Origin of the sequence: Kitasatospora sp. NPDC001527 (assembly GCF_040298605.1) — a bacterium.
Lineage (GTDB): Bacteria > Actinomycetota > Actinomycetes > Streptomycetales > Streptomycetaceae > Kitasatospora.
Map to the genome: position 1 here is coordinate 280,288 of NZ_JBEPAM010000003.1, position 56,196 is coordinate 336,483.

Consider the following 56,196-nt stretch of genomic DNA (forward strand, 5'->3'; position numbering starts at 1 on the left):
CCGAGGCCAGCCGGGTGCGGATCGGGGCCGAGGCCGACGCCGAGGCGACCCGGCTGCGCGGTCTGGCGCAGGCCGAGGCGACCACGGCGACCGGCCAGGCGGATGCCTCCGCGGCCGAGGCGCGCGGTCTGGCCGACGCCGCGGCGGCGCGGGCGATCGGGCTGGCCCGGGCCGAGGGCATCAAGGCCCGTGCCGCCGCCCTGTCCGAGAACCAGGACGCGGTGGTGGCCCAGGAGTTGGCGGAGAAGTGGCCGCAGATCGTGGCGGCCGCGGCGGAGTCCTTCGGCAACGTCGAGCACATGGTGCTGCTCAACGGGGCCGACGGAATGGGCGAGCTGTTCGCCAAGGCGCTCGCGATGGGCGGCACCGGGCTCGGGCTGGCCCGGCAGCTGCTGTCCACCGTCGGCCCGGACGCCGCCACCGCCCCGGCGGGCGCGGCCCCGGCGGCGGCCGTCCCGGTCCCGGTCGACGCGGCGCCGGTCGACGCGGCGCCGACCGACGCGGTCCCGGTCGACGCGGCGCCCGGGGAGGACTGACCAGGCGTTTGGGTAGCCAGGCCGCGCCCGGCTGAGTACGGGTACTCAGGCGGGCGCGGCCCGGCGCACCGGACGATGAGCGCATGCACCCAGCAGCCACCGCGCGGATCGGCATCACCGCCGTCGGCGCCCAGCTCCCCGCCCGCCGGCTCACCTCCCGGGAGCTCCAGGACGAGATCACCGCGGGCGGCCGACTGCGCCTGCCGGAACGGACCCTCGAAACGGCCACCGGCATCGTCACCCGGCACTTCGCCGCCGACGGCGAGTACGCCTCCACGCTGGCCGTCGGCGCCGCCCGGCGCGCCCTGGACGCCCGCGGGCTGCACCCGCTCGACCTCGACCTGCTGCTCTTCGCCTCCGCCACCCGGGACGTCGCCGAGCCCGCCACCGCCCACCTCGTCCAGGCCGAACTCGGCTCCCGCGCCCACGCGTTCGACGTCAGCAACGCCTGCAACAGCTTCCTCAACGGGATCGACCTGGCCCGCGCGATGATCCTGGCCGGCCGGGCCCGGCGGGCCCTGGTGGTCACCGGCGAGACACCCAGCCGGGCGATGCGCCGCGCCCCGGGCGGCGCCGGGCAGTTCCGCGAGGGCTTCGCCGGCTACACCTTCGGCGACGCGGGCGCCGCCGTGGTCGTCGAGGCCGTGGAGCGCGGCGGCATCCTCGACGTGGAGACCGAGACCGCCTCCGAGCACTGGGAGGCCGGCGGCATCCCGGGCGGCGGCTCGCGCCACCCGCGCGGCGACGAGTACAGCTACTTCCGGGGCGGGGGAACGGAGTTGCGCGGGGTGTTCGAGAAGATCGGCCCGGACATCCTGACCCGGGTGGCCGCCCGCACCGGCTTCGCCTGGGACGACTACGCCCGGGTGCTGGTGCACCAGGTGACCGTCCCCTACCTGGAGCGGTTCGTCGAGGCCACCGGGGTCCCGGAGGAGAAGCTGGTGGTCACCGTGCCCGAGCTCGGCAATGTCGCCAGCGCCACCATCGGCGTCCAGCTCGACCGAATACACGGCGAGTTGGCTCCCGGCGACAAGGTGCTGATGGTCGGCCTCGGCGGTGGCGTCAGCCTGATGACGATGGTCTGGGAGGCGTCGTGACCGAGCTGTGGGTGATCGTCCCCGCCTACCAGGAGGAGGCCCGGATCACCGGCACCCTGGAGGCCCTCGCCGCGCAGCGCGACCGCGCTTTCACCCTGCTGGTCGCCGACAACGGCTCCACCGACGGCACCGTGGCCGCCGTCCGCGCCTTCGCCGCCCGGGCGCCGTTCCCGGTCGAGGTGCTGGTAGAGCCGGAGAAGGGCGTCGGATCCGCCGTCGACACCGCCTTCCGGCACGCCATCGCCCGGGGCGCCACCCTGCTCGCCCGCACCGACGCCGACTGCCTGCCCGAACCCGGCTGGACCGCCGCCGCCCGGGCCGCGCTGCACGGCTGCGGCGGCCTGGTCTGCGGCCGGGTCACCGCCCGCCGGGACGAGCACGGGCCGGCCGGGCGCGCCGTCTTCCTGGCGCTGGTCGCGCTCGGCGCCCTCTTCGGCCGGATCCGGCCCGCACACCGGCGCCGGCACGGCTACCTCACCCCGTACCGGATGCACGCGGGCAACAACATGGCGATCACCGCCGAGCTGTACCGGGCGGTCGGCGGCATGCCGCGCCGCCCCTCGCCGACCGACCGGCTGTTCATCAACCGGGTCCGCCGGCACACCGCCGCGATCGTCCACCGCCGCGACATGGTGGTGCAGAACTCCACCCGGCGGATCCGCGCCTACGGGGTGGTCGGCACCGCGCGCTGGTACCTGGAGCGCGGCGCCGGCTCCCGCGCCGTCGACGTCCGCTGACCCCTGCCGCCCAGATCCGTCGCACCCCGAGGACACCCCGTGCTCGACCGGCTCGCCCACGACTTGCGCACCGTCCACCCCGACCGCCCCGCCGTACTGGGCCGCACCCGGCTCGGCACCACCCGGGTACGGATCCGCCGCGGCGAACTCGCCGCCCTCGCCGACAACTACGCCGTCGCCCTGCACGCCCGCGGCCTGCGCGACGGCGACACCCTCGGCGTCGCCGTCCGCCCCGGCCCGCGCGCCCTCGCCGTCCTGCTCGCCGCGCACCGGCTCGGCCTGCGCACCGCCGTCCTCGACCCGACCGCCGGCCCCGACGTGCTGGCCGCCCGGCTCGCCCTGGCCCGGCCCGAGCTGGTGCTCGCCGACGCCGCCGCCCAGGCGGTGGCCGGCTGGGCCGGACCGCTCGCCCGCCGCGCCGACCTCGCGCTGCCCCCGCTGGCCGCCCTCGGCCCGGTCGCCACGCTGGGGCGCCGGCTGCCCGGCTGCGCGCCCCGGCTGCGGACCAACCCCTTCGGCGCCTCGGTGCCGAGCGTCCCCGGACGCGACGCGCCCGACCGCGACGCCGACGCCGTCATCGTCTTCACCTCCGGCACCACCGCCCGCCCGCGCGCCGTGGTGCACTCCCGCGGCGGTCTGGCCGCCGCGCTGCGCACCGTCACCGACCTGGTCGACCCGCGCCCCGGCACGGTGGTGCTGGGCGGCACCTTCTTCGTGCTGGTCCCCGCGCTCGCCGCCGGCGCCGCCGTCGTCCTGCCGGCCCGGGAACCCGCCGCGCTGGCCCGCCAGCTCGACCGGCTGGCCCCGGCCCACAGCTACCTCACCCCGCCTCGGCTGCGCGCCGCGCTCGCCGCCGGGGCCCGGTTCACCGGCCGGGTCTGGACCGGTTCGGCGCCCGCCGACGCCGCCCTGCTGCGCCGGGTCAAGCAGGCCGGCGCCGAGCAGGCCTGGGGCGTCTACGCGCTCACCGAGCTGTTCCCGGCGGCCGCCGTCGAGGAGGCCGAGAAGAGCGCCTTCACCGGCCCCGGCGACCTGGTCGGCGCCCCGCTGCCGGGCGTGCGGACGGGCCTCGGCGAGGACGGCGAACTGCTGCTCACCGGCCCCGGCGCCCGGCACCGCTACCTCGGCGAGGAGCCCGACCCCTGGGTGCGCACCGGCGACCGCGCCACGCCCGACGCCGACGGCCGGATCGTGCTGGCCGGCCGCCTCAAGGACATGGTGCTGCGCCGCGCCGAGAACATCTACCCGGGCCTGTACGAGCCCGCCCTGCACCTGCCGGGCGTCGAACTCGCGGTGCTGGTCGGCGTCCCGGCCGGGGACGGCGACGAGCGGCTGGTCGCCCTCGTCCAGCCCACGCCCGGCACCGACCCCGAGCGGCTGCGCGCCGCGCTGGCCGGCCCGCTGGAGCGGATGGGCTCGGCCCGCCCGGACGCCCTGCTGTTCGGCGAGGTGCCGCTGGCCGGCCGCTCCCGCAAGCCCGACCGGGCGGCCGCCTCCGCCCGCTGCGCACGGGAGCTGGCGCGATGACCACCGCGACGGCCCGGGAGCCGGCGCGGCACCCGGGCGCCCGCCGCCGGGACCGCCGGGTGTATTCGCGCAGCCACCCGCTGCTGTTCGCCCTGCTCGCCGCCACCCGGCGCCGTCCGGTCGTCCGGCTCGGCCGCACCGTGCTGGTGCACGGCGCCGAGGCCTACCGCGAGGCGCTCACCCGGATCCCGCTGGACCGCACCGCGCCCGGCACCACCGGCGGCGCCGCCGCCGAACTCACCGCCGGCGGTGTGCTGTTCGACCAGGAGGGCACCGAACACCGCGGCGCCCGGCGGGAGCTGGCGCTCGGCCTCGACGCGGCGGCGGTGGACCGGCTCCGCCCGCGCTGGCGGGCCGTGCTCGCCGACCGGCTCCCGGCACTGACCACCGGAGGACTCGAACTCGTGGCGTTGTCACGCGAGTTGGGCGGGGTGACGGCCGCCGCGCTGACCGGCGCCGGCGGCTGCCCGCACGCCCTGGCCGACGCCGCCGGCGAGGCCGCCGCGGCCGCCGCCCGCGACCACCTGCCCGGCCCGCGCCCGCGCGGCGCCGCCCGGACGGCCGCCGCGCGCGCCGCCGACCTGGCCGCGCTGCTGCCCGACCCCCGGGACGCGATGCTCGCGGTGGCCACCGTCAACACCACCGTCGCCGCCCTCCCCCGGGCCGCCGCCTGGTGCGCGGACGCCGGACTCTGGCCCTCGGTCGACGCCGCCGGCGCGCCCGCGCTGGCCGCCGAACTGCTCCGGCTCACCGCGCCCTCGCCGCTGCTCCCCCGGGTGGCCGCCGCCGACGCCGAACTGGCCGGCCGGAGCGTCCGCAAGGGCGACCGGCTGATCCTGGTCGCCCGGCACGCCGCCGGGGCGCACCGCCCGGCGCCGTCCCCCGGGCCCGCCGCCGCCCAGGCGGTCTTCGGCGCCGGCCCGCACGCCTGCCCCGGCGCCGGGGCGGCCCGTGCCCTGCTCGCCGAGCTGCTGCTCGCGCTCGCGCCGTACGCCCCGGTGGTCACGGGAGCCCGCGCCGACCGGCGGGCCGCCCTGCCCGGCTGGGCCGCGCTCACCCTGCGCGCCACCCGCACCCCCGGCTGAACCCCCGGCCCGCCCGGACCACCCAAAGCGCGAACCACCCGAACCACCCGAGGAGACCCCCCATGCGGATCGCCGTCACCGGCGCGAGCGGCTTCTGCGGCTCGCACGTCGTCCGGGCCGCCGTCGCCGCCGGCCACGACGTGCTCTGCTACGGCCGCCGCCCCGGCCCGGCCGGCCGCCACGTGCGCTGGGACGCCACCGCCGGTGAACCCGACCTCACCGGCGTCGACGCGGTGGTGCACTGCGCCGCCGCCGTCGCCGACCTGCCCCCGGGGTCCGCGGCCGAGGCCGCCCAGCACGCCGTCAACGTCACCGGCACCGAACGCCTGCTGCGCGCCGCCGGGGACCGGCCGCTCGCCTGGGTCTCCAGCGCCAGCGTCTACGACCCCCGCTCCGGTCGCGAGGCCGTCCGCGAGCACCACCCCACCGAGACCGGCCACCTCAACGCCTACGGCCGGACCAAGGCCGCCGGGGAACGGCTCGCGCTGGCGGCGGGCGCCGTGGTGCTGCGCCCGCGCGCCGTCTACGGCCCCGGCGACCCTCACCTGGTGCCCCGGTTGCTGGAGCGGGTCCGGCACGGCCGACTGCTGCTGCCCGGCGGCGACGTCCGGCTCAGCCTCACCGCCGTGCAGAACCTCGCCGACGCCTGCCTGTCCGCCGTCGGCGCGGGCCGCACCGGCGACCGGCCGTGGACGCCGGTCGCCTACAACATCGCCGACGCCCGCCCCTACCGGCGCGACGCGGTGGTCCGCGCGGTGCTGGCCGCGCACGGGGTGCGCGCCCGGATCCACCACGTCCCGGCGCCGCTGGCCCGGCTGGCCGCCCGCACCGGACGGCTCCCCGGCCTGACCCCGTACGCGGTGGACCAGCTCTCCCGCAGCGTGGTGCTGGACCTCGCCCGCGCCCGTTCCCAGGGCTGGCGTCCGCACCGGGACCTCGACGCCTTCCTGCGCGAGTCCACCGGCTGAGCAAGCGCGGAGCCCGCGCCCCTCCCAGGGGGCGCGGGCTCCGGTTGCCGGTCCGCTAGTTCTTGGCGGCCTTCTTCACCAGGACCACCACCGCGGCGGCGATGCCGACCACCACCAGCGCCTTGACGGCGAAGGCCAGCAGTGCGCCGACCACGCCGAAGACGAACATCAGCAGGTTCCAGGCGAGCACCAGCACCAGCACCGGCACGACGATGTTCCGCACCCACGAGGGCAGCGACTTCCAGAGCTCAGCCATGTCCGTTCCTTCTCTCCCCAGGGGGTCGGCTGCCGTCCGGTGCCGCATCCCGTTCGCTTTCGGTACTTCGATCGTACGGTGACGCGAGAGGCGGAACGAGGCCCGACGGCCCCGAGAGAACCCGGAGATCCCCCCGAGCCCGGACCCGGGGTGAACCCCCGGCCCGACCTCGGGGAACACCCCCGACCCGGCCCCCGGACAGGGCCCCGCGACGGGCTCAGACCGGCCAGGCCTCCCCGCGCCAGGCGGCGTCCCAGAACATCCACTCGTAGCGCGAGGTGGTGACGAAGTGCTCGGTGACCCGGCGCCGTTCGGCCGGGGAGATCTCCTCCCCGAGCCGGTCGGTCAGCGCCAGCACCCGCCGCACCACCGACTGGAAGGCCTCGTCGCCGTAGGTGGAGATCCACTTCGCGTACAGCGGGTCGGGCGAGCCCTCGGCGAGCAGCCGCTCGCCGACCCGGGCGTAGATCCAGTAGCAGGGCAGCACCGCGCCGAGGGCCTCCGCGAAGGAGCCGCCGTAGACGGTGGCCAGCAGGTAGCTGGTGTACGCGCGGGTGGTCGGCAGCACCGGCTCGGCGGCGGCGCCCTCGGCGGTGTCGCCGAAGGCGTCCAGGAACTCGGCGTGCATCCCCTGCTCGGCGGCCAGCGCGCCGATCGCGTCGTCGGCGAAGGCCCGCACCTCCTCCTCGCCGGGCGCCTTGGCCGCGCAGACGGCCAGCGCCCGGGCGTAGTCCCGCAGGTAGTGCGAGTCCTGGACGACGAAGTGGCGGAACGCCTCCCGCGGCAGGGTGCCGTCGGTCAGGCCGGCGATGAAGGGGTGGGCGAGGATCTCGGCGTAGACCGGCTCGATCGCCGCCCAGAGTTCTTCGGTCAGGCTCAGGCTGCTCATGCCCCGACCCTAACCGGCCGCCCTCGGCGGCCCGGCGGGCCCGTCCCGGCCCCGGCTCAGTCCTCCGGCGGCGAGAAGACCACCAGCACCCGCAGTTCCTCGGTGACGTGGTGGAAGCGGTGCGGCGTCCCGGCCGGGACGTAGACGACGGTGCCCCGGCCGACCGTGGCGGTCTCGTCCCCGACGGTCAGCTCGGCCCGGCCGCTGATCACCTGGTAGATCTCGTCCTGGGCGTGCGCGGTCTGGGTGTCGGTGTCGCCGGGGGCGAGCGCGTACAGGCCGGCGGACATCCGCGGCTCGCGCAGGAAGCGCAGGTACGCGCCGTCGTTGGCGGACCGTTCGGCGTCCAGGTGGTCCAGGCGGAACAGCTTCATCGGGGGCACCCCTCCTCGTGCGGCCTCGGCCCACCGGCATTCAACACCACCACACCGGCCGGGACACCCGTTCCCCTTGACCGACCTGGGACGCTGGCCTCATGAAGGGTTTCCTCATCAAGACACTGGTCAACGCGGCGGCCATCTGGGTCGCCGCCTGGATCGTCTCCGGGATCACGCTCACCGGCGACGACTGGCAGCACAAGACGCTCACGGTGGTCGCCGTGGCGCTGGTGTTCGGCGTGGTCAACTGGCTGATCAAGCCGGTGGTGCAGCTGTTGTCGCTCCCCCTGGTCTTCCTCACCCTCGGCCTGTTCACCTTCGTGGTGAACGCGCTGATGCTCTGGCTGACCTCCTGGGCCTCGGACAAGCTCGACCTGGACTTCCACGTCGACGGCTTCTGGTCGGCGCTGTTCGGCGCGCTGATCGTCAGCCTGGTGTCCTGGGGCCTGAGCCTCGCCCTCGACGAGGACTGAGCGCGTCCCGTGCAGGCCCGTGCGGAAGGGGCCCGTACCCGGTGAACCACCCGGGTACGGGCCCCTTTCGGTGCGCCTCCTGCGTCCGCCGGCGGCTCACCCGGCGTTCTCGTGGCCGTGCAGGATGAGCGCGAGCTGGGCGTCCAGGTCGCCGGCGGCCGCCTCCTCGCCGATCGGCACCAGCCGGTCGGTGCGCGCCAGGAAGGCGATCAGCGGCGGGGCGCAGCCGAGCAGCACGGCGTCGCCCTCGGGGGAGCGCAGCACCAGGCAGACCTCGCCCAGCTCCCCGCCGACCGGGTGGATGTGCACGTCGCCCTCACCGGACGGCCGGGCCAGCCCGTCGAGCAGCAGCTCGCGGGCGAAGACCCAGGTGACCGGCTCGTCGCCGGGCAGGTGGAAGGTGAAGCGGACCGCGTAGGGATCGGCGGGGTCGTAGTCGAGGTCGACGACGATGCGGAAGGTGAGCTCGGACGAGACCACCAGGTTCATGGTCAGGTGGCCCTGGACTGTGCTGTGCTGCATGGCGCCGACACCTCTCGTTCTGCCCGGCCGCGCGTGGGTGAGGGTTCGCGGGTGCTCCGGACAAGGCAGTGGGCTGACAGGGGAGGGAGTTGCGTGTGGTGCGTCCATCCTCATCGTCCCTGTTTGAGGACGTAGTGGACAAGATGTGCTTTTTCAAATGGTGAAAGAGCGGGACCGACCGGTCCGGGTGCGGACCGGCCGGGTGCTGCGGGACCGTCAGAACACGAACGACGGAGTCATCGCGCCGACGCTGCGTCGCAGTTGGCCCGCGACCGAGGCGAGCCGGTCGACCTGCTCGACCGGCAGCGAGAGGGCCATGGTGGCGACCGTCGAGCCGACGGTGATCGGCACGGCCGCGCAGACGGTGCCGAGCGCGTACTCCTGGCGCTCGACCACCGGCATGGTGGGCCGCATCCCGGCGATCCGGCGCAGGACGGCCGACTCCTCGACCAGGGTGGACGGGGTGAGGCCCACCGGAGGATGGCGCGCGAGGTGGTCGCGCCGGGCCTCCTCGGGAAGCTGGCTCAGCAGGCACTGGCCGATCGCGTGGGCGTGGGCGGTGGCCCGGAAGTCGGCCCACGGCTCGACGGCCGGCTGGTGACTGCCGTCGACGGTGTCCACCACGGTGACCTCGCCGTCCTCGTAGAGGGCGAAGTAGACGGCCGCGCCGAGTTCGTCGCTCAACCGTTCCATCCGCGCCCGCAGGCCGTCCCGTTCGGCCTGCCGGCCGTCGGCCCGGCCGATGCCCTCGACCGACTCCCCGTAGAAGAAGTACCCGTCCGTCCGCCGCAGGTAGCCCTCGTGGGTCAGGGTGCGCAGCAGGTGGTACGCGGTGCCGAGCGGGAGGCCGGCCGCGCGGGCGAGCTGTTTCGCGGTGGCCCCGTGCGGGAAGGCTCCGACGGCCTCCAGCAGGCGCAGCGCCCGCTGGACGGAGGCGATCAGAGTGGGCTGCCGCTCCTTGCGCGGGGTGCGCGCCGATCGCGTCGGCGGCGCGGTGCGCTCTGCGATCCGATCCATGGCCACAGCCACCCCCCAGCCCGAGGCATCACACGGAAGGGCATGCGGAGTGAATCACTCCGATTTGCCCGATAGTCGCCCATTGCAGCACAGGCGCGGCAAGGCTGCAATGACTCTCACACGGTTCACTCGACAAAATCCTTTGAATCAAATGCGAAGTTGATCATCTGCCTGGCATTTAAAGACCTGTTCAACGTTCATCTTCGCTATCCAAGACCTATCCCCGATGTGAACCTGCCACGGACGGACGCACCCGGGGTGGGCCGCGTTTCGGGCGCGCCGGGCCGCGGGAGACTCCCGCACAACGCTCCAGCCCCGGAGGTCGCCATGCGCACCCCGCCCCGCCCCGTCGTCAAACGCACCGCCCGGGCGATCCTGCTGGACGTCGACCCGAACGACCCGTACGGACCGGCCTCGCTCGTGCTGATCAAGCGCACCCGGCCCGGCTCCCCGCACCCGTACTGGATCACCCCCGGCGGCGGCGTCGAGCGCGGCGACCGCACCGTGGTGGAGGCCCTGCACCGCGAGGTGGACGAGGAGCTCGGCGGCAAGGTGGTCGACGTGGTCCCCGCCTTCGTGGACACCATCAGCCACACCCACCACCCCGACGGCACCCTGCTCCACCCGCACGGGGTCAAGGTCCAGCACTTCTTCGTCTGCCGGCTCGCCTCGATGGACCTCGACCGCCGGCACGGCCCCGAGGTCGACGAGCCCAACGGCGGCTACGAGGTGGTCCGGGTGCCGTTCACCCGCGAGGGCGTCACCTCGGTCAACGTGGTGCCGCCGAGCCTGCGGGCGTACCTGGCCGCCAACATCGAGGGCATCCGCGCGCTGCTCGCACCCGACCTCGGCTGACGCCGCCCGCGGGCCCGCGCACGGAACGGGCTCCGCTCACCGCGCGGCCAGGTCGTGCCGGATCCGCGCCTCCGGCACCCCGGAGCGCAGCAGCACCCCGCTGGTGCGCCGGACCATCGCGGGCGGCCCGGCGAGGTAGGCCGTCCGTCCGGCCCACGGACCGAACCGGGCCACCGCCTCCGGGAGTTGGCCCGGCCGCAGGCCGGCCGCGGCCGCCTCCGCCGTCCCGGACCCGGGACCGGAGAGCACCGGGCGGACCGACAGCCCGGCGTGCCGGCGCGCCAACTCCCGCAGCCCGTCCAGCGCGTAGAGCTCCTCGGCGCGCCGGGCCCCGTAGAACACCTGCACCGAGCGGTCCGCCGCGCCGTGCTCCACCGCCTCCTCGACCAGCGCCCGCAGCGGCGCGATGCCGGTGCCGCCGCCCACCAGCAGCAGGTCCGCGCCGTCGGCGGGGTCCAGGGTCATCCCGCCGGCCGCCGGGCCGAGCCGCAGCACGTCCCCCGGCGCGGCCCGGTGCACCAGCGCGTTGCTCACCCAGCCCGCCTGCACCGCCTTGACGTGGAAGGTCAGCAGACCGTCCGGCCGGGGCGCGGAGGCGAACGAGAAGTGCCGCCAGACCCGCGGCCACCAGGGCGTCTCCAGGCTGGTGTACTGCCCGGCCCGGTACGGGTACGCCTGGTCGGGGCGGACGGTGAGCACCGCGACGTCCGGGGTGCGGCGCTCGTGCGCGACCACCTCGCCCTGCCACCAGGGCGGCGAGGTGCGGGCGTCCCGCTCGGCGGCCTCGGCCATGATCGAGGAGACCAGCCGGTAGACCCGGCGCCAGGCCAGCTCGGTCTCGGCGGTCCACCGGCTGCCCGCGTACCGGGCCAGCGCGGCCACCAGGCACTCGCCGACCGGGCCGTAGTGGCCGGTCAGCGTGCCGTACCGGCGGTGGGCGCAGCCGAGCGCGTCCAGGTACGCCCGCAGGGCCTGCGGGTCGCCGGCGCCGCGGGCGGCCGCCAGCAGGGCACGGAAGAGGCGGTCGCGCTGGACGTCCATGGCGGCCGGGAAGAGGGCCCGGACCTCGGGGTGCCCGAGGAAGAGCAGCGCGTAGAAGTGCGCGGTGGCCCGGTCGGCGACCGGCTCGACCACCGCCAGGCTGGTCCGGATCAGCTCCAGGTCCCGGGCGGTGGGCGGCAGTTCGTCCACCGCCCGGTGCTCCGGGGCGGGCGGCGGCGCGGCGATCACCGGGGCGGGAGCCGCGGAGCCCTCCGGGACCGCCCAGTTGAGACCGGGGGCGCTGGTGAACAGCGGTTCGATCACGGGGGCCGGCGCGGCGGCGTCCGGCCGGCTCGGCGCGGGGACCGCCGGCGGATCGACCGGCATCGGAGGGACCACCGGCGGCCCGGCCGGCGCGGCGGCCGGCGGCAGGTCCGGCGGGTCCGACGGCGCCGGCGGCAGACCGGGGACGGCCGAGGCCGCCGCCGAGCCGTGCCCGGTACGGACCAGGAGTGTTCTGCGGGACTTCACCGCAACGTTTCGAGTACCCAAGAGAATCGTTTCGCCTCCGGCCGGCCTTCGCCACCACCTGGCTTGTCTCGGTTGACGCCCAGGAAGCGTGACACGACCGGAGTGCTCATCCGACGAATCGCGCGAAGCCCGGACACCCGCCCCCGGGACGCGCTACTCTCACCCGATCCGCGTCGCCCTGGGTGGCGATCCCGCCACCCAGGGCGATCCCGTGCCCGGCGCGGCCGGTCAGAGCTGCCGCAGCAGCAGGCCCGGCTGCTCGACGCAGTCCGCCACGAACCGCAGGAACCCGCCCGCGGTACCGCCGTCGCAGACCCGGTGGTCGAAGGTGAACGACAGCTGGGTGACCTCGCGCACCGCCAACTCCCCCTGGTGGACCCAGGGTTTGGCGACGATCCGGCCGACCCCGAGCATCGCCGCCTCGGGGTGGTTGAGGATCGGGGTGGAGCCGTCCACCCCGAACACCCCGTAGTTGTTCAGGGTGAACGTCCCGCCGGTCAGTTCGGCCGGGGCGATCGACCCGGTCCGCGCCGCCTCGGTCAACCGGCCGAGTTCGGCGCCGAGTTGCTCGGTGGTGAGCCGCTGGGCTTCCCGCACCACCGGGACGACCAGGCCGCGCTCACCCTGCGCCGCGAAGCCCAGGTGCACCGCCGGGTGCCGCAGGATGCCCGAACCGTCCTCGGTGACACTGGAGTTGAGCTCGGGGAAGCGCTCCAGCGCGACGGTGCAGATCCGCGCGAGCAGCGCCAGAACGCTCACCTTCGGGCCCGGAGCGGCGTTCAACTGCCGCCGCAGCGCCATCAGTTCGGTGGCGTCGGCATCCACCCAGCAGGTCGCCGCGGGGATCTCCCGGTGGCTGCGGCCGAGCTTCTCGGCCACCGCCTTGCGCAGCCCGCGCAGCGGCACGACCTCCCCCTCCGCGGCCCGCACCGGGGCCGGCGGCGCGGAGGACGGCCCGGAGACCTTCGCCGCGACCGCCCGTTCGACGTCCGCGCGCATGATCAGACCGTCCGGCCCGCTGCCGGTGACCGACGCCAGCTCGACACCCTGCTCCCGGGCCAGCCGCCGCACCAGCGGCGAGATCACCGCCGGCACGGCCGGCGCCTTCACGGGAGCCTGGACGGCCACCGGGGCGACGGGAGCAACGGGAGCAGCGGAAGCCGCCCCGGCCCCGACCCGGCGCCGCCGCCCGCTGCGCCCCGGTTCGGCGACCCCGTACCCGACCAGCGGCCGCTCCACCTCCGCCGCCCGCTCCGCCGCCACCGTCACGACCGCCGCCGCGAGCGGCTTCTCGCCCTCGCCCGGCGACACCGCGACCGTCACCAGCGGCGCGCCGACCGCGACCTCCTGGCCCACCTCGCCGAACAGCGCGGTCACCACCCCGCCGTACGGGCAGGGCACCTCGACCACCGCCTTGGCGGTCTCCACCTCCACCACCGGCTGGTCGACCGCGATCACCTCGCCGACCTCCACCAGCCAGCGCACCACCTCCGCCTCGGTGAGTCCCTCACCGAGGTCGGGCAGGGTGAACTCGCGCACGACGGGCATCATCCTCAGTCCTCCCACTGGAGCCGGGCGACCGCGTCCAGGATCCGGTCCACCCCGGGCAGGTGGTGGTGCTCCAGCATCGGCGGCGGGTACGGGATGTCGAAGCCGGTGACCCGCAGCACGGGCGCGGCCAGGTGGTGGAAGCAGCGCTCGGTGACCCGGGCGGCGATCTCCGCGCCGGTGCCGCCGAAACCGCCGGCCTCGTGCACCACCACGGCCCGGCCCAGCGAACGCACCACCCGGCAGACCGTCTCGTCGTCGAACGGCACCAGGGTGCGCAGGTCCAGCACCGCGAGGTCCCAGCCCTCGGCCTTCGCCACCTCGGCCGCCTCCAGGCAGACCGGCAGCGAGGGGCCGTAGGTGATCAGCACCGCGGAGCTGCCGGTCCGCCGCAGCACGGCCCGACCGACCGGCTCGACCGGAGCGGCCGGGTCGAACTCCGCCTTGCCCCAGTACATCCGCTTGGGCTCCAGGAAGACCACCGGGTCGTCCGAGGCGATCGAGGCCCGCAGCAGCCCGTACGCGTCGGCCACCGTCGCGGGGGTGACCACGTGCAGCCCCGGGGTCGAGGCGTAGTACGCCTCGGAGGCGTCACTGTGGTGCTCGACGCCGCCGATGCCGCCGCCGTACGGGATCCGCACGGTGATCGGCAGCGGCAGCCGGCCGGCCGTGCGGTTGCGCATCTTGGCGACGTGCGAGAACAGCTGTTCCAGCGCCGGGTAGGCGAAGGCGTCGAACTGCATCTCCACCACCGGCCGCAGCCCGTACATGGCCATGCCGACGGCGGTGCCGAGGATGCCCGCCTCGGCCAGCGGGGTGTCCAGGCAGCGGTCCGGGCCGAACTCGGCGGTCAGGCCGTCGGTGATCCGGAAGACGCCGCCGAGCGCGCCGACGTCCTCGCCGAGCACGTGCACCGCCGGGTCCTCGCGCATGGCGTCGCGCAGCGCCGAGTTGAGCGCCTGCGCCATGCTCGCGGTGCGGACGCCGGCGGGGGAGGCGGCGGTGGGGGAAGCGGCCGTCGTCATCAGTGCTGCACCTCGGCCTCGGCGGCCAGCTCCTCGGCCAGCCGCGCCGCCTGCTCGCGCAGTTGCGGGGTCGGCTCGGCGTACACGTGGGCGAACAGGGACATCGGGTCGAGCTCCGGGTCGGCGTGGAACTCGGCGCGCATCCGGGCCGCGAGCGCCTCGGCCTCCTCGGCCGCCTCCCGCGCCAGCGCGTCGTCCAGCACCCCGAGCTCGCGCAGCGCGCGCTCCATCAGCAGGATCGGGTCGTGCTCGCGCCAGGCCGCCACCTCGGCCTCGGTCCGGTAGCGGGTGGCGTCGTCGGCGTTGGTGTGCGCCTCGGCCCGGTAGGTCAGCGCCTCGACCAGGGTCGGGCCGCCGCCGGTCCGGGCCCGCTCGACGGCCTCGGCCAGGACGCCGTGCACGGCGGGCGCGTCGTTGCCGTCCACCAGCCGGCCGGCCATCCCGTAGCCGACGGCCTTGTGGGCCAGCGTCGGGGCGGCGGACTGCGCGCTGAGCGGGACGGAGATGGCGTACCCGTTGTTCTGGACCAGGAAGACCACCGGGGCCCGCAGCACGGCGGCGAAGTTCAGCGCCTCGTGGAAGTCGCCCTCGCTGGTGCCGCCGTCGCCGAGCATCGCCAGCGCGACCACCGGGTCGCCGCCCAGCCGGGCGGCGTGCGCCAGCCCGACGGCGTGCGGGGCCTGGGTGGCCAGCGGGGTGCAGAGCGGGGCGGTCCGGCTGGCGCGCGGGTCGTAGCCGGTGTGGGCGTTGCCGCGCAGCAGGGTGAGCGCCTCCAGCGGGTCCACGCCGCGCGAGACCACGGCCAGGGTGTCCCGGTAGCTCGGGAACAGCCAGTCGCGCTCGCCGAGCACCAGCGCGGCGGCGACCTGGCAGGCCTCCTGCCCGGTCGAGGCCGGGTAGACGGCGAGCCGGCCCTGCTTGGTGAGGGTGGTGGCCTGCTGGTTGTACCGGCGGCCGACGACCAGGCGGCGGTACAGCTCGCGGAGCAGGGCGGGGTCGTACTTCTCCAGGGCGGGGGTACCGAGGACGCGGACCGGGGCGGGGTCCGGGAGCAGCGGGGCCGGGTCGGTGCGGGGGGCGGTGGCCCCGGGCAGCCAACCGGGCACCGCGGTGTGGTGTCTGTGGTCGAGAACGGTCATCTCGGGGCACCTCCAGGGGTGGCGGGGGCTCCCTACCGATTGTTCGGTCGTCTGTTCATCTTGACCAGAAGCGTGCGAAGGTGGTGGACAATCGGCCCGGGTGGCGGTCGACTGGTGGCAGTGCGTCCAATCCGTGGGGGTGGGGGGTCATGTCGGCTGAACAGATGTCCAGACTCGACCGGGTCGACCGGGCGATCCTGCGGCTGCTGCAGCAGGACGGTCGCGCCTCGATCCGCTCGGTGGCCGAGCGGGTGCACGTGTCCCGGGCGAACGCGTACGCCCGGATCTCCAGGATGGTCGAGGACGGCGTCATCCGCGGCTTCACCGCCCGGGTGGACCACGAACGGGCAGGTCAGGGCGCGTCCGCCTACATCACCCTGAAGATCGTGCAGAACTCCTGGCGCACCGTGCGCGAGCAACTGCTGGCGCTGCCCGGGGTCGCGCACATCGCCCTGGTCGGCGGCGACTTCGACGTCCTGCTGCTGGTGCACACCGCCGACAACCACGCCCTGCGCGAGCTGGTGCTCAACCGCATCCAGTCCATCCCCCAGGTCCTGGGCACCCGCACCATGCTGGTCTTCGAGGAAACGGACCAGGTCCCCCCGGATTAGGCCCTGCGGGCCCGCAGCCCGTCGAAGGCCAGGTGGACCACCGCGTCCGCGACGCCGTCGGCGGCCTTGAGGCCCGGGCGGTACCACTCCACGATCGAGTTGATCATGCCGAAGAGCAGCCGGGTGGCCAGCCGCGGCTCGACGTCCGCCCGCAGCGCGCCGTCCGCCACCGCGGCCCGCAGCAGCTCGGCCACCTGGTGGTCGAACTCCCGCCGGCGCTCCAGCGCCCACTGCTCGGTGGCCGTGTTCCCGCGGACCCGCAGCAGCAGGGTGACGTAGGGCAGCTCCGCCAGCAGCACCTCGGCGGTCCTGCGCACGACGTGCTCCAGCCGCTCCACCGCCGTCCCGTCGACCGCGCCCGGCTCGGCCAGGATCGCGAACAGCCCGTCCAGCGCCCGCCCGACCGCGAGCCGGAGCAGTTCCTCCTTGCCGCGCACGTGGTGGTAGATCGACGACTTGGAGATCCCGGCCGCGCGCGACAGGTCCTCCATCGAGGTGCCGTCGTAGCCGCGCTCGTTGAAGACGTCGACGGTCACCGCGAGCAGGGACTCCACGGTGTAGGCGGTACGCGTGGTGTGATCGGCCATCCTCCGAGTATCCCCGCCCGCCCCGCTACGGCCGCGCCCGGGTGCCCTGGTCCACACCAAATCCCGGCGCCAGAGCCTAGACTCGGCGGACGATCCGTCCATGGCCGAGCAGGTGGGGAAGTCGCATGAGCGCAATACCGGCAGTCGAGTCCGATCTGCCCGAGCAGCGCAGGCGCGACTCGGCCGCCGAGGCCGCCGTGGACTGGCGCGCGCGCGCCCGTGAGCTGGTGCTGCGCTTCGGCCCGGCCGTGTGGTGCTACGCCGTGCTGAAGCTGGTCGGCTTCACCGTCTTCATGAAGCTGCTCTCCTTCTCCGGGGACTACCTCAAGAAGCACCCCCGGTTCGGCGGCGGCGCCAACCCCTGGGACGTGCTCGCCAGCTGGGACGGCTGGTGGTACCAGCAGGTCGCCCAGTTCGGCTACCACCCGGCCCTGGTGCCGGTCCCCGGGGGCACCCCCGGCTTCACCATCGAGCAGAACTCGGCCGCCTTCTTCCCGCTCTACCCGGGTCTGATGCGGCTGGTCTCGGAGATCAGCCCGTTCGGCCTGTACGGCGCCGGAATGCTGGTCTCGGTGATCGCCTCGCTGTTCGCCGCGGCCGGCATCTACGCCGTGGTGGACCGGATGGCCGGTCCGCGCGCCGGCGTGATCGCCGCCGGGCTCTGGGCGATCGCCCCCGGCTCGGGCGCCGAGTGGGCGCTCTACTCCGACTCGCTGTTCGTCGCGCTGGCCGCCTGGGCCTGCTACTGCGTGATGACCAAGCAGTGGGTGGCGGCCGGGGTGATCACCCTGGTGGCGGGCCTCAACCGGCCCACCTCGGCGGCGCTGATCGGCGCGGTCGGCCTGGCCGCGCTGGTGGAGCTCTACCGGCGGGAGAGCGGGGTGCTGCGCCCGCTGACCGCGATGCTGCTGGCCCCGCTCGGCCTGCTCGGCTACGTCGGCTGGGTGGGCCGGCGGATGGGCGACTGGGGCGGCTACTTCACGCTCCAGCGGGACGCCTGGCTGCACTACTTCGACTGGGGCCAGGGCACCTGGGCCGCGGTCCGCGCGGTGCTGCTGGGCCGCAACGACTACCCGTTCGCTTACCACACCGCGGACATGCTGGCGACGCTGCTGGTGCTCAGCCTGCCGGTGCTGATCATCCTGCTGATCCGGCTGCGGCCGCCGCTGGTGCTGACCGCCTACACGCTGGCGACCATCGTCTCGGTGCTCGGCAGCCTGGGCATCTTCGGCAACACCTCGCGCTACCTGCTGCCGGCCTTCCCGCTGCTGATCGCGCTCGCGGTGGCGCTGCGGAAGCTGAGCTGGCCGGTGCTGGCCGGCGTCCTCGGCACGGGCGCGGTCGCCTCCGGCTGGTACGGCGGGTACGTGATCTTCGAGCTGGGCATCCCGTAGACCCCCACCACGACCCGGCAGAGGGGCACGTCCGGAACCGGACGTGCCCCTCTGCCGCTCGCCCGCTCGCCGGATCCGTCCGCCCCCTTGAGCCGACCGATCGTTCGGTTACTCTGTGACGTGTCCCGTCCTCCCCTCTGAGGAGCGCACACCATGTCCGCAGCGGTCACCCACCCCCACGTCACCGAGCTCGTCGAGCGCCACCGGGCCACCCTGGAGGCCGCCGTCGACGCGGCCGCCAAGCGCGACTACTGGTCGCCCTACCCCGAGTTCCCCAAGGCCTACGGCGAGAGCGCCGCCGCGGACGGCAAGGCCGCCTTCGAGTCGCTGCTGAACCGGCCGTTCGAGCTGCCCGGCCACCCCGCCGACGGCGACCTGGTCGGCGGCGAGGCCTCCCCGTACGGCCTGGAGCTGGGCGTCGGCTACCCGCACACCGGCCCGGACGCCCTGATCGCCGCGCTGACCGCCGCCCGCCCGGCCTGGGCCGCCGCCGGGCCGCTCGCCCGCGCCGCCGTCTGCCTGGAGATCCTGGGCCGGATCAACGCCCGCTCGCACGAGTTCGCCAACGCCGTCATGCACACCACCGGCCAGGCCTACGCGATGGCCTTCCAGGCCGGCGGCCCGCACGCCCAGGACCGCGGCCTGGAGGCCGTCGCCTACGCGTACGCCGAGCAGACCCGGCTGCCCGAGAGCGCCGGCTGGACCAAGCCCCAGGGCAAGCGCGACCCGCTGGTGATGACCAAGGAGTTCACCGTCGTCCCGCGCGGCCTGGCGCTGCTGATCGGCTGCAACACCTTCCCCACCTGGAACGGCTTCCCCGGCCTGTTCGCCTCGCTGGCCACCGGCAACCCGGTGCTGGTCAAGCCGCACCCGCGCGCCGTCCTCCCGCTGGCGCTCACCGTCCGGATCGCCCGCGAGGTGCTCGCCGGGGCCGGCTTCGACCCGAACCTGGTCTGCCTGGCCGCCGAGCACGAGGGCGGCACGGTGGCCGCCACCCTGGCCGTGCGCCCGGAGATCAGGCTGATCGACTACACCGGCTCCACCGCCTTCGGCGACTGGCTGGAGGAGCACGCCAAGCAGGCCGAGGTCTACACCGAGAAGGCCGGCGTCAACACCGTGGTCGTCGACTCCACCGGCGACTACAAGGGCATGCTGAACAACCTGGCCTTCTCGCTCTCGCTGTACAGCGGCCAGATGTGCACCACCCCGCAGAACCTGCTGATCCCGCGCGGCGGCATCGACACCGACCAGGGCGCCAAGTCCTACGACGAGGTGGTCCGCGACCTCGCGGCCGCCGTCGAGGGCCTGCTCTCCGACGACGCCCGCGCCACCGCCGTCCTCGGCGCCGTGGTCAACCCGGGCGTGCTGCAGCGCTCGGCCGCCGCGGCCGGCGGCGAGTACGGCGAACTCGCCCTCGCCCCGCGGGCGGTGGAGCACCCGGAGTTCCCCGGCGCGACCGTCCGCACCCCCGCGCTGGTCAAGCTGGACGCCGACAAGCCGGACGACCGCGCGGTCTACCGCAGCGAGTGCTTCGGCCCGGTCTCCTTCGCCGTCGCGGTCGAGAACACCGCCGCCGCCGTGGAGTTGCTGCGCGACACCGTCCGCACCCGGGGCGCGATGACCGCCTCCGGCTACACCACCTCGCCCGAGGTCGAGGCCGCCCTGGTCGAGGCCGCGCTGGACGCCGGCGTCTCGCTCTCGCTCAACCTCACCGGCGGGGTGTACGCCAACCAGACCGCCGCCTTCTCCGACCTGCACGGCACCGGTGCCAACCCGGCCGCCAACTCGGCGTACTGCGACGGCGCCTTCGTCGCCAACCGGTTCCGCACCGTGGAGATCCGCCGCCACGGTTAGTCGCCCGCTCGCCTCCGGGCCCTCCCGACCCGCTGCCGACGGTCGTCGCTCCGTCGCTCCTCCTTTCGACGGCGGCGGGCCCTTCGGCTCGGGGCGGGCGCCCCGTCACCCGGTCGCCTCCGGTCCCCGGCCACTCGCCGGGGACCGGAGATTCACAAGGTCACTCCCGGGCAGCGATGATGGGGGCGGGGAAACGCCACACCCGGCGTCCAGCCGCTGTTCGAGCACCGGGAGCTGACACATGAGCGAGAAGCAGACCGTCACCGACGTCATCGTGGTCGGCGCCGGACCGACCGGCCTGCTGCTGGCCGGCGACCTCGCCGCCGCCGGACTGGACGTCACCGTGCTGGAGAAGCGCGCCGCCGAGTCCGACCTCACCCGGGCCTTCGCCGTGCACGCCCGCAGCCTGGAGCTCCTGGACGCCCGCGGCCTCGCCGACGAGCTCATCGCCACCGGCCGCCCGCTCGGCTCGCTGAAGCTCTTCAACAAGCTCCGGGTCGACCTCACCGAACTCCCCAGCCGCTTCCCCTTCGTACTGATCACCCCGCAGTACCGCACCGAGCGGCTGCTCCTCGACCGGGCGGTGAAGGCCGGCGCGACGATCCTGCGCGGCGCCGAGGTCACCGGCCTGCGCCAGGACGCCGACGGCGTCACCGTCGAGACCGTCCAGGACGGCGCCGCCACCACCCACCGGGCCCGCTACGCGGTCGGTGCCGACGGCGTCCACTCCACCGTCCGCGACCTGCTCGGCCTGCCCTTCCCGGGCGAGTCGGTGGTCGACTCGGTGGTGCTGGCGGACGTCCGGCTGGAGCGCGAGCCGGACGAGGCGGTCACCGTCGGCGCCAACGAGCACGGCTTCTCCTTCCTGGTGCCGTTCGGCGACGGCTGGTACCGGATCATCGCCTGGGACCGCGCCGAGCGGTTCGCCGACGGCACCCCGCCCCCGCCCGACCTGCTCGCCGGCATCGCCCGCGAGACCCTCGGCGAGGACTACGGCCTGCACGACGTCCGCTGGAGCTCCACCTTCCACAGCGACGAGCGGCAGGTCCCCGACTACCGCTCCGGACGGGTCTTCCTGGCCGGCGACGCGGCCCACTGCCACCCCCCGGCCGGCGGCCTGGGCATGAACACCGGCCTCCAGGACGCCGCCAACCTCTCCTGGAAGCTCGCCGCCGCCGTCCGCGGCCGGGCCACCGACGCGCTGCTCGACACCTACCAGACCGAGCGGCACCCGGTCGGCCGGGCGGTGCTGCGCACCTCCGGCGCGCTGATCCGGCTCGCCCTCGCCCAGTCGGCGGCCACCCGGGCGCTGCGCGGCGCGCTCGCCTCCATCGCCGAGCACGTCGACCTGGTCGTGGAGCGCGGCGCCCGCACCATCTCCGGCATCGGCATCGCCTACCCGGCGGCCAAGGACGCCCACCCGCTGGTCGGCAAGCGTGTCCCGGACCTGCGGCTGACCGGTCTGGAGCCGCCCCGCGAGGGCGGTCCGGCCGCGCCGCAGCGGCTCTACGAGGCACTGCGGGCCGGGAAGTTCGTGCTGGTCAGCAATGACGAGGTGACGGCCGCCGACCCGTGGGCGGAGCGGCTGGTCACCGCGGCCCCGGCCGACCCGCACGGCAAGCTGCGCGACACCGTGCTGCTGATCCGCCCGGACGGCTACGCCGCCTGGGCCGCCGTCGACCCGGGCGCCGGCGAGCTGCGCGCCGCGCTCACCGAGTGGCTCGGCGAGGCCTGACCCACCGGGCCGGCTCCGGGGCGGACGAACCGTCCCGGGGTCAGCCCTTCACCTTCTCGTAGTGCCGGGCCGCCTTCGCCCGGTTGCCGCAGACCGCCATCCGGCACCAGCGGCGGCGGCCGTTCTGCGAGGTGTCGAAGAAGTGCAGGATGCACGCCTCGTGCGCGCACTTCTTGATCCGCTGCGGCCCCTGGGCCAGCAGCCCCAGGAAGTCGTCCACCGCCAGCCAGGCGGCCAGCCGGTGCGGCTCGTCCATCTCGACCCGGTCCACCGGCCCGGCCGCCGAGGCCTCCCGCCGGACCCGCCCGTGCCGCAGCACCGCGTCCAGCCCGGCCAGCTCACCGGCCTCCGGCAGCCGGCCCGCGTCCAGCGCGCGGACCGCCGCCGCCAGTGCCTCCCGCGCCTCCAGGAGGGCGGCCGCGGTGGCCGCGTCCGCCGGGCACCGGTCGGCCAGTCCGGCCGAGGAGAGCCAGATCTCGCAGCCGTCCGGCGCGGCGAACAGGTCGTTGACCGGCACACCGGCCCACCGGGTGTTCAGCAGGTCCAGCGCGAGGGGCTCACCGAGCAGCGGGCGCGGGTCCCGCGGGTCTGCCGTCCGCTCCGTCATCGCCACTCCCTCGCTCTCGAACGGTCCCCGAGTCTACGTCCGCCGCCGCCCGGACGGTTCCTGGCCGGAACAGGACAGCGGACCGGCCGGATCCCGCCGCCCGCCCCGGAGGCGGACGGTGTGTTTCCGTACTGTTTCAAGATCGTTGACTTGGCGGCCCACTCCCCGTGACCACTGTCATACGCACGACTGATGACGTAGCCTCTCGACCGTGCATAGGGTTCCCCACAGCTCGGCGAGGCCATTGACGGCGCGTTCCGGCGCCGCACCGGGTCTGCCGAACCCGCTCGGTGGGGAAGGTAACCACATGGCCTCACAGCACCCCCAGGACGCACGACTCAGACTGGTCGGGCCGCGCCAGGACACACCCGCGCCCACCCCCCGGCCGCCCACGCCGCCGCTGTCGCCCGCCCCGACGCCCGGACGTCCGAGCCCCACCGGCGGCTTCGCCGACACCCTGCACGTGGCGATCGAGGCCAGCGGCCTCAGCCTGGACCGGATCCGCGCGGCGCTCGCCCAACGGGGCGTCAGGGTCAGTGTCACAACGCTGAGTTACTGGCGGCGCGGACGCAGCCAGCCCGAGCGGGCCAGCTCGCTGCGCGCCGTGCACCTGCTCGAGGAACTGCTCGGCCTGCCGCACTCCACGCTGTCCGCGCTGCTCGGCCCGCCCCGTCCACGCGGGCGCTGGGCGGCCAACGCCAGCGCCAGCCACCTGCGGCTGGAGGACGTCTGGCCGGGCGAGCGGGACATCTCCGACGTCTTCGCCGAGCTGGACGCGCCGCCGGCCGGCGAGCTGGAGCGGCTCTCGGTCCACGACTCGTACTACGTGGACGCCGACCGGCGCGGCAACCTGCTGCGGATGCGCCAGGTGGTCCGCGCCACGGTGGCCGGGGTGACCCGCTGCCTGGTCGTGCACAAGGCCGACGAGGAGGCGACCGGCTGCCCGGAGATCACCGGCGTGCGGCACGGCCGGCTGGGCCGGGTGCGCCGCCGCCCGGAGGCCGGGCTGATCGTCGGTGAGGTGATGCTGGACCGCCCGCTGGGCCTCGGCGACAGCACCGTCTTCGAGTACGAGGTGGAGATCCCGTCCGGCGGCGCCGAGACGGCCGAGTACAGCCGCCGCTTCGCCACGCCGGTGCGCGAGTACGTGCTCCAGGTCCACTTCGACCCGGCGACCGTGCCGGTGCACTGCGAGCGGTACGACCGCGACCCGGGGGCGGACGTCGACCGCCGCCGCGAGCAGCTCTGGATCGGCGCCTCGGCCAGCGCCCACGTCCTCGCCCCCGACCAGCAGCCGGGCCACATCGGCGTCCGCTGGGAGTGGGAGTAGCCGCACCGCGGCCCGGCGCCCGCGCGCCCGCTCCTCCGCACGTCCCGTCCGCATCCTTGTCATGGCACAGCCATACCCGAAAAATCTAACCATTGAATCCAAGAGTACCGGTTGACGCCCTCTCGATCTAACCACTACTGTCATTCATAACGGTTAAGCACGGCGCCCCGAGGCGCCCTGACCACGGGAGTGATCAGGCATGTCCGGCACCATCAGCAGCACCCTGCAGACCGGCCACGTGGGACTGAACGTCACCGACCTGGACCGCTCGACCGCGTTCTACCGGCGTGTCCTCGGCCTGGACCCGGTCAAGGAGGGCACCGACCCGGAGCGCCGCTTCGCCTTCCTCGGCCGCGACGGCCGCCTGGTGCTGACCCTCTGGCAGCAGAGCGAGGGCACCTTCCCCACCGCCGCACCCGGCCTGCACCACCTCTCCTTCCAGGTCGACTCGCTCGACGAGGTCCGCGCCGCCGAGGCGGTGCTGCGCGAGCTGGGCGCCTCCTTCGCCTACGACGGCGTCGTCCCGCACGGCGAGGGCGCCGCCTCCGGCGGGATCTTCTTCACCGACCCGGACGGCGTCCGGCTGGAGATCTACACCCCCGCGGGCGTCGACGGGACCGGCGCCGAGGCCCCCACCGCCGACGCCCCGACCTGCGGCTTCTTCTAGACCCAACGGCCCCGGCAGGACGCACCGGACCCGGCAGACCCCGAGGGAGGCACCCGCGATGACCGCCACCACGCCCTACCACCCCGGCGAACGGGCCGTACAGCGGCGGGCCGGCCGCACGGAGCGCGCCGACCACTCCGGCCGTGCCATCGGCAGCACCGTCCCGGCCGTCGCCGCCCGCTTCCTCACCGAGCGGCGGGTGCTGGTGGTCGGCGCGGCCGACGCCGACGGCCGGCTCTGGGCCACCCAGCTCAGCGGCCCGGCCGGCTTCCTGCGGGCCGCCGACGAACGCACCGTCACGGTGGCCGCCCGCCCGGCCGGGGACGACCCGCTGGCGACCGCCCTGGCCGGCCCCGCCGAGGTGGGCACCATCGCCCTGGACCCGGCCGGCCGGCGCCGGATGCGGGTCAACGGCCGCTCCGTACCGGACGGCCGGGGCGGCCTGGTGATCGGCGCCGACCAGGTCTACGCCAACTGCCCGAAGTACATCCAGCGCCGCCACCCGGTGGACCGCCCGGGGGCCGGCTCCCCGCGCCGGGTGGCGGCCGGCTCCGCCCTGACCACCGCGCAGCAACTGCTGGTGGCCACCGCCGACACCTTCTTCGTCGCCACCACCGGGCCGGACGGCCGGATGGACGCCTCCCACCGCGGCGGCAACCCGGGCTTCCTGCGGGTGCTCGCGCCGGACCGGCTGCGCTGGCCCGACTACGCGGGCAACAGCATGTTCATGACCCTCGGCAACCTGGAGCTCGACCCCCGGGCCGGCCTGCTCGTCCCGGACTGGGAGACCGGCGGCGCCCTGCTGGTCACCGGCGAGGCCCGCACCGACTGGGCCGATCCGGCCGCCGCCGGCCTGCCGGGCGCCGAACGGGTGGTCGACCTCACCGTCACCGGCGTCGTCGAACTGGCCGATGCCACCCCGCTGACCTGGACCGGGCCCGAGTACTCGCCGGCCAACCCGCCGGCCGTCCGACGCTCCGTCGCCTGACCCGCCGCCAATCGCACCGCGAAGAAACGGTGCTACCTCCTCCCGCCGCCTCCCGCCACGCCCGGGCGCTGAACGGCCGTCACCCGTTCGGCTTAATCCACCTGGCCGAACAGGCGTCCGCTTTGGGACTTTGGTCCCGATAACACGCGGTGTGCCCCTGGGAAGGACCGTGCTGTCACGCCGTCGGCGGCACGATCCGGCAGCGGCCCCCATCAGGAGAAACAAGAGGCGGAGCATGACCCGAACCGACCAGCTGGCCCCCCTGTTGGAGTTCGACGAGGTCGAACCCGAGGACGACTGCATATGCGGGGGCTGCTGCGCCCGCCGCCGGGCCCGGCTGCACGCCGCACCGGTGCACGAGGGCGGGCACGCGGCAGCCCGCAGCGTCCGCCGCCGGGCCGCCGTGCTGATGGCCGCCGTCGGCACCGCCCTCGGCGGTGGCGCGGCCGGCGCGGCCACCGCCGTCGCGGCTCCCGCTCCGACCCCGGGCGGCTCCAGCAGCCCCAGCGCCGGGACCCCGCAGGGCGAGGTCAGCGGCCTCTACGGCGAATCCCCCTCCGCCCGCTCGTTCGCCGCCCCGCGCGCCGCGGCGGCCCCGGTCACCCGGGCCCAGATCATCGAGCGGGCCCAGCGCTGGGTCGACCAGAAGGTCCCGTACAGCATGAGCCGCTACTGGTCGGACGGCTACCGCCAGGACTGCTCCGGCTTCGTCTCGATGGCCTGGGGGCTGGGCAGCAGTCAGACCACCTGGACCCTGCCGAGCTTCGCCGACCGGATCGGCAAGGCCGAGCTGCAGCCCGGCGACATCCTGGTCTACAACAACCCGGCCAGCCCGCAGTCCGGCTCGCACGTGACGATCTTCGGCGGCTGGACGGACTCCTCCCGCACCCGCTACGTGGCCTACGAGCAGACCTCGCCGAGCACCCTCAAGCGCTCCACCCCGTACGCGTACTGGAACAACTCGGCCTCCTACGTCCCGTACCGCTACAAGGGCCTGTCCACCGGCGGCAACGGCAGCGGCGGCACCGCGTCGACGTCCTTCCCGGGCGCCGACAGGTTCGGCCCGGGCGCCAACAACGCGTACGTCACCCAGCTCGGGCAGCTGCTGGTGCAGCGCGGCGGCGGCCGGTTCTACGGCGAGGGCCCCGGCCCGCGCTGGAGCGAGGCGGACCGGCGGGCCACCGAGGCCTTCCAGCTCGCCCAGGGCTGGCGCGGCAGCGAGGCGGACGGCATCCCGGGCAAGGCCACCTGGGACTACCTGGTCAACGGCAAGGGCCGCAACATCGACGGCGGCGCCCCGTTGCCGCCCCCGCCGGTCACCCCTCCGGTGACCCCCGGCACGGGTGCACAGGCCTTCCCGGGCGCCGACAGGTTCGGCCCGGGCGCCAACAACGACTGGGTGCGCCTGCTCGGCGAGCAACTGGTCCGCAAGGGCTACGGCCGCTTCTACACCCAGGGCCCGGGCCCGCGCTGGACGGAGGCCGACCGGCGCAACGTGCAGGCCTTCCAGGAGGCCCAGGGCTGGCGCGGCGCCGAGGCGGACGGCTACCCCGGCCCGGACACCTGGAAGCGCCTGTTCTCCTGACGGACCGCCACCCGGTCCCGCCCCGGCCGCCGGTTCACGCCGGCGCGCCGGGCGGGCGTCCGGACATCCAGTGGAACAGCCCCATCGCCACGCTGGTCGCCAGGTTGAAGCTGGAGACCCCGGGCCGCATCGGCACCGCGACCAGCTCGTCGGCCCGCGCCCTCAGCTCCGGCGTCACCCCGTGCCGCTCGGTGCCGAAGGCGAGCACGGCGTCGTCCGGGAAGGCCGTCGCCCGGATGTCCGCGCCCTCCGGGTCCAGCACGTAGAGCGGGCCGGCCGGCAGCTCCGGCAGGGTCAGCCGCTCGACCGCGGTGGCGAAGTGCAGGCCCGCGCTGCCGCGGAGCACCGCCGGGTGCCAGGGGTCCAGCTCGCCGGTGGTGACCACGCCCGCCGCGCCGAAGCCGGCCGCGAGCCGGATCACCGCGCCGACGTTGCCCAGGTTGCGCGGGTTCTCCAGCAGCACGACGGGGGCCGGCCGGGGCCGGACCGCCAGCGCGGCGCGGTTGGCGGCGGCGGTGGGGCGCACCGCCAGCGCGATCACCCCGGTCGGGTGCAGCCGGGGCGCCAGCGTGCGCAGCGCGGCCCCGGGCAGTTCGGCGGCCAGCGCGTCCAGCGCGGGGGCGACGTCCGGGGCGAGTTCGGCGGCGAGCGCCAGCAGCGCCGCCCGGTCGGCGGTCAGCACCTGCCGGACGGCGCCGCCGAAGCGCAGCGCGTGCTTCAGCGGGTGGAACCCGTCCAGCAGGACCGTCCCCGGCTCCTCGGCACCGGCCCGCCAGGCCCGCAGCAGTTCCTCGTTCATCCCGCTCACTCTGCCATCCCGGCGCGCTCCGGCCCGCCGCCGGGTTCCCGGGCGCCCGGCTACCGCCCCGTGGGCTCCGGCTCGCGCCGGTCGGCGGCGGCCGCCGTACCACCGCCGCGCAGCGCCCGTTCGAGGTCCTTCAGCGCCTGGAGCAGCAGTCGGGTGCCCGAGCGCACGACCTCCCCGTGCACCCCGGCCGGCCACTCGGCGAGCTGGCGCTCCAGCCGCTCCTGCGCCTCCCGGACGGGCCCGAACTCCACCGGCTGCCCGGTCAGCAGCGCCGCCGCGGCCAGCGCGGTGGCCAGCCGCAGCTCCTCGGCGAACTCGGCCGCCCCCGGCACCGGCTCGGCGTCCGCGCCGGGCAGGTGGGCCTCCAGCAGGACGGCCACCCGCCCGAGGTGGCCGACCGCCGCGCGTGCCCGGTCCAGCTGGCGCCGGCTCACCCCGGGCAGCCCGGAGGCGTGCCGGCCGGGCTCGGCGTCGGCCCGCTGCATCGCCTGGAGCAGCTCCGAGCGCGCCTCCCGGGAGTCCAGCAGCGCCGAGCGGACCTCCCGTCCGCGCGGCGCGGCGGGCCGCCCGTAGACGGCGATCACCTCGGCCGCGTACCGCCCGGCGGCGGCCAGCCACTCGGCCAGCCGCTCGCCGAGCCGGGCGGTCTGCCAGGTGGGGAAGAGGGCGTAGACGAGCAGTGCGACCGAACCGCCGAGCAGCGTGAGCCCGACCCGCTCCACCGCCGTGACCAGCGGGTTCCCCTCCTGGAGCCCGAGCAGGAAGACCACGTAGGAGGAGATGCAGGCGGTGATCACCGCGTAGCCGGTGCGGAAGGTCATGTAGACGCCGGCGATCGAGACCACCGCGAGCGCGGCCAGCACCCACTCGCCGGGCCGGGCCAGCTGCACCACCAGGGTGGAGACGGCCACCCCGACGACCGTGCCGGCCAGCCGGGCCACGCCCCGGCTGTAGGTCTGCGCGAAGTCCGGCCGCATCACCATGGCGGCGGTCATCGGTGCCCAGTAGCCGTGGTGGAAGCCGGCCAGCCGGGCCAGCAGATAGGCGGCGGTGACCACCCCGGACAGCCGCACGGCGTGCTGGAACACCGCCGAGTGCGGCTGGAGCTGACGCCGCACCGCCCGCAGGGCGGTCGGCAGCATCCGGACCAGCGGCGGCTTGCGCAGCGTGCCGCCGGGCTGGACGACGGGCGTGTCGATGGTGTCCTCGGAGCCCCGGTCCAGCGTGTCGGAGGCCTTGCGGAGCAGCCCGGCCAGCCGGCGGGCGGCCCGCCGGGCGGCGCCGCGCAGCTCCGGGCCCTCGGTCCGGGCGACCAGGGTGAGCGCGGGCGCGGAGCGCGGCAGCTGGAGCGGGGCCCCGGTGCGGATCGCCCGGGCCAGCGCGTCCATCGCCTCGGCGGAGGCGGCCAGCACCTCCCGGGCCCGGTCGCGCTCCGGGCCCTCCTCGGGAGCGCCGACCTTGGGGTCGGCGATCGCCGCCAGGGTGGGCCGGATCCGCTCGGCGAGGCCCCGCAGGCCGCGCAGTTCGGGCGGCCTGCGCCGGTCCTGCCAGGGCGTCAGCGCGGCGGCGTGCCGGGCCTCCATGAACGGCGCCGGGTCCACGTGCGCCGTCGGGTCCTGGCGCAGCCGGCGCGCGTAGTCGGCGAGTTCGGCGTAGGTGTCGGCGAGCGCCTCGCGCTGGGCGGTCCAACTGCCGATCGGCCAGACGGTGATGACCACCGCCTGGACGACGCCGCCGAGCGCGCAGACCAGCCCGTGGCCGAGCGCGGTGAGCGGGCTGACCGGCAGCTGGACGACGATCAGCATCACCGACAGGGTGTTGGCGGCGACCCCTCCGGCGGTCGGGCCGATCGCCCAGGCGAGGCCGGCGCCGAAGGCCCAGACCGCCAGCAGCACCGGGAACAGCCCGGTCACCCCGGCCGCCAGGTAGCCGAGGAAGGTGCTGACGCCGAGTCCGATCCCGGCGGCGACGGCGAGCGTGGCGCGCGGCCGGAAGCTGCGCTGGAAGGTCGCCGTCCCCGCGATGAACGCGCCCATCGCCGCCGAGGTGGCGAGCCGGGCGTCCCAGATCGCGAGGGTCGGGAAGAGCACCAGGGCGACGGCGACCGCGCCGCGCACCGCCCGCTTGGGATCGGTGAGCGCCCGGTCGATGGTCAGTCCGGTCCGCGCGGTGTCTCGAAGTGCGGCGAACCAGGACATACCGGTCAGCTTAGTGGGGCCTCCCCGGCCGGATCCGCGCGACCCGCACCCCGGCCCACAGCAGTGCCGCCGTCGGCAGGAACACCGCGTCCGCCGCGATCATCGCCAGGGAGAACACCGGCAGTCCGAGCAGCACCGCGATCCCCACGTGCTCGGCCATCATCACCACCAGCAGCGCGTTCTTGATCCGCCGGTTCACCAGCGTGAACGGGAACGCCACCTGGAGCAGCACCGTCCCGTAGGTGATCAGGAACACCGGCAGCAGCGCCCCGCCGACCAGCCCGGACAGCCCCGGCCAGGGCGTGAAGTAGTCCAGGTGCAGCGGGTAGTACAGCGCGGTGCCGTCCTGCCAGCGCGAGCCCTGCACCTTGTACCAGCCCGCCGTGGCGTAGATCAGCACCACCTCGACGGCGATCACCAGCATCGCGCAGTTGTGCGTCATGGTCGCCAGCGCGTCCAGCACCGCCCGGGTCTCGCCGCGCGGCGCCACCCGGTCCACCAGCCACCGGAGCCCGGCCACCGCCCAGAGCGCCCAGAACAGCGGCCCCCAGCCGACGTAGGGGAAGGCCGGCGCCGTCCAGTCCAGGCTGCTCCCGGAGAACTCCCCCAGCTGACAGACCAGCAGCACCGCCCCGAGCACCGCCCAGAGCACCGGCCCGGCCGCCCCGTCCCGCCCGGACCGCACCCGCCGGGCGTCCAGCGACCACACCTCGGCGCACCGGGTGAAGACCAGGTAGACCGCCATCAGGTGGACGATGTTGTCGCCGCCGTCGCCGAGGAAGACGTTGCGGTTCTGCAGCGACAGCACGGTGACCAGGAACAGCACCGTCGCCGCCCTGGTCCGCCAGCCGAGCAGCACGGCCAGCGCGGCCAGCACCGCCAGGTGGTAGACCAGCTCGAACCAGGGCCGGCCGCCGAACCAGGGCAGCACCGTCAGCGCCCCGTTGTCGGCCAGCAGCTGCTCCGCCAGCTCCGCCGACCAGGGCGAGGTGTCGCCGTACAGCAGCCGCCGTTCGGGCCACTCGCGCAGCAGGTGCGCCAGCCAGACCAGCCCGAAGCCGATCCGCACCGTCGCCGCCTGGTAGCGCCCGAGCACCCGGCCGGAGAACACCGCGAACGCCCGGGCGGCGAGCCCGGCCGGGTGCGGCAGGTGCGGACCCTCCGGCGCGCCCCGGCCGGCCGCCGGGCCGTTCTGGCGGGGGATCCCGTCGAGCAGCCGCTCGTGCTCCCGCGCCCCCACCGGGCCGGTGCCGCTCACCGCAGCCCCCGCAGGTCCTCGTCCCGCACCGGCCACCAGGGCAGCTCGCGCACCGTGGGTTCGGGCGGCGCCGCCTCCCCGCTCCAGCGCGGCGGCGCGACGGTCGCCGTGGTCACCCTCAGCTCGACCGCCACCACCGGCCGCCCGGCCACGCTGCGGCCGATCCGCTGCACCGCGATCCGCTTCAGGTACTCCTCGGCGAGCCGCCCGCGCTCCGTGGTCCGCGACTCGTCCTGCGCGCTGTGCGACCCGTCGTAGAAGTCCCAGGCCCGGCGCAGCAGGTTCTGGTCGGCGTGGCTGGGCGCCGGATTGCCCCGGATCGCCGCGATGTCCTGCGCGGTCAGCCCCACCCAGTCGTGGACCACCGGGTCCCCGTCCGCCGACACCGTGCGCACCCGGGCGTCCACCGCGACGTTCTGCTGCAGCGGGTTGGGCGCGAACAGCTTCCAGTTCTGCTCGAACTCCGGGTAGATCAGGCCGTCCAGCTGCTCCCGGTACTCCCGGGAGAGCGGATTGGCGGGCGCCACGTGCAGGAAGACCGCACCGAGGAACAGCCCGGTGGCCGCCGGCAACAGGACGGCGGCCGCGCCCAGGACGACCCGGGCGGGCACCGACCAGCCCCGGCGGACGGGCGGTTCCGGTGTGCCCTCGGCGTTCTCGGCGTTCTCGGCCTGCTCGGCCTGCTGGGCGTGCTCGGCGTGCTGGGCGTGCTCGGCGTCCTCGGCACTCTCGGCCATGAACTCCCCCGGGGACGGGTGGGGCCGGCACCGCGCCGGCCCGGTCGCGCGCCCATCCTGCCCTACTCCCGGCGCCCGGCGGAGCCCCCGGTTCTCCCGGTCCCCGCCCCGCGGCACGGACTACAGGACGAAGGCGTCCCGCCCGTCGCTGCTCACCATCGGACGGCCCGCGCCGTCCCAGGCGTACATCCCGCCGTCCACGTTGACGGCGTCCCGGCCGTTCTGCACCAGGTACTGGACGACCTGGGCGGAACGCCCGCCGACCCGGCAGAGCACGTACAGCTTCGCGTCCGGCAGCTCGCCGATCCGCGCGACCACCTCGCCGATCGGGATGTGCAGCGCGCCGTCCACGTGCCCGGCGTCCCACTCGTCCTGCTCCCGGACGTCCAGCAGGGCGGCGTCGGCGGGCACGGCGGCGGCGTCGATGGTGGGGATCTGCGCGAACATCGTCTGGTTCTCCTGCGGGTCGGGATCGGCCCCGCCATTGTCCCCCACCGGCCGGGGCCCCATCAGGCGCTCCAGCTCGGCCTGCTGGGCGGCGGCCTTGGCCAGCAGCTGCTCGGCCAGCTCGGTCAGCAGCCCGTCCGGGTCCTGCGGGGAGAGCGCCAGCAGCTCGCCCATCGCGCTGCGCTCCAGCCGGACCTGCTCGGCGGCGAGCTCGCCGATCCGGCCGGTCAGCCACTCCAGCCGGCGGCGCAGCCAGCCGAGCCGGTTGGGGGAGTCGACGGCGGGCGCCGCCTCGGGCGCGGTGGACCACTCGGCCGCCAGCGCCTCCAGCGCGCCGGCGTCGCCGTACGCGTAGGCCTCGTTGACCCGGGCCAGGAACGCCGCCCGGCGCTGCTGCTCCCGCGGGTCGGTGGAGAGGTCCGGGTGGGCACGGCGGACCAGCTCCCGGTAGATCCGCTGGGCGTCCCGGCCGGGCCGCACCCGGGCGGGGGCGGCGGGCGGCGGCGGGGCCTGCTCCTGCTCGCCCCGCTCCCGGACGCTGTCGAACAGCGCGTCCAGGTCCGGCAGGTCCTCGACCCGCTGCCGCGCCTCGTGGGCCCGCCGCAGGTCCTCCGGGTCCCCGGTGCGGACGGCCACCGCCTCGGCGAGCAGCGCGTCCAGCTCGTCCAGCCGGGCGTACAGCGGCCCGAGCAGCTGGTGGTGGATCAGCGCGAAGTTGTCGATCTCGACCCGCAGCGTGCGCACGTCGACGTCCATGGTGAGCCAGGCGAGCTCGGCGGCCTCGACCCGCTCCTCCAGCTCCTGCTGCTCCGGGTCCGTCCAGCGGACCGGGATCTGCGCGCTCACCTCTCGCCTCCTCCTGCGTGCCGTCCTGCGACCCTACCGCCCGCCCGCGCCGTGCCACGCGGGGTGGACGGGGAGTGCGGACCGGCGCACGGCACGTGACACGCAACTGATACCGAGGAATCTCCCCGTTTCGCTATCGACTCCCGGCCCGTCCGTGCTTCGCTGGTATCCGCACAGCATGCCTTCCTCCGGAGAAACGGCCGTCTCCCGACGTGGCGGCCAGGCGGGAGCAGACCGAATCCATGGTGGACGATCCCAACTCCACACCGCGTCCGGCGGGTACCGACCCGGGGCCCGGCACCGCACCGGGTGACCAGCCGTCAGGGGTGGTCGCCCTGGTCCGGCTCGCCCTCGTGCTGGTCGACCGCGGCGGGCGGGTCGCCCAGTGGAGCCGGGCCGCCGAGGAGCTGTTCGGACACCGCGCCGACGCCGTCCACGACCGCCCGGCGGCCGGCCTGCTGCCCGCCGCCGATCCGCGCAGCGTGCCCGGCCCGGCCGCGCTCCCGGCCACCGGCCGCCGCCGCGACACCTTCGCCACCCTCACCCAGCTGACCGCGCCCGGCACCGCCTGGGCGGGCCGGCTGCCCGTGGTCGACCGCGAGGAGCACCTGCGGGACGTGCTCTGGTGGGCCTACCCGGTGGACGGCCCGGCCGGCGGGCTGCTGGCCCTGGCCGCCGACGCCCGTCCGCTGCGCTCCGCCGGCCCCCGGCTGGCCGTCGGCGAGCGGCTGCTGCCGTTCGCCGCCGCCCCCGGCGCACTGGGCGGCTTCCACCGGCTCTCCGCCGCGCTGACCACCGCCGGCCGGCCGGTGCCCGAGGCGCTCGCCGCCCTGCTTCCCGGCTCCGCCGAACGCCGCGGACCGCTGCTCGCCGCCCTGGCCCGGGCCGGGCTCCCGGCCCTGCGGCTGGACCCGACCACCGTGCTGCCGCTGCGCCCGGCCGACCCGGCGGTCGGCACCGCGCACGCCGCCGCCGGGATCGGCCGCCGCTACCCGACCGCGCAACAGCGCACCGCCCGGCTCGGCCCGCCGCCGCAGCCCGAGCAGTCCGCGCCCGGCCGGCGCCCGGCCGGACCGCTGCCCGCCCAGCGCGAAGCCGCCGCCGCGCAGGCCGCGGCGCAGGCCGCGGCGCAGGGCGCGGCCCCTTCCGCGGCCGCCCCGGGCGCCGCCCCTTCCGCCGCCCCGACCGCGGCGGGCCTCGGCACACCGGCCACCGGCCCGGTCGTCCCGGCCCCGCCGAGAGGAGGCACCACCATCGAACAGACCACCGTCGGGCCGCCCGCCACCGGGCACCGGCTCCACCCGGGCGAGCCGGCCGCACCGCCCGCCGCCGTACCGGCGCCCGCCCCCGCGCCGCCGGCCGGCAGGTTCGGCCCGTTCCTCACCAACGGCCACGCCGGCGAGCAGCTGGCCCTGCTCAACGAGGTCGGCGGCAAGGTCGGCACCACCCTCGACCTCGGCTTCACCGCCCACGAGCTGTGCCGGGTACTCGTCCCCCGGGTCGCCGACTTCGCCTGCGTCGACCTCGTCGACGGCCTGATCTCCGACTCCGAACTGCCCGAGGCCCGCCCGGACGACGACACGATGCTCCGCCGGGTCGCGCTCGCCCGCAACGAGTCCGGCGGCCAGTGGGACCACGTGCTCGCCGAGGGCTCGCTGGTCGCCATGCCCCGCCGCACCCCGCCCGGCATGGCCCTCCAGCTCAACCAGCCGGTGCTGGTCCCGGTGGTCACCCGGGACGTCGCCGTCGACTACGCCGCCGCACTCGGCGGCCCGGAACTCGTCCCGGTGGTCTCCGGCCGCTCGATGCTGGTGGTGCCGCTCTCCGCCCGCGGCACCGTGCTCGGCATCCTCAAGCTGCTCCGGCTCCCCGACCGGGGCCCCTTCGACGAGGGCGACGCCGCCACCCTCAAGGAGCTGGCCGCCCGGGCCGCGCTGTCGCTCGACAACGCCCGGCTGCACCGGGCCGAGGCCCGGGTCGCCACCACCCTCCAGCGGTCGATGATCCCGACCCGCCCACCGCAGATCCCCGGCGTCCAGATCGCCCACCGCTACCTGCCCGGCGACTCCCGGGCCGAGGTCGGCGGCGACTGGTTCGACGCGATCCAGCTGCCCGGCAGCCGGGTCGCCCTGGTGGTCGGCGACGTCATGGGCCACGGTCTGCACTCGGCCGCCGCGATGGGCCGCTTCCGCACCGCCATGCAGACCCTGGCCGCCCTCGACCTCCCGCCCGGCCAGCTGCTGCGGCACCTGGACAACCTGGCCCACAAGCTCGGCGACGACCACCTCGCCACCTGCCTGTACGCGGTCTACGACCCGATCAACCGGACCTGCGAGCTGGCCAGCGCCGGCCACGTCCCGCCGGTCCTGGTGCACCCGGACGGCACCGGCGAGCTGCTGGAGATCCCGGCCGGCGCCCCGATCGGCGTGGGCGGGGTCCCGTTCGTCGCCAAGACCATCGACGTCTCGGACGGCTCGATGCTGGTGCTGTGCACCGACGGCCTGGTCGAGGTGCGGGGCGGCGACATAGGAGCCGGGCTGGCCGCGCTCTGCGGGAACCTCATCGACCCCCGGCAGAGCCCCGAGCAGGCCTGCGACGTGGTCCTGGACCGGCTGCACTCGGACGACCGCAAGGACGACGTCGCGCTGCTGGTGGCCCGCTTCGACGGGGTCCCGCCGAGCGAGGTCGCCACCTGGGACCTCACCGTCGACCAGCGCGAGGTCGGCCGCGCCCGCGCCCTGGTCCGCGAGCAGCTCGCCGCCTGGCACCTGGAGCCGCTCAGCGACACCGTCGTGCTGCTGGTCAGCGAGCTGGTCACCAACGCCGTCCGGGTCGCCCGCGACCGGGTCCAGCTCCAGCTGATCCGGGTCGACAAGCTGCTGGTCGAGGTCAGCGACGACAACCACAACCTGCCGTCGCTGGAGCCCGCCGAACAGCTCGGCGAGACCGGCCGCGGCCTCACCCTGGTCACCAAACTCGCCGAACGCTGGGGCACCGCCCGCAAGGCGGTGGGCAAGGTCGTCTGGTTCGAACTGCCTCTCTGACTGGAGCCCACTCGCCTCCGGGGTCGCGGTGCCCTCGCGGGCTGCGAGCCGGGGTCGCGGTGCCCTCGCGGGCTACGGCACCGCGGCGCCGGCCGGGGTGCGGCGGCGGGCCTCGGTGGCCGCCTCCAGTGAGACGGTGGCGGCCGCCACCACGGTGGCCGCGCCGACCCCGGCCAGCACCCGCGGCCAGAAGTCCCCGAACACCTCCACCGAGACCGCGATCAGCAGCGCCGCGATCACCGCGACCACGTGCTCCATGCCCGCCAGGTTCGGCAGCACGACCGCCTCGCCGACCATCAGCGCCACCACCAGCCCGGCGGTGAACCAGGCCCGGCAGCGGAACGCGATGCAGATCGCCAGCGCCACCACCGCGGCCGACGGCCCGGTGTCCCGCACGTGCGCGACCCACTTCGGGAACCCGAAGAGGTGGTCGGGCCCGATCGCCACGCCGACCCGGGCGAACAGCGTCCCGGCCAGGGTGCAGGTGTACGCCACCACCAGGGTCAGCCGCCGGCCGAGCACGATCTCGGCGATCCCGAAGACCACGAAGACCTGCGCCAGCGCACCCCACACTGGCAGGTCCAGGGCCGGCACGTACAGCGACAGCGGCGTCCGCAGCAGCGAGACCTCCAGCGGCAGCGCCGCCTTCACCACCCCGATCTGGGTGACGAAGCGCTCCCCGCCCGGCAGGTGCTGGACGATGCTGAACATCAGAATCAGGCAGGTCGCCGCAGTGGCCAACGGGACGGCTGCGAACTTCTTTCGCGCCACCTGCTCCCGGACGGTACCGAACAGCGTTCCCCACTCGGCGACAGCGGCCTCTTTGGCAATAGCCACCGGCCCCTTTCGCACGCCCCCCGCGTGGGTCCTCCGCATCACAACCCGTTCTCCGAATCCCCGTTGGCGCGAGCGCCCTTCCCGACTACCCCCACATTAGAAGCCGCTTAACGAATCCACATCGGCATTTGTGCCGATCCCCGTCATCCTCAGGAGGGAGGAGCCACCCCGAAATCCCCCCATCCGGATGACCGGGCCCCTCCGCCCCCCGGCGGAGGGTCTACCCCTTCCCGCCCCGTGCCGCCACCGGCACGCGGGGCGCCTGCACGGCGGGCGGCCCCTGGTGCCGGCGACGGAACAGCGCGGGCAGGCTCGGTGCGGTGATGAAGCCCTCGGCCCGGGCACTGGCGATGCCGATCCGCGGAATCTCGCTGCTCTTCTCGAAGAGCAGATAACGCGGCTCCCAGATCGGCCGGTACTTGGCGTTGGCACGGTAGAGCGATTCGATCTGCCACCAGCGCGAGAAGAAGCCGAGAACGGAACGCCACAGCCGCAGCACCGGCCCGGCACCGAGCTTCGAGCCGCGCTCGAAAACGGAACGGAACATGGCGAAGTTCAGCGAGACCCTGGCCAGATTCACCTCGCGGGCACGCTGCAGGAGTTCGATCACCATGAACTCCATCAGGCCGTTCTCGGTGTCCCGGGCCCGGCGCATGAGGTCCAGCGAGAGCCCCTGCGCACCCCACGGCACGAAGCTGAGCAGCGCCTTCAGCTCACCGTCGGCGTCGTGGCACTCCAGCATCACGCAGCGCCCGTCGCCCGGGTCGCCGAGCCGGCCCAGCGCCATCGAGAAGCCGCGCTCGGTCGCACCGTCGCGCCACTGGTCGGCCTTGGCGACCAGGTCGGCCATCTCGCTCTCGGGGATCTCCTCGTGGCGGCGGATCCGCACCGTGTACCCGGCCCGCTTGACCCGGTTGTACGCCTGGCGCACCACCCGCATCGCCCGGCCGTCCAGCGAGAACTCGTCCAGTTCGACGATCGCCTCGTCGCCCAGCTCCAGCGCGTCCAGGCCGTGCCGGGCGTAGATCACACCGGCCTCCTCGGAGGCGCCCATCACGGCCGGTGCCCAGGCGTGCTCGCGGGCCTCGGACAGCCAGGCGTCGATCGCGCCCGGCCAGGCCTCCGGATCGCCGATGGGGTCGCCGGAAGCCAGCGAGACACCGCCGACCACCCGGTAGGCGACCGCCGCCTTGCCGCTCGGCGAGAAGATCACCGCCTTGTCCCGGCGCAGCGCGAAGTAGCCCAGCGAGTCCCGCTCGCCCTGCTTGTCCAGCAGCACCCGCAGCCGCTGCTCGTCCTCGGCGGTGAGCAGCTCGTTGCCCCGCGGGCTGCGGAAGGCCACGTAGAGGACGAGCAGGAAGAGCAGCGCGCCCATCGCGTTGATGACCGCGTTCACCCAGGTCGGCGCGTCGATCACGGAGCGCAGGTGCTCGGACGGGGTGATCGTGATCATCCGGCCGACCGAGTAGCGGAACATGTCCCAGAAGTCCGCGGCGGGCAGATTGTTGGTCAGCGCGACCAGCGCGGCGCCGACCACACCGCCGAAGCCGAGGCCGGCCACGAAGGTGGCGGCGGCGGTCTTCGGGTTGGAGCGGTCGCCCTTGGAGGTGAACTCCTTCCGGCCGACCAGCAGCGCCAGCACGAAACCGCAGGTCAGCACGGTGGAGACATAGTTCAGCGGGTGCCGGTCGAAGCCCTCGCCGGGCAGCGACATGGCGGCCAGGTAGAGCAGGGCGAACAGGCCGGCCAGCGCGATGTTGAAGATCCACGCGGCCCGCTTGCGGCGGCGCATGGCGATCGCCAGGAAGACCGAGAGCACCGCGCTGCTCAGGCCCGCGGTCATCAGGTACGGGGTGAAGTACTCGCCCTCGTTGTGCGTCTCGACCTGGTCGCGGAACTGCGCCAGGACCACGGTGACGATGTTCAGCAGGGCGATCAGCCGCAGGTACCAGACGGTCGCCGCGGCGGCCCGCGGGCGCCAGCGCGCCATCACGGCGCCGGGCTCCGACCCGGACCCGGTGGGGGAGGTGGACGGCTCCGGCTTCACAGTGGACGACACAGCTCAATTCCAAACGATCAGGTGGTGGGTCGCATCCGCACGCGACCCGGCTGGACACCCACCTCGGCCGGCAGGCCGACTGAGCGGCAGCCAATTCCATGGTTCCCCACCGACAGTGAGAATTGCGTGAACCGGGTAGCGGATTCACACCCCCGCCGTTCGGCGGGGGTCGCCCGGCCGGTCCGGGCCCGGCGAAGCCGCCGGTCAGGCCCTACCCTCGATTCCAGTCATGCGGACCGGCCCGGCCCGGCCGCCGAACCGAGGAGGGCCCCATCGCCACCACCCGCGTGCTGATCGTGGACGACGAGATCCTGGTCCGGTCGGGGCTGGGCCTCATCGTCGGCTCCGCCCCCGACCTGGAGGTGGTCGGCGACTGCTCCGGCGCGCAGACCGAGGAGTGCGTCCGGCGACTGCGTCCGCACGTGGTGCTGCTCGACATCCGGATGCCCGACATGGACGGCATCTCGGTGCTCCGCCGGCTGCGGGCGCTGCCCGACCCGCCGGCCGTGGCGATGCTCACCACCTTCGACACCGAGGAGTACATCGGCACCGCGCTGCGGGCCGGCGCGTCCGGCTTCCTGCTCAAGGACACCGCCCCGGACCAGCTGGTGCACGCCGTACGGGTGCTCGCGGCCGGCGGCAACATCCTCTCCCCCACGGTGACCCGCACGGTGATCGGCGGCTACGTGGACGGCGGCGGCCCGGACGCCGAGGCGGCCACCCTGGCCCGCACCCTGACCGGCCGGGAGCTGGACGTGCTGGCGCTGCTGGGCGAGGGCCTGTCCAACGCCGAGATCGCCGACCGGCTGTTCCTGGGCACCGGCACCGTGAAGGACCACATCAGCGCGATCCTCGGCAAGCTCGGCGCCGCCAACCGGGTCCAGGCGGCCGTGATCGCCCACCGGGCCGGGCTGGTCCGCCCGAAGCCGAGCGACGGGGCATGATCGGCGACGCCGCTCCCGCACGACGTCTGCCGCCCGGGCTCACCGCGCCCTGGCTGATGCTCCTGCTGCCCGCCCTCTACTCGCTGGTGGACGCCGCCCTGGTGGCCCGGGGCGCCCCGCTGTGGCAGAGCCTGCTGTCGGTGGTGGCCGCCGTGGCGCTGCCGTGGCGCCGGCGCTTCCCGGTCACCGTGCTGCTGCTGACCATGCCCGGCAGCTACTTCGACGACATCTGGCTCGCCCCGATCACCGCCGTCTACACGGTGGCCGCCGAACACCCCCGGCCCCGGGTGGTGGTGCCCTGCGCCACCCTGTTCGCGCTGGTCGAGTTCTTCCACTGGCCGGTCTCCGAGCAGAGCTTCGAGCTCAGCCGGGACACCGCCCTGTACGCCATCCAGTCCGTGATGCTCGCGGCCGGCCCGGCGGCCACCGGCCTGCTCTCCCGGACCCGGCGCGAGCTGGCGTCCCGGCTGGACGAGCTGACCCGCGGGCAGGAGCGGGAGAGCCGGCTGCTCGCCGAGCGGGTGCTCAGCGAGGAGCGCGGCCGGCTCGCCCGGGAGATGCACGACGTGGTCTCGCACCAGGTCAGCCTGATCAGCATCCAGGCCGGCGCGCTCCAGGTGTCCACCCCCGACCCGGGGGCCGCGGGCGTGGCCCGGACCATCCGCGAACTGTCGGTGCGCACCCTGGAGGAGCTGCGCCACATGGTGGGGGTGCTGCGGGCCGGCGGTCCGCGGATGGACACCCCGCTGGCCCCGCAGCCCAGGCTGGCCGACCTGCCCCGGCTGGTCGAGGAGAGCGGACTGGCCGCGGACACCGAACTCGTCCCGGGCGACCGCCCCTGGCCGGAGGCGGTCGAGCGGGCCGCCTACCGCACCGTGCAGGAGGCGCTCACCAACATCACCAAGTACGCGCCCGAGGCCGCGGTGCACGTCCGGATCCGGGCCCGCGGACGTCGGCTGCGGGTCGAGGTGCGCAACGACGCGCCGCCGGTGCGCCCCGCGCAGACCCTGCCGGGCGGCGGCCACGGCCTGGTCGGCCTGCGCGAACGGGCGCAACTGCTCGGCGGTTCGCTCACCGCCGGTCCGACTCCGGACGGCGGCTTCGAGGTCCGCGCCGACCTGCCGGCCCCGTCCTCCTGAGCGGTCCTGCCGGGCCGACCTCCCGGGCCGGAGGGGCAGGCCGGCCCGTGGCCGCCGGCGAGGAGAGCCGGAAGAACGAGAAAGCCCCGCAGATCCGAAGATCTGCGGGGCTTCGCTGTGCGCGAGGGGGGAGTTGAACCCCCACGCCCTTTCGGGCACTGGAACCTGAATCCAGCGCGTCTGCCTATTCCGCCACCCGCGCATGGGTGTTTTCCCTGCTTGCCGGGTGATCAGCCGATCCGCTCGGTACCATGTGGCCTTCGCGGTTCTTCGATCGGGCCACCCGGTGGGCGCCCCTTCCGACATGGAAAACAGTAGCACGACCTGCGGCTCACCTCCGAATCCGTTCCCGGGGCGGCCGAGCGCATCCGAACGGATGCCCGGCGAACAGGCGGGCGAAGGGCGGCGGGCCCGCCGGGCGGGAGGCCCTGGCATGTTGCCGCCCGGATGCGTCACCCTGTGTGTCCGAGCACACCCCCGGGCACCACGTGGTCCGGGAACCGTACGGATGGCCCCGGCGTGGATACGATCAGTACGGAAGTACCGCAAGTAGGCACGATCGGCTCCCCGGAGACCGGTCGGCAGGCAGGCGAACGAACCCTGGAAGGGGGTGCCCCATGGGAGTGCTGAAGAAGTTCGAGCAGCGACTTGAGGGTCTCGTCAACGGCACCTTCGCCAAGGTGTTCAAGTCCGAGGTCCAGCCCGTGGAGATCGCCGGTGCGCTGCAGCGCGAGTGCGACAACAACGCGAGCATCTGGAACCGCGACCGCACCGTCGTGCCCAACGACTTCATCGTCGAGCTCAGCCCGCACGACTACGAGCGGCTGAGCCCCTACTCCGGACAGCTGGGCAACGAGCTGGCCGGCATGGTGCGCGAGTACGCGGAGGCCCAGCGCTACAGCTTCATGGGCCCGCTCCAGGTGAACCTGGAGAAGGCCGAGGACCTCGACACCGGCCTGTACCGGGTGCGCAGCCGCACCCTCGCCGCCGAGGAGCCGCAGCAGCAGGCCCCCCAGCCGACCCAGCCCGGCTACGGGCGCCCGCCGGCCGCACCGGCCCCCGGCGCGCCGTGGCAGCAGCCCGGCGCCGCCCCGTACGGCGCGCCCCCGCCGCCCGCCGCGCCCCCGGCCATGCCCCCCGGCCCGCCCGCCCCGGCCGGCGGCAACGTGCGCCCGTTCCCGGGCGCCGGGCACGGCACCTCGGTCCGCCGCTGGATCGAGGTCAACGGCGCCCGCCACCAGATCTCCGGAAACGCCTGCGTGCTCGGCCGCTCCACCGAGGCCGACGTCCGCATCGACGACCCCGGAGTCTCCCGCAAGCACGCCGAGATCCGGCCCGGCACCCCCTCGATGGTGCTGGACCTCGGGTCCACCAACGGCATCGTGGTGGACGGGCAGCACACCCAGCGCGCTACGCTCCGCGACGGCTCTCGAATCGTCGTGGGCTCCACCACCATCGTCTACCGACAGGTCGAAGGGTAGAGCGGGCGCGGTTATGTCAGAACTGACCCTCACGGTCATGCGGCTGGGTTTCCTGGCCGTGCTGTGGCTGTTCGTGATCGTCGCGGTCCAGGTGATCCGCAGCGACCTGTTCGGCACGCGGGTGAACCCGCGGGCCTCCCGCCGGGGCGGCGGCGCGACCGCGACCGCCCCCGGCCCCTCCGCCGGGCGAGCCCCGCAGGGCCAGCCGCCCGCCGGCGGTCCGGCGACCCAGGGCGGCGGGCGCCGCCGCGGCGCCCCGACCCAGCTCGTCGTGGTCGCGGGCTCGCTGGCCGGCACCACCGTCGCGCTGCAGGGCCAGACCATCACCCTGGGCCGCGCCCACGACTCCACCATCGTGCTGGACGACGACTACGCGTCCTCCCGGCATGCCAGGATCTATCCCGACCAGACTGGGCAGTGGACGGTGGAGGATCTAGGCTCCACCAACGGCACCTATCTGGACCGTCAGCGCCTGACCGCGCCGACCCCGCTCCAGCCGGGCACGCCGATCCGTATCGGCAGGACCGTCATCGAACTGCGGAAGTAGTAGCGCATGAGGGACAGCATCCCGTCCATGACCCAGAGGGGGGCACAGGTCGCATGACCCTGGTGCTGCGCTTCGCCGCCGGCTCCCACAAGGGACTGATCCGGGAGGGGAACGAGGACTCCGGCTATGCCGGCCCGCGGCTGCTGGCCGTGGCCGACGGCATGGGCGGCGCGGCGGCCGGTGAGGTCGCGTCCTCCGAGGTGCTCGGATCGATCGTCCGGCTGGACGAGGACGTACCGGGCGCCGACCTGCTGACCCTGCTCGGCGACGCGGTCCAGGGCGCCAACGACCGGCTCCGCCAGATGGTCGAGGAGGACCCGCAGCTCGAAGGCATGGGCTGCACCCTCACCGCGATGCTCTGGACCGGCCAGCGGATGGGCCTGGTGCACGTCGGCGACTCCCGGGCCTACCTGCTGCGGGACGGCGCGCTGGTCCAGATCACCCAGGACCACACCTGGGTGCAGCGGCTGGTCGACGAGGGCCGGATCACGCCCGAGGAGGCGGAGACCCACCCGCAGCGCTCGCTGCTGATGCGCGCCCTGGACGGCCGGGGCCAGGTCGAGCCCGACCTGTCGATCCGCGAGGTCCGGGCCGGCGACCGCTACCTGATCTGCTCCGACGGCCTCTCCGGCCCGGTCAGCCACCAGACCCTCCAGGACACCCTGGGCAGCTTCTACTCGCCCGAGCAGACCGTGCAGGAGCTGATCCAGCTCGCCCTGCGCGGCGGCGGCCCGGACAACATCACCTGCATCGTGGCGGACGTCCTGGACGTCGGCGCCACGGACACCCTGAGCGGCCAGTTCAACGACGTGCCGGTGGTGGTCGGCGCGGTCGCCGAGACCCCGCCGTCCTCGACCGCCGCCGACCGCTCGATCGCGGACACCCCGGCCGGCCGCGCCGCCGGACTGGGCCGCGGCCCGCAGGGCGCCTTCGGCCCCGCCGAGGGCTTCGGCGCCGGCCACCCGGACGGCCAGGGCGGCTTCGGGCCGGCCGAGGGCTATCCGGAGGGCCGCGGCGGCACCGATCCGGCGGCCTACGGGACCGAGGACTTCGACGACGGGGTGCCCCGCAGGAAGCGCAGGAACCGGGCGCTGACCTTCTCGCTGGTCGGCCTGGTCACCGTGGGCCTGCTCGGCGCGGGCGGCTTCCTCGGCTACCAGTGGACCCAGAGCCAGTACTACGTCGGCGCCGAGGGCGACCACGTCGCCGTCTACCAGGGCGTCAACCAGAGCCTGGCCGGACTGAGCCTGTCCTCGGTGCACACCCCGTACAAGGACATCGAACTCAAGTACCTCCCGCAGGACCAGCGCACCCACGTGACCAACACCATCTCGGCGAGCAGCCTCGGCGACGCCGACGACAAGGTGCGCAAGCTCGGCGAGCAGGCCGCGCTCTGCAAGAAGGTCGCCGACGTCCGGGCCGCCGCCGCCAACCCGGCCGCCCAGGGCACCGCCCCGGTGCCCGGCCAGCAGCCGGCCCAGCAGGCCGCCGGGACGGTGGCGACGCACGCCGGGTTCGTGACGGCCACCACCGCGCCCAGCCCGACCGCCACCGGCCGCGCCCCGGCCGCCGGCGTCCCCACGCCCACCCCGACCGCCGTCGCCACCACCCCGGCCGCCACGCCCGGCCAGGGCGCCGTGGCCCCGGCGGCCCCCGCGGCCCCGCAGGGCGACCTGCCGGGCCTGACCGACGAGGAGCGGCAGCGCGCCGACTCCTGCCCGAAGCCGTGACGGCCGTGCCCCGACCCGGGCCCGCTCCGAGCGGGCCCGCCGGCCGTCAGGGAGCGGCTTGATCGTGAGTACCTTCGATGTGAGCAGCGACGCCAACCGCCGGGATGCCGGCGTGCCGGCCGACCGCGCGTCCTCGCGGCGGCGCCGCAACACCACCATCTCGCCGCAGGCGACCCCGAACCGCCGCAACACCGAGCTGGCGATGCTCGCCTTCGCCGTGGCGCTGCCGGTCCTGGCGTACGCCAACGTGGGCCTGGCGATGGACGGCTCGCTGCCGGCCGGCATGCTCGGCTACGGCCTCGGCATGGGCGCGCTGGCCCTGATCGCCCACCTGCTGATGCGGAAGTTCGCGCCGTACGCGGACCCGCTGATGCTGCCCATCGCCACCCTGCTGAACGGGCTCGGCGTGGTGATGATCTGGCGGCTCGACAAGGCCGGCCCGCTGCTGAAGAGCAACTACCCGGCCGCCGCCAACCAGCTGATGTGGTCGGGCCTGGGCATCGCCCTCTTCATCGCGGTGATGGTCTTCCTGAAGGACCACCGGGTCCTCCAGCGCTACACCTACATCTCGATGGCGGTGGCCCTGGTGCTGCTCGCCGCGCCGGCGTTCTTCCCGGAGCGCAAGGAGGACTTCGGCGCCAAGATCTGGATCCGGATGGGCGCCTTCTCGATCCAGCCCGGTGAGTTCGCCAAGATCATCCTGACCGTGTTCTTCGCCGGCTACCTGATGGTGAAGCGGGACGCCCTGGCGCTGGCCAGCCGCCGGTTCATGGGCCTGTACCTGCCGCGCGGGCGCGACCTCGGCCCGATCATCGTGATCTGGCTGCTCAGCCTGCTCATCCTGATCTTCGAGAACGACCTCGGCTCCTCGTTCCTGTACTTCGGCCTCTTCGTGGTGATGCTCTACGTCGCCACCGAGCGGACCAGCTGGATCGTCGTCGGCCTGCTGATGTCGGTCGGCGGCGCGGTCGCGGTGGCCTCCACCACCAGCCACGTGAAGACCCGCATCGACGCCTGGCTCAACCCGATGGCCGCCTTCGAACCGAACCACCCCACGTACGCCACCGAGCAGATCGGCCAGGCGCTGATGTCCTTCGGCTCCGGCGGGGTGACCGGCTCCGGCCTCGGTCAGGGCCGGTCCTGGCTGATCGGCTTCGCCGCCAAGAGCGACTTCATCCTCGGCTCCTTCGGCGAGGAGCTCGGCCTCACCGGCATGATGGCGATCTTCATGCTGTACGCCCTGCTGATCCAGCGCGGCCTGCGCACCGCGGTCGCCGCCCGCGACCCGTTCGGCAAGCTCCTCGCCGTCGGCCTCTCCTCGGCGATGGCGCTGCAGGTCTTCGTGGTCGCCGGCGGTGTCACCGGCCTGATCCCGCTGACCGGTATGACCATGCCCTTCCTCGCCCAGGGCGGCTCCTCCGTGGTCGCCAACTGGGCGCTCGTCGCGATCCTGCTGAAGATCAGCGACAACGCCCGCCGTCCCGGGGTGGAACACACCCCCACACCCGAGATCCAGGGGGGCACCGCCTCGTGAACAAGCCGATCCGCCGGGTCTCGATCTTCTGCCTCGTGCTGGTCCTGGCCCTCATGGTGCGCACCAACTGGATCCAGGGCGTGCAGGCCGACGCCTGGGCGAGCAACAAGTACAACAAGCGCCAGGTCTACGACCGCTACGCCTACCCGCGCGGCAACATCGTGGTCGACGGCCAGCCGATCACCCAGTCCACCTTCGTGAACGGCCTGCGCTACAAGTACAAGCGCTCCTGGACCGACCCCCAGATGTACGCCCCGGTGACCGGCTACTCCTCGCAGGCCTTCGGTTCCAGCCAGCTGGAGCAGCTGGAGGACGGCATCCTCTCCGGCAGCGACGACCGGCTGTTCTTCCGCAACACCCTGGACATGCTGACCGGCGAGCAGAAGCGCGGCGGCGACGTCGTCACCACGATCAACTCCAAGGCCCAGAAGGCCGCCTTCGAGGGGCTCGGCAACAAGAAGGGCGCGGTCGTCGCCCTCGACCCGAAGACCGGCGCGATCCTCTCCCTGGTCTCCACGCCGTCCTACGACCCGGCCAGCTTCGCCGGCAACGAGGACTCGGACACCAAGGCCTGGACCGACCTCAACGCCGACCCGAACAAGCCGATGCTCAACCGCGCGCTGCGCGAGACCTACCCGCCCGGCTCGACCTTCAAGCTGGTCACCGCGGCGGCGGCGTTCGAGAACGGCCTGTACCAGAACATCGACGACCAGACCCAGACGCCGGACCCGTACACCCTGCCGGGCACCAACTTCGTGCTGAAGAACGAGTCCGAGCAGGAGAGGTGCGGCAACGCCACCATCAAGTCCGGCATGGACCAGTCCTGCAACACGGTGTTCGCCAAGATGGGCGCCGACCTGGGCAAGGACAAGATGCGGGTGCAGGCCGAGAAGTTCGGCTTCAACAGCACCATCGACACCCCGGTCCGCTCCGAGAAGAGCGTCTTCCCGTCCAACTCCACCCCGGACGGCACCGCCCAGGACTCGATCGGCCAGCACGACACCCAGGCCACTCCGCTGCAGATGGCGATGGTCTCGGCGGCGATCGCCAACAACGGCACCCTGATGCAACCCTACCTGGTGGAGGAGGAGCGCTCCGCCTCGCTGACCACCATCTCCAAGCACGACCCGAAGCAGTTCTCCCAGCCGGTCAGCCCGGCCACCGCGCAGAAGCTGCAGGACCTCATGGTCTCGGTGGTCGAGAACGGCACCGGCAGGAACGCCAGGATCCCCGGCCTGACCGTCGGCGGGAAGACCGGTACCGCCCAGCACGGCGAGGGCAACGCGGGCCTGCCGTTCGCCTGGTTCACCTCCTACGCCAAGGCCGCCGACGGCCGCTCGGTCGCGGTCGCGGTGGTCGTCGAGGACGGCTCCAACAACCGCGACGGCATCAGCGGCGGCCGGCTCGCCGCGCCGATCGCGAAGTCGGTGATGCAGGCCGTCCTGGGCAAGTGACGACGGGCGCCGGCCGGTGAGGGATAAGTCACGATCGGGAGCCGTGTCCGCATACCGGTCTGGTATCGGCCTGCGGTCGACTCGGGTCCGGCGCGGTCCGACCGGTAGCGTATCCGCAGCAACGGGTGTGCCCGTTGCCGTCCACGCGGTGCCGGACGGTCCTGACCGCAGAACCACCCGGGGCCCGGACGGCGTCACACGGAGCGTGCGGGGACACCTACGTCACAACCTCACCGGCGTGTGAGGGAGAGGGTCTGAACTATGGAAGAGCCTCGTCGCCTCGGCGGCAGGTACGAGCTCGGCGGCGTCCTCGGACGCGGCGGCATGGCCGAGGTGTACCTCGCCCATGACACCCGGCTCGGCCGCTCCGTCGCCGTGAAGACGCTCCGGGCCGACATGGCCCGTGATCCGTCGTTCCAGGCCCGATTCCGCCGCGAGGCGCAGTCCGCGGCGTCGTTGAACCATCCCGCGATCGTCGCCGTGTACGACACCGGCGAGGACTACATCGACGGCATCTCCATCCCGTACATCGTGATGGAGTACGTCGAGGGCTCCACCCTGCGCGAGCTGCTGCACTCCGGTCGCCGGCTGCTGCCGGAGCGGGCGCTGGAGATGACCATCGGCATCCTGCAGGCCCTGGAGTACTCGCACCGGGCCGGCATCGTGCACCGCGACATCAAGCCCGCCAACGTCATGCTCACCCGGCAGGGCAACGTCAAGGTGATGGACTTCGGCATCGCCCGCGCGATGGGCGACGCCGGCATGACGATGACGCAGACCTCCGCCGTCATCGGCACCGCCCAGTACCTCTCCCCGGAGCAGGCCAAGGGCGAGCAGGTGGACGCCCGCTCCGACCTCTACTCCACCGGCTGCCTGCTCTACGAGCTGCTCACCGTCCGCCCGCCGTTCGTCGGCGACTCCCCCGTGGCCGTCGCCTACCAGCACGTCCGGGAGGAGGCGCAGCCGCCGTCCGTCTTCGACCCCGAGGTGCGCCCCGAGGTCGACGCGATCGTGCTCAAGGCGCTCGCCAAGGACCGCGACTACCGCTACCAGACCGCCGACGAGATGCGCGACGACATCGAGCGCTTCCTCGACGGCCTGCCGGTGGCCGCCGCCCAGCAGGCCGCCGCCTACGGCATGGGCGCCGCCGGGTACGGCTACGACCAGAACGGCTACCCGCAGCAGCACGACCCGTACGGCCAGACCAACGTGCTGCCGCAGCAGGTCCCCGGCGGTCCGACCACCGTGCTGCCGCAGGCCGCCCCGGCCGGCTACGCCGCCCAGCCCCAGGCCGGTTACGACGACGGCTACGGCCAGACCTACGCCGGCGCCCAGGGCGGCGGCAACGACGGCTACGACGACGGCTACGGCCGCGGCGGCCGGCGCGCCGAGGAGCCGCCGAAGAAGAGCAACACCTCCTGGATCGTGCTGGCGGTCGCCGCCGTGCTGGTCCTGGTCGGCACCTTCTTCGTCGCCCAGGCGATGTTCAGCAACAAGAAGGGCGACGACCCCAAGGACGCCCCGAAGCTCACGGCGCCCAGCCTGGTCGGCAAGACCCTGACCGAGGCCAGGACGGCCGTCACCCAGATCGGCCCCAAGCTGGTGGTGACCGAGGGCGAGAAGATCGCCTGCCCGGACACCAACGTCAAGAAGGACCAGGTCTGCACGCAGACCCCGGTGGCCGGCACCCAGGTGGCCGAGGCCGCCACCATCACCGTGCAGCTGTCCTCGGGCCCGGCCAAGGCCACCGTGCCGGGTGTCGTCGGCAAGACCAAGGACCAGGCCATCAAGGCGCTCGGCGACGCCGGCTTCGCCAACGTCACCACCGAGTACAAGGACGACGACAACGCCCCGCTGGACCAGGTCATCGCGCAGGCCCCGGACAACGGCAGCGCCGACCCGTCCGCGCCGGTCAAGCTGACCGTCTCGCAGGGCAAGGCCAAGATCAACGTGCCGAGCGTGGTCGGCCAGCAGAAGGAGGCCGCGCAGGCCGCGCTGGAGGGCGCGGGCTTCCAGGTGGACGCCTCGAAGACGGCGACGACCAACGACCCGGCCAAGGTCAACACGGTGGCCTCGCAGAGCCCGGCGGGCGGCAAGCAGCCGGCCAACACCAAGATCACGCTGACCATCTACAAGGCGCAGGAGAAGGTCAGCGTCCCGCCGCTGCAGAACGTCACGCTCAAGGAAGCCATCAAGACGCTCGAAGGCGCGGGCCTGAAGTACATGGTCGTCCAGGGCCCGCAGGACCCGAACGCGATCGTCGTCTCCTCGACCCCGGGCGCCGGGACCCAGGTGGACCCGAGCACCTCGGTCGGGCTGACGACCAGGGCGGTCGACCCGCCGAAAGGGAACGAAACCCCCACACTTCCCGGGATCCCCGGATTCCCCAACCCCACGAACACCAAAGGGGGACCCAACAACTAAGCCCTGGTTCCCCTGGTTCTGAGCCCCTCGGGGCCGGACCGACCGGCTGGGTTGTTCCCCGACAGCCGCGAGGGCCCGTCGACACCGTGTCGACGGGCCCTCGGGCGTTTCCCGCGGCCTGCGGGGCCGGACGGGGCGGGCGGGCCCGTGCGGGGCCCCTGGAGCGGCCCAGGCGGCCCTCAGCCGCGCCGCAGCTCGGCGGGCGGGGTGCGCTTGGCGTCCACGTCGTCCACCCGCACCAGGCTCCCCCAGACCGCCATCCGGTAGCGCGAGGTGTAGACCGGGGTGCAGGTGGTCAGCGTGATGTACCGGCCCGGCCCGGTGTAGCCCGAGCCCTTCGGCACCGGGGCGACGATGCCGGTGTCGAACTTGGAGGTCTCCGGGAGCGTGTTGTCGACCCGGTAGACGTACCACTTGTCCCGGGTCTCGACGACGACCGCGTCGCCCTTGCGGAGGGCGTCGAGGTCGTGGAACTTCGCCCCGTGCCCGTCCCGGTGGGCGGCCAGCGCGAAGTTGCCGGACTCGTCCCAGGGCATCGCCGCGCGGTACGGCTGCTCGTAGACGCCGGCGACGCCCTCGGCCAGGGTGTCCGCGTCGGTGCCCATCCGGATCAGCACCTGGTAGCCCCGGCCCATCGCGGGGACGTGCAGGAAGCCGAGGCCCTCGCCCGTCGCGGGGGTCTGCCCGGTTCCGACCGCACCCGCGCCCGCGGTCGGGCCGGCGCCGGGTGCCTGGGTGCCGGAGGCCCCCGGAGTCCCCGGAGTCCCCGGGGAGCCGGGGGTGGCGGCGGGCGAGCCGGCCGGGGGAGCGGCCGGTCCCCCGGCCGCCCAGGAGTCGCGCAGCTGGTCGGAGGCCGCGGCGGCGGACCGGTCCGCCAGCACGTCGGTCCACCAGAGCGAGTAGGAGACGAACAGGCCGAGCACCAGACCGAGGGTGATCAGCAGCTCGCCGAAGACCCCCAGCACGGCCAGCGCCCGCCCCCGCCCGCGCCGCGGCCCCGTGCCGTGCCCGGACCGCTCGGCGGGCGGCGGGAAGGCCTCCTCGGCCACCGCTTCGGTCTCCTGAGTCACATCTCTCCCCTTGCTACTCGCCCGCTCGCGGTCAGCCTCCCGTGAGGGCGGCCGGCTTGCCCTGGCCGCGCGGCCGTTCCTCGGTCATCTTCCCAAAGATGATCAGCCGGTACTTCGAGCTGAACTCCGGCGTGCACGTGGTCAGCGTGATGTACCGGCCCGGCCCGCTGTACCCGGCGCCGTTCGGCACCGGCTTGATCACGCTCACGTTGGACGGCGGGGTCTCCGGGATTCCCCCGGTGACCTCGTAGGTGTAGTACGCGGTCGCGGTCTCCACCACGATCTTGTCGCCCTTGCCGAGCTGGTTGATCCGCCGGAACGGCTCACCGTGGGTGTTGCGGTGCGCGGCCAGCGCGAAGTTGCCCGCCTTGTCGGCCGGCATCCCGGTACCGGTGTAGTGCCCCACCAGGCCCTTGTCGAGCACCGAGCCCTTGGCGGTTCCCTCGGCGATCGGGAACTTCTGGCCCAGCTTCGGCATGTGGATGATCGCGAAGCCCTTGCCGGGCTCGAAGGTCTCCGGTTTGGCCGGATCCGGGGCCGGCTGTCCCGCCGCCGGGGCCGGGGCGGCCGCGTCGAACTGCTCCTCCAGCTGGCTGCGGGCCCCGTCGGCGGCCGCGTCGGCCTGCACGTTGGTCCACCAGAGCTGGTAGGAGACGAAGAGCAGCATCACCAGGCCGAGGGTGATGCACAGCTCGCCGAGGAAGCGGGCGAGGACCACCGCCGCCGACTCCTTCGGCCGGGGGCGGTCCGCGGCGGCGGTCCGGCCGCCCGCGCGGCGCCGTCCGCGTCCCTGGGCGGCCCGGCGGCGCTCGGCCCGGCCACCGGTGGCGGGCGGGACCGGTTCGGCGCCCAGCGCGTCCATGGTGACCGTCTCGGCGGCGGCGAGCACCGCCTGCTCCGTCGCGAACGCGTCCGGGCTCTCCAGGTGCAGCCGGAGCGTCTCCTCGGCCCGCTCGGGCGCGACGGGGGCCGCGGCCTGCTCGTAGACGCCCCAGCCGTCCTCGGCGCCGTGCTGCTGCGCCGCCCAGCCCTGCTCCGGGCCCGGCTGGGCGGGGATGTGGCCGCCGCGCCGGAGCTGCTGCTCCTGGTACGGGTCGTAGCCCTGGTACTGGCCCTGCTGGCCCTGCTGGTACTGGTCCTGCTGGTACGGCCCGGGCGGGACCTGCTGCCCGGGCTCGGCGTACGGGGCGTACGGGCCCTGGTGGCCCTGCTGGTAGGGGTCGGCCGGCTGCGCGTACGGACCGCCCGGGGGGAACTGCTGCTGGTACGGCGCACCACCCTGGTACGCGCCGCCGCCCTGCGGATCCGCCTCCGGTTGGTGGCGCTGCTCCGGACGCACCGCGGTCACGCCGCTCAGCCCCGGCCGATCACCGGGGCGAGCCCGGCCGACCGGTCGACGGCCTGCGGGTCGCCGCACTCGGCCAGCCAGTTGGCGAGCATCCGGTGGCCGCCCTCGGTGAGCACCGACTCCGGGTGGAACTGCACGCCCTCGACCGCGAGGTCGCGGTGCCGCAGCCCCATGATCACGCCGCTCCCGGTGCGGGCGGTGACCACCAGCTCGTCCGGCACCGTCGCGGGTTCGACCGCCAGCGAGTGGTAGCGGGTCGCGGTGAGCGGCGAGGGCAGGCCGGCGAAGACCCCGCCGTCCTCGTGCTCGACCGGCGAGGTCTTGCCGTGCAGCAGCTCGGGCGCCCGGCCGACCACGGCGCCGTAGGCCACCGCGATCGACTGCAGGCCCAGGCAGACGCCGAAGACCGGCAGTCCGATCCGCGCGCAGTGGTGCACCATCTCGATGCAGACGCCGGCCTCCTCGGGCGCGCCCGGGCCGGGGGAGAGCAGCACCCCGTCGAAGCCGGCGCCGCCGTCGCGGCGCACCGCGTGCTCGACGGTCACCTCGTCGTTGCGGACCACCTCGCAGGTGGCGCCGAGCTGGTAGAGGTACTGGACCAGGTTGAAGACGAAGCTGTCGTAGTTGTCGACGACCAGGATGCGGGGCGGGGTCGGCCGGGAGGTCATGGGCGCGCGTTCTCCGGGGGGTGCGGGGACTGGGGCGGGGGCGGGGCCTCCGGGTCAGCCGACGGCGCCGTCGCCGCCGTCTCCGTCCACTGTGACGTCGCCGAAGGGGAGCAGCGGTTCCGCCCAGGGGAAGACGTAGGTGAAGAGGAGGTAGACGATCCCCAGCACGAGGAGCACCGAGACGACGGCCTTGACCAGGGTGTTCCCCGGCAGGTGACGCCAGATCCAGCCGTACATGGTGCTCCCTCGACGTAGCGGACTGGGGTCAAGCGTAGACCCCGCCCCGTTCCGGGCAGGGCCGTCCCGCCGGTCTACTGCTGGCCGGTGGCCGCGCGCAGGTCGGCCGTTCCCGAGTAACCGGGCAGCGAGAGGTCGCCGCTCTCCTGCACCTTCCACCCCAGGCCGTACGCCTGTACGTACTGCAGGTAGTTGCGGATCGTCGGGTCCGCCTCCACCGAGGCGCGCAGCGCGTCGGTCTTCCCGACCGCCTTGACCACGTACGGCGGCGAGTAGACCCGGCCCTGGAGCAGCAGGGTGTTGCCGACGCAGCGCACGGCGCTGGTGGAGATCAGCCGCTGGTCCATCACCTGGACCCCCTCGGCGCCGGCCCGCCAGAGCGCGTTGACCACGGCCTGGATGTCCTGCTGGTGGATGACCAGGTCGTTGACGTCCGGCTCGCGCACGCCGGGCACGCGCGCGGTCGCGTTCGGCGGGGCGTCGTTGAGGGTGACGGTCAGGCCGGGGCCCTGGAGCGGGTCCAGGGCGGCGGCCTGCTCCAGGGCGGTGAGCTGCGCGGCGTCGGCGGGGCTGCCCTGCTGGTCGGTGAGCCGCTGGGCCCGCTCCTGGAGGTCGGCGAGCTGGGCCTGGGACTGCTGGTTCTGCGCGCTGCGCTGCCGTATCACGTCGGAGAGGCTGAGCAGCGAGTTGTCGGTGCGCAGGTCGGTGCCGCGCGCGGTCTGCGCGCTGATGTAGAAGAGCAGTCCGGCGAGCGCGAAGACGGCGCAGGTCAGGGCACGTCCGACAATTCGGGTGCCGGAGGCCTGGGTACGGGCCGGCCGAGGGGGAATCGACAAATTAGGCACCGTACCCTTATCTCCTTCGGACCCGCCGAACCACTACGCTAACGGACGCCGCCACACCACCGTGAACCCCTGCGCGGTCACAGCGCATCGACAGGAGAGCTCCTCGTGCCGAAGTCTCGACTCCGCAAGAAGTCCGACTACACCCCGCCGACCACGGCGACGGTGAAGATCAGTTCGGGCCGCGGCTGGGTTGCCCCACTGATGCTGGCGCTGTTCCTGGTCGGTCTGGTCTGGATCGTCACCTACTACGTGACCAGCGGCAGCTGGCCCGTGGAGAGCTGGCGGAACTGGAACATCCTGGTGGGCTTCGGCTTCATCGCGGCGGGTTTCGGCGTCTCCACCCAGTGGAAGTGACGCCGGGGCTGCTGCCCTGAGCTCCTTCACCGCCGCCCCGGACGGTCCGTCCCGGGGCGGCGCCGTGGTGTGCCCGGACGGCGGGCGCCCACCCGCGATGCCCGTGCGCGACCATCCGATCTCATGTTTATCCACATGGTTATCCACAGTGGGGAAAAGTCGCACGGGCCTGTGGATAACTCGCGCAGGGGGCGCGTTCCGCACCGCCGCGCACCTTTCCGTCACCTGCCGGATACGCACAGCAGGACACGCGTAGAACAGGCGTCCGCGAGGAGTCGTTCGCACCACCTGTGCACAACCGCGCACCTGCTGTGGACAACCGTGCGGGCACCGGACGCCCGTGCGGGTCCGGTGCGGGCGGATCACCCGTAGGCGGCCGTCCCGACGAGCACCATCGCCAGCACCAGGCCGGCCACCCCCGCCAGCGTCAGCCCCTGCACGGTCGCCCGGTGGGCCCGCGGCGCGTACATCAGCCCGGCCGCGGTCAGCATCCCGGCGATCAGGCCGCCGAGGTGCGCGCGCCAGTCGATCCCCTGCACCGAGAAGGTGACGATCAGGTTGAACACCAGCAGCGCGACGATCGGCCCGAGCGGCGCCCGGACCCGCCGGTAGAGCACCACGGTCGCGCCCAGCAGGCCGAAGACCGCCCCGGAGGCGCCCAGCGAGCGCATCCCGTCGCCGGCCAGCAGGAAGGCGAAGGCGCTGCCGGCCAGGCCGGAGAGCAGGTAGAGCGCGAGGAAGCGGGCCCGGCCCAGGGCCGCCTCCAGCTGCGGGCCCAGCACCCAGAGCACCAGCATGTTGGTGGCGATGTGCCAGGGCGCGGTGTGCAGGAACACGGCGGTCAGCAGCCGGTACCACTGCTCCGGGCCCTCGGCGACGCCGTTGGCGTACGGGTAGATCCGGTCGGGCGAGAAGCTGCGCAGTTCGAGGTCGAAGGCCAGCCAGGGCGTGAGCACGTAGGCGGCCAGCACGAAGACCACCAGGTTGATGCCGATCAGCGCCTTGGTGACCAGCGCGCCGTCCGCGGCCGGACGCCCGCCGAACCGGGTGGTGGCCCGCCGGACCTGGCGGCCGCCCTCGCTGACGCACTCCGGGCAGTGGAAGCCCACCGAGGCGTTCACCATGCACTGCGGGCAGATCGGCCGGCCGCAGCGCGAGCAGCCGATGCCGGTCTCCTGCTCGGGGTGCCGGTAGCACCGGGACAGCCCGTTCGCGCCACCCGCTCCGGGGGCCGGGTCGGTCGGCGGCCTCGACTCGTCCGGGAGC

At 74.4% G+C, this 56,196-nt stretch carries 50 protein-coding genes and 1 tRNA gene (2 of these 51 cut by a window edge); 26 read left to right on the forward strand and 25 right to left on the reverse strand.

Annotated features, from left to right (window positions below; all coding sequences use genetic code 11):
• The 6 genes from ABT238_RS04935 to ABT238_RS04960 form a co-directional block, all read left to right on the forward strand.
• A protein-coding gene (locus ABT238_RS04935; RefSeq protein ID WP_350755560.1) for an SPFH domain-containing protein crosses the window boundary here: on the forward strand, positions 1 to 536 show its 3' portion. It extends 979 nt beyond the left edge of the window; 536 of the gene's 1,515 nt are visible here — the last part of the coding sequence; the start codon falls outside the window, past its left edge; it ends in the stop codon at positions 534 to 536.
• 83 nt (positions 537 to 619) lie between these two features.
• Entirely contained in the window at positions 620 to 1,633 is a 1,014-nt protein-coding gene (locus tag ABT238_RS04940; protein ID WP_350560489.1) for a 3-oxoacyl-ACP synthase III family protein, read from the forward strand.
• Positions 1,630 to 2,370 carry a glycosyltransferase gene (locus ABT238_RS04945; RefSeq protein WP_350560490.1) on the forward strand — a complete coding sequence of 247 codons (741 nt, stop codon included), beginning with the start codon at positions 1,630 to 1,632 and terminating at the stop codon, positions 2,368 to 2,370. The genes ABT238_RS04940 and ABT238_RS04945 overlap by 4 nt, the downstream gene beginning before the upstream one ends.
• A 39-nt stretch (positions 2,371 to 2,409) precedes the next feature.
• Positions 2,410 to 3,897 (forward strand): class I adenylate-forming enzyme family protein, encoded by a 1,488-nt coding sequence (locus tag ABT238_RS04950; RefSeq protein WP_350755561.1) that lies wholly within the window; start codon positions 2,410 to 2,412, stop codon positions 3,895 to 3,897.
• The gene (locus tag ABT238_RS04955) at positions 3,894 to 4,982 is read left to right on the forward strand and encodes a cytochrome P450 family protein (RefSeq protein WP_350560492.1); all 1,089 of its coding nucleotides are present in this window, start codon (positions 3,894 to 3,896) and stop codon (positions 4,980 to 4,982) included. Before ABT238_RS04950 ends, ABT238_RS04955 begins: the two co-directional genes overlap by 4 nt.
• 62 nt (positions 4,983 to 5,044) lie before the next feature.
• Positions 5,045 to 5,950 carry an NAD-dependent epimerase/dehydratase family protein gene (locus ABT238_RS04960; RefSeq protein ID WP_350560493.1) on the forward strand — a complete coding sequence of 302 codons (906 nt, stop codon included), beginning with the start codon at positions 5,045 to 5,047 and terminating at the stop codon, positions 5,948 to 5,950.
• Between the two features lie 55 nt (positions 5,951 to 6,005).
• Here the strand turns inward: ABT238_RS04960 and ABT238_RS04965 are convergent, their stop codons facing one another.
• The 3 genes from ABT238_RS04965 to ABT238_RS04975 form a co-directional block, all read right to left on the reverse strand.
• Entirely contained in the window at positions 6,006 to 6,206 is a 201-nt protein-coding gene (locus ABT238_RS04965) for a DUF5326 family protein (protein WP_350560494.1), read from the reverse strand.
• Positions 6,207 to 6,423: 217 nt separating this feature from the next.
• On the reverse strand, positions 6,424 to 7,095 hold the full coding sequence (gene tenA, locus ABT238_RS04970; protein WP_350560495.1) for a thiaminase II: 672 nt from the start codon (positions 7,093 to 7,095) through the stop codon (positions 6,424 to 6,426).
• A 56-nt stretch (positions 7,096 to 7,151) separates the two neighbouring features.
• The gene (locus ABT238_RS04975; protein ID WP_350755562.1) at positions 7,152 to 7,469 is read right to left on the reverse strand and encodes a cupin domain-containing protein; all 318 of its coding nucleotides are present in this window, start codon (positions 7,467 to 7,469) and stop codon (positions 7,152 to 7,154) included.
• 101 nt (positions 7,470 to 7,570) lie between these two features.
• Here ABT238_RS04975 and ABT238_RS04980 point away from each other — a divergent pair, with 101 nt between their 5' ends.
• Positions 7,571 to 7,945: a phage holin family protein gene (locus tag ABT238_RS04980; protein WP_350560497.1), complete on the forward strand. Its 375-nt coding sequence runs from the start codon at positions 7,571 to 7,573 to the stop codon at positions 7,943 to 7,945.
• Between the two features lie 96 nt (positions 7,946 to 8,041).
• Here ABT238_RS04980 and ABT238_RS04985 read toward each other — a convergent pair whose 3' ends face one another.
• Both ABT238_RS04985 and ABT238_RS04990 read right to left on the reverse strand, forming a co-directional pair.
• Positions 8,042 to 8,467: an SsgA family sporulation/cell division regulator gene (locus tag ABT238_RS04985; RefSeq protein WP_350560498.1), complete on the reverse strand. Its 426-nt coding sequence runs from the start codon at positions 8,465 to 8,467 to the stop codon at positions 8,042 to 8,044.
• A 216-nt stretch (positions 8,468 to 8,683) separates the two neighbouring features.
• A complete protein-coding gene (locus ABT238_RS04990; protein WP_350560499.1) occupies positions 8,684 to 9,484 on the reverse strand; it encodes an IclR family transcriptional regulator in 801 nt (266 codons plus the stop codon).
• 327 nt (positions 9,485 to 9,811) lie between these two features.
• Here ABT238_RS04990 and ABT238_RS04995 point away from each other — a divergent pair, with 327 nt between their 5' ends.
• On the forward strand, positions 9,812 to 10,339 hold the full coding sequence (locus tag ABT238_RS04995; protein ID WP_350560501.1) for an NUDIX domain-containing protein: 528 nt from the start codon (positions 9,812 to 9,814) through the stop codon (positions 10,337 to 10,339).
• Between the two features lie 36 nt (positions 10,340 to 10,375).
• Here ABT238_RS04995 and ABT238_RS05000 read toward each other — a convergent pair whose 3' ends face one another.
• From ABT238_RS05000 to pdhA, 4 genes are all read right to left on the reverse strand, one after another.
• On the reverse strand, positions 10,376 to 11,851 hold the full coding sequence (locus ABT238_RS05000; protein ID WP_350755563.1) for a globin domain-containing protein: 1,476 nt from the start codon (positions 11,849 to 11,851) through the stop codon (positions 10,376 to 10,378).
• 228 nt (positions 11,852 to 12,079) lie between these two features.
• A complete protein-coding gene (locus ABT238_RS05005; RefSeq protein WP_350755581.1) occupies positions 12,080 to 13,399 on the reverse strand; it encodes a dihydrolipoamide acetyltransferase family protein in 1,320 nt (439 codons plus the stop codon).
• 5 nt (positions 13,400 to 13,404) lie between these two features.
• Entirely contained in the window at positions 13,405 to 14,424 is a 1,020-nt protein-coding gene (locus ABT238_RS05010; protein ID WP_350560505.1) for an alpha-ketoacid dehydrogenase subunit beta, read from the reverse strand.
• Positions 14,424 to 15,563 carry a pyruvate dehydrogenase (acetyl-transferring) E1 component subunit alpha gene (gene pdhA / locus ABT238_RS05015; protein WP_350560507.1) on the reverse strand — a complete coding sequence of 380 codons (1,140 nt, stop codon included), beginning with the start codon at positions 15,561 to 15,563 and terminating at the stop codon, positions 14,424 to 14,426. The genes ABT238_RS05010 and pdhA overlap by 1 nt, the downstream gene beginning before the upstream one ends.
• 164 nt (positions 15,564 to 15,727) lie before the next feature.
• On the opposite strand from pdhA, the gene ABT238_RS05020 reads away from it, so the two are divergent.
• Entirely contained in the window at positions 15,728 to 16,174 is a 447-nt protein-coding gene (locus ABT238_RS05020) for an Lrp/AsnC family transcriptional regulator (RefSeq protein WP_078879731.1), read from the forward strand.
• On the opposite strand, the gene ABT238_RS05025 is transcribed toward ABT238_RS05020, so the two are convergent.
• On the reverse strand, positions 16,171 to 16,761 hold the full coding sequence (locus ABT238_RS05025; protein ID WP_350560510.1) for a TetR/AcrR family transcriptional regulator: 591 nt from the start codon (positions 16,759 to 16,761) through the stop codon (positions 16,171 to 16,173). The two genes, ABT238_RS05020 and ABT238_RS05025, sit on opposite strands and share 4 nt — an antisense overlap.
• Positions 16,762 to 16,886: 125 nt before the next feature.
• Between ABT238_RS05025 and ABT238_RS05030 the strand changes: the two genes are divergently transcribed.
• The 3 genes from ABT238_RS05030 (at position 16,887) to ABT238_RS05040 (ending at position 21,744) form a co-directional block, all read left to right on the forward strand.
• Positions 16,887 to 18,155, forward strand: coding sequence for a putative hexosyltransferase (locus tag ABT238_RS05030; protein ID WP_350560512.1), 1,269 nt, complete (start codon positions 16,887 to 16,889; stop codon positions 18,153 to 18,155).
• Positions 18,156 to 18,308: 153 nt separating this feature from the next.
• The gene (gene paaN, locus ABT238_RS05035; protein WP_350560514.1) at positions 18,309 to 20,009 is read left to right on the forward strand and encodes a phenylacetic acid degradation protein PaaN; all 1,701 of its coding nucleotides are present in this window, start codon (positions 18,309 to 18,311) and stop codon (positions 20,007 to 20,009) included.
• A gap of 241 nt (positions 20,010 to 20,250) precedes the next feature.
• Entirely contained in the window at positions 20,251 to 21,744 is a 1,494-nt protein-coding gene (locus ABT238_RS05040; protein WP_350755564.1) for an FAD-dependent monooxygenase, read from the forward strand.
• A 40-nt stretch (positions 21,745 to 21,784) separates the two neighbouring features.
• Here ABT238_RS05040 and ABT238_RS05045 read toward each other — a convergent pair whose 3' ends face one another.
• A complete protein-coding gene (locus ABT238_RS05045; RefSeq protein ID WP_350560518.1) occupies positions 21,785 to 22,351 on the reverse strand; it encodes a CGNR zinc finger domain-containing protein in 567 nt (188 codons plus the stop codon).
• A gap of 307 nt (positions 22,352 to 22,658) precedes the next feature.
• On the opposite strand from ABT238_RS05045, the gene ABT238_RS05050 reads away from it, so the two are divergent.
• The 4 genes from ABT238_RS05050 (at position 22,659) to ABT238_RS05065 (ending at position 26,921) form a co-directional block, all read left to right on the forward strand.
• The gene (locus ABT238_RS05050) at positions 22,659 to 23,681 is read left to right on the forward strand and encodes a hypothetical protein (protein WP_350755565.1); all 1,023 of its coding nucleotides are present in this window, start codon (positions 22,659 to 22,661) and stop codon (positions 23,679 to 23,681) included.
• A 199-nt stretch (positions 23,682 to 23,880) separates the two neighbouring features.
• Positions 23,881 to 24,348: a VOC family protein gene (locus ABT238_RS05055; RefSeq protein WP_350560522.1), complete on the forward strand. Its 468-nt coding sequence runs from the start codon at positions 23,881 to 23,883 to the stop codon at positions 24,346 to 24,348.
• Positions 24,349 to 24,406: 58 nt separating this feature from the next.
• Positions 24,407 to 25,336 (forward strand): pyridoxamine 5'-phosphate oxidase family protein, encoded by a 930-nt coding sequence (locus ABT238_RS05060; RefSeq protein WP_350560524.1) that lies wholly within the window; start codon positions 24,407 to 24,409, stop codon positions 25,334 to 25,336.
• A 235-nt stretch (positions 25,337 to 25,571) separates the two neighbouring features.
• Positions 25,572 to 26,921, forward strand: coding sequence for a peptidoglycan-binding protein (locus ABT238_RS05065; RefSeq protein WP_350755566.1), 1,350 nt, complete (start codon positions 25,572 to 25,574; stop codon positions 26,919 to 26,921).
• A 34-nt stretch (positions 26,922 to 26,955) separates the two neighbouring features.
• Here the strand turns inward: ABT238_RS05065 and ABT238_RS05070 are convergent, their stop codons facing one another.
• From ABT238_RS05070 to ABT238_RS05090, 5 genes are all read right to left on the reverse strand, one after another.
• On the reverse strand, positions 26,956 to 27,720 hold the full coding sequence (locus tag ABT238_RS05070) for a TrmH family RNA methyltransferase (protein WP_350560528.1): 765 nt from the start codon (positions 27,718 to 27,720) through the stop codon (positions 26,956 to 26,958).
• 59 nt (positions 27,721 to 27,779) lie between these two features.
• Entirely contained in the window at positions 27,780 to 29,927 is a 2,148-nt protein-coding gene (locus ABT238_RS05075) for an FUSC family protein (protein ID WP_350755567.1), read from the reverse strand.
• Positions 29,928 to 29,937: 10 nt separating this feature from the next.
• Complete coding sequence (locus tag ABT238_RS05080; RefSeq protein ID WP_502891394.1) at positions 29,938 to 31,185, reverse strand: HTTM domain-containing protein; 1,248 nt, start codon at positions 31,183 to 31,185, stop codon at positions 29,938 to 29,940.
• Positions 31,182 to 31,922 (reverse strand): DUF5819 family protein, encoded by a 741-nt coding sequence (locus ABT238_RS05085; protein WP_350755568.1) that lies wholly within the window; start codon positions 31,920 to 31,922, stop codon positions 31,182 to 31,184. The genes ABT238_RS05080 and ABT238_RS05085 overlap by 4 nt, the downstream gene beginning before the upstream one ends.
• A 120-nt stretch (positions 31,923 to 32,042) precedes the next feature.
• The gene (locus tag ABT238_RS05090) at positions 32,043 to 33,215 is read right to left on the reverse strand and encodes a rhodanese-like domain-containing protein (protein WP_350755569.1); all 1,173 of its coding nucleotides are present in this window, start codon (positions 33,213 to 33,215) and stop codon (positions 32,043 to 32,045) included.
• A 242-nt stretch (positions 33,216 to 33,457) separates the two neighbouring features.
• Here ABT238_RS05090 and ABT238_RS05095 point away from each other — a divergent pair, with 242 nt between their 5' ends.
• Complete coding sequence (locus ABT238_RS05095; protein WP_350755570.1) at positions 33,458 to 36,259, forward strand: ATP-binding SpoIIE family protein phosphatase; 2,802 nt, start codon at positions 33,458 to 33,460, stop codon at positions 36,257 to 36,259.
• 72 nt (positions 36,260 to 36,331) lie between these two features.
• On the opposite strand, the gene ABT238_RS05100 is transcribed toward ABT238_RS05095, so the two are convergent.
• Together ABT238_RS05100 and ABT238_RS05105 are read right to left on the reverse strand one after the other, a co-directional pair.
• Positions 36,332 to 36,970, reverse strand: coding sequence for a hypothetical protein (locus ABT238_RS05100; protein ID WP_350755571.1), 639 nt, complete (start codon positions 36,968 to 36,970; stop codon positions 36,332 to 36,334).
• Between the two features lie 346 nt (positions 36,971 to 37,316).
• Positions 37,317 to 39,086, reverse strand: a complete 1,770-nt coding sequence (locus tag ABT238_RS05105) for a phosphatidylglycerol lysyltransferase domain-containing protein (protein ID WP_350560624.1) — start codon at positions 39,084 to 39,086, stop codon at positions 37,317 to 37,319.
• Between the two features lie 359 nt (positions 39,087 to 39,445).
• On the opposite strand from ABT238_RS05105, the gene ABT238_RS05110 reads away from it, so the two are divergent.
• Positions 39,446 to 40,099 (forward strand): response regulator, encoded by a 654-nt coding sequence (locus tag ABT238_RS05110; protein WP_502884131.1) that lies wholly within the window; start codon positions 39,446 to 39,448, stop codon positions 40,097 to 40,099.
• On the forward strand, positions 40,096 to 41,238 hold the full coding sequence (locus tag ABT238_RS05115; protein WP_350755572.1) for a sensor histidine kinase: 1,143 nt from the start codon (positions 40,096 to 40,098) through the stop codon (positions 41,236 to 41,238). The genes ABT238_RS05110 and ABT238_RS05115 overlap by 4 nt, the downstream gene beginning before the upstream one ends.
• Before the next feature lie 118 nt (positions 41,239 to 41,356).
• On the opposite strand, the gene ABT238_RS05120 is transcribed toward ABT238_RS05115, so the two are convergent.
• Positions 41,357 to 41,440 (reverse strand) — tRNA-Leu (locus ABT238_RS05120).
• A gap of 415 nt (positions 41,441 to 41,855) precedes the next feature.
• Between ABT238_RS05120 and ABT238_RS05125 the strand changes: the two genes are divergently transcribed.
• From ABT238_RS05125 to pknB, 6 genes are all read left to right on the forward strand, one after another.
• A complete protein-coding gene (locus ABT238_RS05125) occupies positions 41,856 to 42,719 on the forward strand; it encodes an FHA domain-containing protein (RefSeq protein ID WP_350560542.1) in 864 nt (287 codons plus the stop codon).
• 13 nt (positions 42,720 to 42,732) lie between these two features.
• A complete protein-coding gene (locus ABT238_RS05130; RefSeq protein WP_350560544.1) occupies positions 42,733 to 43,266 on the forward strand; it encodes an FHA domain-containing protein FhaB/FipA in 534 nt (177 codons plus the stop codon).
• Between the two features lie 53 nt (positions 43,267 to 43,319).
• Positions 43,320 to 44,996 (forward strand): PP2C family protein-serine/threonine phosphatase, encoded by a 1,677-nt coding sequence (locus ABT238_RS05135; protein ID WP_350560546.1) that lies wholly within the window; start codon positions 43,320 to 43,322, stop codon positions 44,994 to 44,996.
• A 112-nt stretch (positions 44,997 to 45,108) separates the two neighbouring features.
• Positions 45,109 to 46,530 (forward strand): FtsW/RodA/SpoVE family cell cycle protein, encoded by a 1,422-nt coding sequence (locus ABT238_RS05140; protein WP_502891396.1) that lies wholly within the window; start codon positions 45,109 to 45,111, stop codon positions 46,528 to 46,530.
• Complete coding sequence (locus ABT238_RS05145) at positions 46,527 to 47,984, forward strand: peptidoglycan D,D-transpeptidase FtsI family protein (RefSeq protein WP_350560548.1); 1,458 nt, start codon at positions 46,527 to 46,529, stop codon at positions 47,982 to 47,984. Before ABT238_RS05140 ends, ABT238_RS05145 begins: the two co-directional genes overlap by 4 nt.
• Before the next feature lie 261 nt (positions 47,985 to 48,245).
• A complete protein-coding gene (pknB, locus tag ABT238_RS05150; protein WP_350755573.1) occupies positions 48,246 to 50,408 on the forward strand; it encodes a Stk1 family PASTA domain-containing Ser/Thr kinase in 2,163 nt (720 codons plus the stop codon).
• Positions 50,409 to 50,587: 179 nt separating this feature from the next.
• Here the strand turns inward: pknB and ABT238_RS05155 are convergent, their stop codons facing one another.
• The 5 genes from ABT238_RS05155 to ABT238_RS05175 all read right to left on the reverse strand — a co-directional run bounded on the left by ABT238_RS05155 (position 50,588) and on the right by ABT238_RS05175 (position 54,567).
• The gene (locus ABT238_RS05155) at positions 50,588 to 51,478 is read right to left on the reverse strand and encodes a class E sortase (RefSeq protein WP_502891395.1); all 891 of its coding nucleotides are present in this window, start codon (positions 51,476 to 51,478) and stop codon (positions 50,588 to 50,590) included.
• Between the two features lie 31 nt (positions 51,479 to 51,509).
• Positions 51,510 to 52,826, reverse strand: coding sequence for a class E sortase (locus ABT238_RS05160; protein ID WP_350560552.1), 1,317 nt, complete (start codon positions 52,824 to 52,826; stop codon positions 51,510 to 51,512).
• A gap of 5 nt (positions 52,827 to 52,831) precedes the next feature.
• Complete coding sequence (locus ABT238_RS05165; protein WP_350755574.1) at positions 52,832 to 53,494, reverse strand: aminodeoxychorismate/anthranilate synthase component II; 663 nt, start codon at positions 53,492 to 53,494, stop codon at positions 52,832 to 52,834.
• A gap of 54 nt (positions 53,495 to 53,548) precedes the next feature.
• Positions 53,549 to 53,731: a hypothetical protein gene (locus ABT238_RS05170; RefSeq protein WP_350560556.1), complete on the reverse strand. Its 183-nt coding sequence runs from the start codon at positions 53,729 to 53,731 to the stop codon at positions 53,549 to 53,551.
• Positions 53,732 to 53,805: 74 nt separating this feature from the next.
• Positions 53,806 to 54,567 (reverse strand): DUF881 domain-containing protein, encoded by a 762-nt coding sequence (locus ABT238_RS05175; protein WP_502884126.1) that lies wholly within the window; start codon positions 54,565 to 54,567, stop codon positions 53,806 to 53,808.
• A gap of 114 nt (positions 54,568 to 54,681) precedes the next feature.
• Here ABT238_RS05175 and crgA point away from each other — a divergent pair, with 114 nt between their 5' ends.
• The gene (gene crgA / locus ABT238_RS05180) at positions 54,682 to 54,930 is read left to right on the forward strand and encodes a cell division protein CrgA (RefSeq protein ID WP_350560558.1); all 249 of its coding nucleotides are present in this window, start codon (positions 54,682 to 54,684) and stop codon (positions 54,928 to 54,930) included.
• 362 nt (positions 54,931 to 55,292) lie between these two features.
• Here the strand turns inward: crgA and ABT238_RS05185 are convergent, their stop codons facing one another.
• On the reverse strand, positions 55,293 to 56,196 hold the 3' portion of the coding sequence (locus ABT238_RS05185; RefSeq protein ID WP_350755575.1) for a rhomboid family intramembrane serine protease. 2 nt of this gene lie beyond the right edge of the window; 904 of the gene's 906 nt are visible here — the last part of the coding sequence; only part of the start codon is in view: it crosses the right edge, with 1 base visible at position 56,196; its stop codon occupies positions 55,293 to 55,295.

Bases quoted from the DNA above. Each gene is read 5' to 3' on its own strand.
- ABT238_RS05045 (WP_350560518.1), bottom strand. From the start codon at position 22,351: ATGACGGAGCGGACGGCAGACCCGCGGGACCCGCGCCCGCTGCTCGGT.
- ABT238_RS05095 (WP_350755570.1), top strand. From the start codon at position 33,458: ATGGTGGACGATCCCAACTCCACACCGCGTCCGGCGGGTACCGACCCG.
- ABT238_RS05005 (WP_350755581.1), bottom strand. From the start codon at position 13,399: ATGCCCGTCGTGCGCGAGTTCACCCTGCCCGACCTCGGTGAGGGACTC.
- ABT238_RS05070 (WP_350560528.1), bottom strand. From the start codon at position 27,720: ATGAACGAGGAACTGCTGCGGGCCTGGCGGGCCGGTGCCGAGGAGCCG.
- ABT238_RS04975 (WP_350755562.1), bottom strand. From the start codon at position 7,469: ATGAAGCTGTTCCGCCTGGACCACCTGGACGCCGAACGGTCCGCCAAC.
- paaN (WP_350560514.1), top strand. From the start codon at position 18,309: ATGTCCGCAGCGGTCACCCACCCCCACGTCACCGAGCTCGTCGAGCGC.
- ABT238_RS05135 (WP_350560546.1), top strand. From the start codon at position 43,320: ATGACCCTGGTGCTGCGCTTCGCCGCCGGCTCCCACAAGGGACTGATC.
- ABT238_RS05105 (WP_350560624.1), bottom strand. From the start codon at position 39,086: ATGGCGCGCTGGCGCCCGCGGGCCGCCGCGGCGACCGTCTGGTACCTG.
- ABT238_RS04985 (WP_350560498.1), bottom strand. From the start codon at position 8,467: ATGCAGCACAGCACAGTCCAGGGCCACCTGACCATGAACCTGGTGGTC.
- ABT238_RS05065 (WP_350755566.1), top strand. From the start codon at position 25,572: ATGACCCGAACCGACCAGCTGGCCCCCCTGTTGGAGTTCGACGAGGTC.
- ABT238_RS05075 (WP_350755567.1), bottom strand. From the start codon at position 29,927: ATGTCCTGGTTCGCCGCACTTCGAGACACCGCGCGGACCGGACTGACC.
- tenA (WP_350560495.1), bottom strand. From the start codon at position 7,095: ATGAGCAGCCTGAGCCTGACCGAAGAACTCTGGGCGGCGATCGAGCCG.
- ABT238_RS04980 (WP_350560497.1), top strand. From the start codon at position 7,571: ATGAAGGGTTTCCTCATCAAGACACTGGTCAACGCGGCGGCCATCTGG.
- ABT238_RS05010 (WP_350560505.1), bottom strand. From the start codon at position 14,424: ATGACGACGGCCGCTTCCCCCACCGCCGCCTCCCCCGCCGGCGTCCGC.
- ABT238_RS05165 (WP_350755574.1), bottom strand. From the start codon at position 53,494: ATGACCTCCCGGCCGACCCCGCCCCGCATCCTGGTCGTCGACAACTAC.
- ABT238_RS05100 (WP_350755571.1), bottom strand. From the start codon at position 36,970: ATGTTCAGCATCGTCCAGCACCTGCCGGGCGGGGAGCGCTTCGTCACC.
- ABT238_RS05055 (WP_350560522.1), top strand. From the start codon at position 23,881: ATGTCCGGCACCATCAGCAGCACCCTGCAGACCGGCCACGTGGGACTG.
- pdhA (WP_350560507.1), bottom strand. From the start codon at position 15,563: ATGACCGTTCTCGACCACAGACACCACACCGCGGTGCCCGGTTGGCTG.
- ABT238_RS05025 (WP_350560510.1), bottom strand. From the start codon at position 16,761: ATGGCCGATCACACCACGCGTACCGCCTACACCGTGGAGTCCCTGCTC.
- ABT238_RS05040 (WP_350755564.1), top strand. From the start codon at position 20,251: ATGAGCGAGAAGCAGACCGTCACCGACGTCATCGTGGTCGGCGCCGGA.
- ABT238_RS04995 (WP_350560501.1), top strand. From the start codon at position 9,812: ATGCGCACCCCGCCCCGCCCCGTCGTCAAACGCACCGCCCGGGCGATC.
- ABT238_RS04955 (WP_350560492.1), top strand. From the start codon at position 3,894: ATGACCACCGCGACGGCCCGGGAGCCGGCGCGGCACCCGGGCGCCCGC.
- ABT238_RS05030 (WP_350560512.1), top strand. From the start codon at position 16,887: ATGAGCGCAATACCGGCAGTCGAGTCCGATCTGCCCGAGCAGCGCAGG.
- ABT238_RS05060 (WP_350560524.1), top strand. From the start codon at position 24,407: ATGACCGCCACCACGCCCTACCACCCCGGCGAACGGGCCGTACAGCGG.
- ABT238_RS04960 (WP_350560493.1), top strand. From the start codon at position 5,045: ATGCGGATCGCCGTCACCGGCGCGAGCGGCTTCTGCGGCTCGCACGTC.
- ABT238_RS05115 (WP_350755572.1), top strand. From the start codon at position 40,096: ATGATCGGCGACGCCGCTCCCGCACGACGTCTGCCGCCCGGGCTCACC.
- ABT238_RS05020 (WP_078879731.1), top strand. From the start codon at position 15,728: ATGTCCAGACTCGACCGGGTCGACCGGGCGATCCTGCGGCTGCTGCAG.
- ABT238_RS05125 (WP_350560542.1), top strand. From the start codon at position 41,856: ATGGGAGTGCTGAAGAAGTTCGAGCAGCGACTTGAGGGTCTCGTCAAC.
- ABT238_RS04990 (WP_350560499.1), bottom strand. From the start codon at position 9,484: ATGGATCGGATCGCAGAGCGCACCGCGCCGCCGACGCGATCGGCGCGC.
- ABT238_RS04965 (WP_350560494.1), bottom strand. From the start codon at position 6,206: ATGGCTGAGCTCTGGAAGTCGCTGCCCTCGTGGGTGCGGAACATCGTC.
- pknB (WP_350755573.1), top strand. From the start codon at position 48,246: ATGGAAGAGCCTCGTCGCCTCGGCGGCAGGTACGAGCTCGGCGGCGTC.
- ABT238_RS05050 (WP_350755565.1), top strand. From the start codon at position 22,659: ATGGCCTCACAGCACCCCCAGGACGCACGACTCAGACTGGTCGGGCCG.
- ABT238_RS05085 (WP_350755568.1), bottom strand. From the start codon at position 31,922: ATGGCCGAGAGTGCCGAGGACGCCGAGCACGCCCAGCACGCCGAGCAC.
- ABT238_RS05170 (WP_350560556.1), bottom strand. From the start codon at position 53,731: ATGTACGGCTGGATCTGGCGTCACCTGCCGGGGAACACCCTGGTCAAG.
- ABT238_RS04940 (WP_350560489.1), top strand. From the start codon at position 620: ATGCACCCAGCAGCCACCGCGCGGATCGGCATCACCGCCGTCGGCGCC.
- ABT238_RS05130 (WP_350560544.1), top strand. From the start codon at position 42,733: ATGTCAGAACTGACCCTCACGGTCATGCGGCTGGGTTTCCTGGCCGTG.